The organism is Xanthomonas sp. LMG 12460, assembly GCF_009192895.1.
Lineage (GTDB): Bacteria > Pseudomonadota > Gammaproteobacteria > Xanthomonadales > Xanthomonadaceae > Xanthomonas_A > Xanthomonas_A sontii.
This window is the reverse complement of record NZ_NKUH01000078.1, coordinates 1-50,445: the sequence shown is the minus strand read 5'-3', so window position 1 is coordinate 50,445 and position 50,445 is coordinate 1. Positions and strand designations below refer to the sequence as shown.

Below are 50,445 nucleotides of genomic sequence, written 5' to 3'. Positions count from 1 at the left end.
CGGCGCTCGCCGGCGGCCAGCTCCACGGTCAGCGGCAGCGCGGGGACGGCGGTGAAGCCGGCGCTGTCGCCGAGCAGGCGGATCTGCACCGGGCCGCCGAGCGGATTGCCCAGTGCGACCTCGCGCAGGCCGCTGTCGCGGGCGGTCACCTGCAGCCACGCTGGCGGTGGTTGTGGTTCGGGTCGCGGGGCATTCCATCGCAGCAGCGGCTGCGCGGGTGCGCCGGTCACTGCCGCCAGCGACAGGACCACGGCAAGCCAGCGGCGGGGGCGGCGTCGGCGCACGGGCAGGGGCGGCGATGGGGAAAGCGGAGTATGGACGAGGCCAGGGATCGAAAAATCATATCGCTTCATCCGAATAAAGAGATTGACATGGCCGAGAATCGCTGGCATCGTGGCTCCACCATCGAGACCGGCGGAGGGACAGGCCCTTTGATGCCGGGGCAGCCAGCGGACGCGCAAGCGCCCGTGTAGGTGCCAAATCCTGCGGGGACCCACGCGTCCGCCGAAAGATGGTTCGATCCATGCCCTCTGCATGGCGAACGCGAGCTCCGCGAAGCTCGATGGCCGTTCCTCTCCGGATACCGCCATGCGCCTCGTGAACTCGCCTGATCGCCCCACCTCCGCCACTCCGTCCCACGACCGCGTTGCCGCGCCGGCCGACGGCGTGCACGCGATGCGTGGCGAGATCGCGGTCGCGCTGCCGCTGCGCCACGCCGGTGTGCAACTGCTGCGCCTGCGCTACGAACTGAGCGGCCCGGCTGCCGCGCCGGTGGTGTTCGTCGCCGGCGGCATCTCCGCGCACCGCCATCTCGCCGCCAACGCCAGCTTTCCCGAGAAAGGCTGGGCCGAAGGCCTGGTCGGGCCGGGGCGGGCGCTGGATCCCACCCAGCGGCGGCTGCTGGCGTTCGATTTCGTCGGCGCCGACGGCAGCCTGGACGCGCCGATCGACAGTGCCGACCAGGCCGATGCCATCGCCGCACTGCTGGACGCGCTGGACATCGCGCAACTGCACGGGTTCGTCGGCTACTCCTACGGTGCGCTGGTCGGCCTGCAACTGGCGGTGCGGCATCCGCAGCGCCTGCAGAAGCTGATTGCGGTCAGCGGCGCGCACCGCGCGCATCCGTATGCCGCGGCTTGGCGCGCGCTGCAGCGCCGCGCCGTGGCACTGGGCCAGCTGCAATGCGCCGAGAGCCACGGGCTGTCGCTGGCGCGGCAGTTCGCGATGCTCAGCTACCGCACTCCGGAGGAGTTCGGCGAACGCTTCGACGCGGCGCCGGAAGTGATCAACGGCCGCGTCCGCGTCGCCGCCGAAGACTACCTGGACGCCGCCGGCGCGCAGTACGTGGCGCGCACCCAGGTCAACGCCTACCTGCGCCTGTCTGAATCCATCGACCTGCATCGCATCGAGCCGGCTGCCGTCGCCGTGCCCACCGTGGTGGTGGCGGTCGAGGGCGACCGCCTGGTGCCGCTGTCGGACCTGGTCACCCTGGTCGAAGGCCTGGGCCCGCGCGGCAGCCTGCGCGTGCTGCGTTCGCCCTACGGCCACGACGCCTTCCTGAAAGAAACCGATCGCATCGACGCGATTCTCGCCACCGCCCTTCGCCCCACCGGAGTTGCCGCATGAGCACTGCCCACGACACCGATCTGCCCTGTAGTGCCGCCACCGCCGCGGTCCGCGCCGGCATCGACCGCGACACCGCCTACGGTGCGGTGACCCCGCCGATCGTGCTGTCGTCGAACTTCAGCTTCGACGGCTTCGGCAACAAGCGCCAGTACGACTACACCCGCAGCGGCAACCCCACCCGCGACCTGCTCGGCGAAGCGCTGGCGGAACTGGAAGGCGGCGCCGGCGGGGTGATCACCGCGACCGGCATGGGCGCGATCAACCTGGTGCTCAACGCGCTGCTGCAGCCCGGCGACAAGCTGGTGGTGCCGCACGACGCGTACGGCGGCAGCTGGCGCCTGTTCAATGCGCTGGCCAAGAAGGGCCACTTCGAGCTGATCACCGCCGACCTGACCGATCCGCGCTCGCTGGCCGATGCGCTGGCGCAGGCGCCGAAACTGGTGCTGATCGAGACCCCGTCCAACCCGCTGCTGCGCATCACCGACCTGCGTTTCGTCATCGACGCCACGCACAAGGCCGGCGCGCTGGCGGTGGTCGACAACACCTTCCTGTCGCCGGCGCTGCAGACCCCGATCGCCTTCGGCGCCGACCTGGTGATCCACTCCACCACCAAGTACGTCAACGGCCACAGCGACGTGGTCGGTGGCGCGGTGATCGCGGCCGATGCCGAACTGCACCAGCAGCTGGTGTGGTGGGCCAATGCGCTGGGCCTGACCGGCTCGCCGTTCGACGCGTTCCTGACCCTGCGCGGCCTGCGCACGCTGGACGCGCGCCTGCGCGCGCACCAGGAGAACGCGCAGGCGGTGGTGGAATTGCTGACCACGCATGCCGCGGTGCGCCAGGTGTACTACCCCGGCCTGGCCTCGCATCCGGGCCACGCGGTGGCGGCACGGCAGCAGCGCGGCTTCGGTGCAATGATCAGTTTCGAACTGGCCGGCGGTGAGGCCGAGGTGCGCGCCTTCGTCGACGGCCTGCGCTACTTCACCCTGGCCGAATCGCTGGGCGGCGTGGAGAGCCTGATCGCGCATCCGGCGACCATGACCCATGCGGCGATGACCGCCGAGGCGCGCGCCAAGGCCGGGATTTCCGACGGCCTGCTGCGTCTGTCGGTGGGTATCGAATCCAGTGCGGACCTGGTCGCCGATCTGCAGGCCGGCCTGCAGCGCGCGCAGCGCGCCGGCGAGGCGCTGGCACGCAAACGGGTGGACGCGTGAGCAGCGGCCTGGCCGATGCGCCATCGGCGCCGCTGCGTGCGGCGCCCGTCGCGGCCACCGCGCGGCTGGGCCTGCTCGGCACCGGCACCGTCGGCCGCGCCTTCGTCGCGCGCTACCAGACGCTGCAGCAGCGCCGGCCCGGCCTGCCGACCTTCGCCTGGCTGGCCAATTCGCGCACCGTCGCCGACTGCGCGGTGACGCCGGCGCAGGCGCTGGCCGCGGCCAATGCCGCCGCGCGCACGGCGCAGGCGGTGACGTTGCCGGAGGATCTGGGCCGTGGCGACATCGTGGTCGACGCCACCGCCAGCGAGGCGGTGGCGCAGCGCCATGCCGAGTGGCTGCGGCGCGGCGTGCACGTGGTCACCGCCAACAAGCTCGGCCAGGGCGCCGCGCTGGCGCGGGCCGAACAGATCCAGGCCGCCCGCCATGCCGCCAGCACCCACTACGGCGACAGCGCCACGGTCGGCGCCGGGCTGCCGTTGCTGAGCAGCCTGCGCGCGCTGGTTGCCGGTGGCGACCATATCCACGCGGTGGAAGGCGTGCTGTCCGGCTCCCTGGCCTGGCTGCTGCATCGCTACGACGGCCGCCGCGCCTTCTCCGCGTGCGTGCGCGAGGCCGCGGCCGCCGGCTACACCGAGCCCGATCCGCGCGAGGACCTGTCCGGCGAGGACGTGCGGCGCAAGCTGCTGATCCTGGCCCGCGCCGCCGGCCTGCCGTTGCGCGCCGAGCAGGTGCAGGTGGAGTCGCTGGTGCCGGCCGCGCTGGCCACGGTGCCGCTGGCGCAACTGGATGCCGCACTCGAACAATTGGACGCGCCGCTGGCGGCGCGCCTGGCGCAGGCGCAGGCCGCCGGTGCCTGCCTGCGCTTCGTCGGTCGCTTCGATGCACATGGTGCCTCGGTGGGCCTGCGCGCGCTGCCGCTGACGCATCCGCTGGCCAGCGGCGCCGGCACCGACAACCGCGTCGCCATCCACAGCGACCGCTACCTGCAGCAGCCGCTGCTGATCCAGGGGCCGGGTGCGGGCGCCGATGTCACCGCGGCGGCCTTGCTCGACGACGTGCTGCGGATCGCGGTGCGCTGAGCGAAGCGAACGACGCCCGCCATCATGTGCGGGCATCGCGGTTCGGACTGGGGCGATACCTAAGGCAGTCGGCGTGTGGGCAACGCTGCCTGCACGCCGATGCGTGCGGGTCACGCGGCGCGGCCGTCGCGCGTTGCACGACGGCCGCGCCGCAGCTCATTGCAGGCCCTGGCCCATGGTCTTCAGCAACTCGCCCTGGTAGTCGCCGCTGAATTCCCAGAAGAACGCGCCGCCCAGGCCCTGGGTCTTGACGTAGTTCATCTTCTCGGTGACCAGCGCCGGGTTGTCGTAGCTCCAGAAGGTGCTGCCGTCGTACTTCCAGTGCGCATGCGCCTGCGCGTCGACATAGCTGGTGCCGGCGCGGCCGCGCAGCACCTTGTAGTCCTCGATGCCCGCCTCGTAGGTACCCGGTGCGGCGCTGCCGCTCTGGTACAGGCCATGGTTGACGTTGGGCACGTTGGTCCAGCCACGCCCGTAGAAGCCGATGCCGAGGTTGAGCTTGGCGGCGGGCACGCCACGGTCGAGGAAGGCCTGGATGGCGTCGTTGCTGTTGTAGTAACGCTGGTCGCCGCTGGACGGATCGGCCGGCGACTCGAACAGCGCGGAGTGGTGATTGGTCTGCGGATCCCAGGCGCCGTGGAAGTCGTAGGTCATTACGTTGAGGTAGTCCAGGTACGGCGCGTACAGGTTCGGGTCGGTGACGCGGATCTTGTCGATGCCGGCGCCGACCGCCACGGTCAGCAGCAGCCCCGGCCGCACCTGGTCGAGCTGGCGGCGGAACTCGGCCAGCAACGCGGTGAAGTTCTGCCGGTCTTCGGCGCTGCCGCAAGCGATGCCGCAGGCCACCGGGTATTCCCAGTCGATGTCGATGCCGTCGAACACGCCGGCCGCGGCCGCTGCGCCGCCGGCGCCGTCGGTGACCGGCAGGTTGCCGCGGATGTAGGCGTCGATGCACGAGGCGACGAAGGCCTGGCGGTTCTCGGCGCGCGCGGCGCTGGAGAAGCCGCGCGACCAGGTCCAGCCGCCCAGCGAAATCAGCACCTTCAGCCCCGGATGCGCGGCCTTGAGCTTCTTCAGTTGGTTCCAGTTGCCGCGCAGCGGTTGGTCCCAGGTATCGCCCACGCCGTCCACGCTTTGCGCGGCGGAGAACGCCTTGGTGTAGTCGGCGAAGGCATCGCCGCCGGCGCCGGTGCTGCTGTCGGAGGGTTGGGTGACGCCGACTTCGCAGCGGTTGTTGCGGACATTGCCGAAGGCGTAGTTGATGTGGGTCAGGTAGCCGGCGGCGCCGCTGGTCTGGATGTCGCGCACCTGGTAGTTGCGGCCGTAGATGCCCCACTGGGTGAAGTAGCCGATCACGCGCTTGCTGCCGCCGGCGCTGGCGGGCAGGGTGCGCACGCTCAGCGTGGCGCTGCTGGCCGAGACGTTGCCGGCGTTGTCGCGGGCACGGACCGCGTAGGCGTACGCAGTGTCGGCGATCAGTGCCGAGTCGGTGTAGCCGGTGGTGCTGGAGGTGCCCACGCGATTGCCGTCGCGGAGGATGTCGTAGCCGGCCAGGCCGCTGCCGCCGGCGTTGTCGGAGGCGGCATTCCAGGTCAGGGTGATGGCGTTGCTGGCGCGCGTGGCGGCGGCCAGGCCGGTCGGCACGCTTGGGGCGGTCGTGTCGGTCGACGGTGCCGCGATGCTGATCGCGACCGCGGCCGAGGTGGTGCGGGCGCCGGCGTTGTCGGTGGCCACCGCGGTCAGGCTGTAGTCGCCGGCCGCCGCGCCGCTCCAGGACAGCGTGTACGGCGCGCCGCTGACGCTGCCCAGCGAGGTGCTGCCGCGGAAGAATTCGACCCGCGCCACGCTGCCGTCCGGATCGCTGGCCGACGCCTGCAAGGTGATGGTGGTGCCGACCACGAAGCGGGTGCCGGTCGTGGGCGCGGTCATGGTCACGCTCGGTGGCTGGTTGCTCGAACTGCCATCGCAGGTGCCCAGGTCCTGGTACCAGCCGCAACTGGTGCAGTACGTCGGCGCGGTGTTCCAGATCGGACCGTTGGCGCGGTACAGGTGGCCGGCGTAGGTCAGGGTGTCGCCGGCGGCGTAGATGGTGGCAGGGTTCCAGGCGGCGACGCCGCTGCACGCGGCGGCCCAGGTCTGGCCGGGCACGAGGCCGGCCAGGACGAGACAACAGAACAGCAACCACGATCCGGCGGATTTCGTGTTCATGGTGACGCCTCCGATGCGGTAGGTAGCGCGACTGAGGAGCGGCGGTGAGCCGCTATCTGGTTCCTTGAGTCCGATCACCCGGGGGCTTGGAGACGCGTGGCGCCGACGTCGTTTGACTCGCACGCGGACCGGGCACGCGCAGGGTCCGAACGAGAAGACAACGTTGTCAACCGACAAATCCGACGAATGCGAGACAGATCCAGGATTGCTGCGATGACAACGTTTTCATGATTGTTCGATGCTGCGGTGCAGTGCGGGTGTGTCGAGTGCACCGAAGCGTGCGTGGTGCAGGGCGGGAGGCACACCGCCGAGCGGATACGTGCAGCGCGCGCTGCTTGTCAATGCTGCCGCGACGACCCGAGAGATTTCGCGGCAAGACGCGTTCGCGCCGCCGTGCAGGATCAGTCACCGGACCTGTTGCGGGCGCGTGCGCTCAGGGCGCCGTGCCCAGCGCCTCGAGCAAGGCCGCATTGAAGCGCTGCGGCGCTTCCACCTGCGGCGAATGGCCGAGGTCGTCGAAGGCGACCAGGCGCGCGCCGGGAATCGCCGCAGCCGCGCGCTTGCCCAAGGCCGGGTAGTCGCCCAGGGTCGCCGCCAGCGCCGGTGGCGCCAGGTCCTTGCCGATCGCGGTCCGGTCGCGCTGGCCGATGAACAGGGTGGTCGGCACGCGCAGTTGCGGGAAGCGCTGCACCACCGGCTGGTTGAACACCATGTCCGAGGTCAGCGCCTGGTTCCAGGCCACGCGGTCGCCGCCGGGACCGGCGTACAGGCCGGCCTGCATGCTCACCCAGCGGTCGTACTCGGGCTTCCACTGTCCGCCGTAGTAGACGGTCTGCTGGTACTGCTTGATCGAAGCCGCGTCGGTCTTGCGCTCCTTGGCGTACCAGTCGTCGACGCTGCGCCACGGCACGCCGGCGGCCTTCCAGTCCTCCAGCCCGATCGGGTTCACCAGCAGCAGCTGGCTCACGTCCTGCGGGTACTGCAGCGCGTAGTGCGCGGCGAGCATGCCGCCCATCGAATGGCCGACGATCGCGGCGCGGCGCACGCCGGCCTGTTGCAGCAACGCATGGGTATTGGCCGCCAGTTGCGCGAAGCTGAACTGATAGGCCTGCGGCTTGCTCGACTTGCAGAAGCCGATCTGGTCCGGCGCCAGCACCCGATAGCCCTGTGCCACCAGCGCGGCGATGGTCGATTCCCAGGTCGCCGCGCAGAAGTTCTTGCCGTGCAGCAGCACCACGGTGCGGCCGTTCGGCGTGCCGGTCGGGGCCACATCCATGTACGCCATCTGCAGCGGCTGGCGCTGCGAGTCGAAGCGGTACCAGTGCACCGGATAGGGATAGGCGAAGCCTTCCAGTTGCGCGCCGTAGCGCGGCGGCGCATCGGTAGCGGAGGCGAGTGGCGACAGGGCGAGGGCGGCGAGCAGCAGGCAGTGGCGCATGGGAGCAGGGCGACAGGCGTGATGGACCACGACCTTAGCCCGGCCTGCTCTTGCCAGGCGTCAACGCGTTACACGGGCGCCAGGCTGCCGCCGTTGTGCACCAGGGTCAGGCAGGCGTGGTGCTGCATCCGCGCGAGCGGTTCCTGCAGCGCGGCCAGCACCTGTTCGGCCTGCGCGCCCAGCACCGGCCGGTACGCCGCCCAGCCGTTGCGGCCCTTGGCCTTGGCCTGATACAGCGCACGGTCCGCCAGTACCAGCAGTTGTTCCCAGCCGAGCAGGTTGTCCGGGTCGTGCACGAACGGGAATTCCGCCAGCCCGATCGAGCAGGTGACCCGGCCCTGGCGGCCGTGGTCGAGCACGAAGGGGTGCGCGGCGACCGAGCGGCACAGCCGTTCGGCGGCCATGGTGAGGTTCTCGCGCGGCGCCGAACGCAGCACCAGCAGGAACTCCTCGCCGCCCCAGCGCACCACGTAGTCGCTTTCGCGGGTCAGCCGCACCAGCAACTGCGCCATCTGCTGCAGCACCGCGTCGCCGGTGTGGTGGCCGCCGCTGTCGTTGATCGACTTGAAGTGGTCGATGTCGATCAGCGCGAACAGCATGCCCGAGGACAGCATGTCCTCGTCGTTGGCGGCCATGCGCCGGTACAGCGCGATGTCGCTGGGGATGTGCAGCGACAGGTAGCGGCGGTTGCGCAACTGGGTCAGTTCGTCGGTGAAGCTGGCCTCCTGCAGGCGCTGGTTGGCCGCCTGCAGCGCCTGGGTGCGCTCGCGCACCTGGCGTTCGAGGATGTCGCGCTGGCGCCGGTTGTGCAGCCGCGCCAGGGCCACCGCGCACAGCAGCAGGGCGAACGCGCCCAGCGTCAGCAGCAGCCTGTAGAACGGGGTTTCCTGGAAGCGCAGCGCGATCCGCAGCGGCAGCCGCGCCGGCGCGGCCGCCCACACGCCGGCGTTGTTGCTGCCGGTGACTTCGAAGACGTAGTCGCCGCCGGGCAGGTTGGTGTAGCTGACCGCGCGCTGGCGGATGTCGTCGAGGGTGCGCCAGCCGCGGTCGTAGCCGAGCAGGCGGTAGCGCAGCTCGACGTTCTGCGGCGCCTGGAACGAGGCGGCGGTGAACTCGAAGTCGAGGTCGCGCGCGCCTTCCGGCAGCGGTGCGGGCAGCGCCTGCGGCGTCAGCCACTGGCCCAGCGCACGCACCCGCTCCACCACCGGCTGCGGCGCCACCGGATTCTTGACGATGCCGGCGGTGTCGAGCGCGACCACGCCGTCGCGGCTGGGCAGCCACAGCGCGCCGCGCTCGATGAAGCCTTTGCCGTTGCCGGCGCCGTTGCAGCACATGCCCTGCACGCCGCCATGGCGCTGCGCGCGCTCGGTGAGCATCAGTTCGGCGTTCAGCGGCGCCTGCGGCGACGCCGCATGGCGCAGCAGGTCGGCCAGGCGCACGCGGTAGACCCCGCGCAGGCCGGCCACCCAGATCGCGCCGCGGCCGTCGTCGGCGATGAAGAACGCGGCGTTCACCGGCAGCCCATCCTGTTCCCCGAACGCGTACCAGTGCGCGCCGTCGAACAGCCACAACTGCTCGTTGAGGGTGCCGACCAGCCATTGCCCGCCGGGCAGCTCGTGGATCGCGGTGACATCGGCGCTGGCCAGCGCCGAGCCCGGCGGCGCCAGCGCGACCAAGCGCTCGTCGCGCAGCGCGTACAGGCCCGACTGCGCGCCGATCAACAGGCGCCCGTCGCGGGTCTCGTGGATCAGCCGCACGCGCGGATCGCGCAGGCCCTCGGCCGTGCCGTAGCGGCGCAGCCGCGTGCCGTCGGCGCGGAACAGGCCGTCGGTGCTGGCGAACCACAGCCGCTGCGCGCGATCGCGGACGATGCCGCTGATCTGCAGGTCGCGCAGCGGCGCCAGCCAGTCCGGCTGGATGAGCCGGCCGTCGCGGTACAGGGCGGCGCCATGGCGGGTGCCGATCCACAGCTGGCCGGGTTCGGCCAGTAAGGTATAGGGCGCCTCGTTGTGCAACTGCGCCAGGCTCAGGCGCGGTTGGTAGCGGCCATCGCGCAGCTGCGACAGGCCGCTGTCGGTGCCGACCCACAGCGATCCGTCCGGATCGCGCGCCAGGGTCCACACCAGCGCGTCGTCCAGCCCTTCGTGCGTGCTGTAGCGCCGGGTCCAGCCGTTCCACAGCCGGGTGGCGCCGTTCCAACTGCTGCCCAGCCACAGGTTGCGCTCGCGGTCCTCGAAGATGGCGTTGACGCCGACGTTCGGCTTGTTTTCCGTGTTGCGTTCGACGATGGCGCCATCGCGCACGCGCAGCAGCGCGCCGGGCTGTCCCACCCACAGGTTGCGGTCGCTGTCCTCGAACAGGGCCTGCACGGCGCGCCGGCTCGTCGCGGCGGTATCGGGCAGCCATTGCCAGCGCCCGTCGCGGCGCAACAGCAGGCCGTCGCGGGTGCCGGCCCAGAGCGTGCCTTGCGCCTCCAGCAGATGCTGCACCGGCGTCGCGCCGGCCTCCTGCGGCAGTGCCAGCGACTCCGGCGCGTCCTGGCCGGCGACGAAGCGCAGCACCGCGCCACGCGTGCCCACCCACAGCGCGTCGGCGCGCGGCAGCAGCGTGTAGGCGCCGCCGGCGATGCGGTGGCGCAGCTGCAGGCGATCGCCCTGCACCGCGTAGACGCCATCCTGCGCCGCGACCAGTACGCTGCCGTGCGCGTCGGTCGCGATCGCTTCGATATTGAGCAACGGCGCCTGCGGGTCCTGCGGCAGCAGCGTGGTGAAGCGTCCGTCGCGGTAGCGCGACAGGCCGCGGTAGGTGCCGATCCACAGCGTGCCGGCGGCGTCCGCGTGCAGCGCCTTGATCAGGTTGCCGGGCAGGTGCGCCGGCGCGCCCTCGTTGAACGAGGTCATGCGCACGCCGTCGAAGCGGGTCAGCCCGCCCATCGTGCCGATCCACAGATAGCCCTGACGGTCCTGGGCGAACGCCTGCACGCTCAGCTGCGGCAGGCCCTGGTCCAGCCCCCAGCCTTCGCGCTCGTAGTGATGGAACTGCTTGTCCGGCTGCAGTGCCCGCGCCTGCGGCACACATGCGCTCCACGCCGTCGAGAGCATGGCCAGCTGTAGCGCCAGCAGGCGCCAGGAGGCGTGTGGAAACCGCAATCGCATGCCCATGCCGGATCGGCCGACGTCTCTGTCGTTAGCGGCAACGCCACGCGGATCTTGATGCGCGCGGCAGCGAGGACGCTGGTGATCACCCGGGCCAGCGTCCATCGGGCTGGCTCAGCACTCGATGACGTTCACCGCCAGCCCGCCGCGGCTGGTTTCCTTGTACTTGTCCTGCATGTCGCGGCCGGTGTCGCGCATGGTGCGGATCACCTTGTCCAGCGACACCTTGTGCTTGCCGTCGCCGCGCATCGCCATGCGGCTGGCGTTGATCGCCTTGACCGCGCCCATCGCGTTGCGCTCGATGCACGGGATCTGCACCAGGCCGCCGATCGGGTCGCAGGTCAGGCCGAGGTTGTGCTCCATGCCGATCTCGGCCGCGTTCTCGATCTGCCCCGGCTTGCCGCCGAGCGCGGCGACCAGGCCGCCGGCGGCCATCGAGCAGGCCACGCCGACCTCGCCCTGGCAGCCGACCTCGGCGCCGGAAATGGAGGCGTTTTCCTTGTACAGGATGCCGATCGCCGCAGCGGTGAGCAGGAAGTCGAACACGCGCTGTTCGTCGGCGCCGGGGCAGAAGCGGTCGAAGTAGTGCAGCACCGCCGGGATGATCCCGGCCGCGCCGTTGGTGGGCGCGGTGACCACGCGACCGCCGGCGGCGTTCTCTTCGTTGACCGCCAGCGCGTACAGGTTGACCCAGTCCAGCGTGGTCAGCGGATCGCGCATCGCCGCTTCCGGCTTGGACGACAGCTCGCGGTACAGCGCCGGCGCGCGCCGCGACACGTGCAGGCCGCCGGGCAGGGTGCCTTCCTCGCGGATGCCGCGGGTCACGCAGGCCTGCATCGCGCCCCAGATCTCGCGCAGGCCGGCGCGGATCTCGTCCTCGCTGCGCCAGCACTTCTCGTTCTCGAACATCAGCGCGGCGATGCTCAGGCCGCTGCGCGCGGCCTGCGCCAACAGCTCGTCGCCGCTCTTGAACGGGTAGGGCAGCGGCGTCTCGTCGGCGACGATGCGGTCGTCGGCGGCGTCGTCCTGGTTGACCACGAACCCGCCGCCGACCGAGTAGTAGTCGCGCGTGGCGATGACTTCGTCGTTGGCGGCGTAGGCGGTGAAGCGCATGCCGTTGGTGTGGTAAGGCAGCTTCTGTCGCTTGTTCATCGCCAGGTCGCGCTTCTCGTCGAAGGCGATCTCGTGCCGGCCCAGCAGGTTGATGCGCTTGCTGCTGCGAATGCGCTCCAGCGCACCGGGGATGATGTCCGGATCGATCAGGTTCGGGCGCTGGCCTTCCAGGCCCAGCAGCACCGCCTTGTCGGTGCCGTGGCCGCGCCCGGTCAGGGCCAGCGAGCCGAACACTTCGGCGCGCAGGCGCACCACGTCCTGCAGGCGGCCCTGGTCGAACAGCCAGCGGTGCACGAAGCGCTCGGCGGCGCGCATCGGCCCCACCGTGTGCGAGGAACTCGGCCCGATGCCGATCTTGAACAGGTCGAAGGTGCTGACAGCCATGCGCGTGCCGAGGGGGTGGGCGAAAGACCGTCTATTCTATGCTTCCGGCGCGCGGCCCAGGTCCGCAGCGCAGCATAGGACGCGAGCATGTCCCTGACCCTGTACCAGCGCGACGACTGCCATCTGTGCGACCAGGCTCTGCAGGTGCTGGCGCAGGCGCGCGTGGCCGAGCCGGACAGCGTGTTCATCGACGACGACGCGACGCTGGAGGCGCGCTACGGGGTGCGCGTGCCGGTGCTGCGCGCTGCGGACGGGCGCGAGCTGGACTGGCCGTTCGATGTTGCCGGCGTGCGCGCCTGGCTGGCGGCGTCGGCCGAATGCGCGTGAGCCGCGCATAAAAAAAGCGGCGGACCCGACGAGGAAATCCGCCGCTCAGCGGCCGCGCGCCCGCGGCCTGTGGCGAATCACTTCGCCTTGAACACCACCTTGGTGCTGATCGCGGTTTCGTTGGGAATGGTCTTGGTGTCGGCCCAGTCGCCGCCGCCCACGCCGAAGTCCAGGCGCTTGACCGTGGCCTTGCCGGCCAGCACCGGCTGCGCGCCCGGGGTCCAGGTGAAGGTCAGGGTCACCGGCTTGGACACGCCGCGCAGTTCCAGGGTGCCGTCGGCGGCGAACTGATTGTCGCCCAGCGCGCGGAACTTGTCGGCGCGGTAGTGCGCGGTGGCGAACTTGGCCACGTCGAAGAAATCCGCGCCCTGCAGGGTGGAGTCGCGGTCGTTGTTGCCGCTCTTGGCGCCGGCCAGCGGGATGGTGACGTCGAGCTTGGCGCCGGCCAGGTTGGCCGGGTCGAAGCTGAGCTTGGTGTCGAACCCGGGGAACTGGCCGGTGAACACTTCGCCGTCGTACTTGCTGGCGAACACCAGGGTGGAGCCGGGGGCCTGCACATAGTCCGCGGCCTGCACCGCGGGGGCAGCGGCGAGCAGGGCCACCAGACTGGCGGCGACGGCGGCGGGGGACGCGAAACGGGTCGACATCGAAACAGCTCCTCAGGACTTGGGGGTGAGCCAGCCGCGCGGCAACATCCGCGCCAGGGTGGCATCGCGTTGGAACAGGTGGTGGTAGAAGGCCGCGCCGGCATGCGCCAGGACCACCGCGATCAGCAGCCAGAAGCCCCATTCGTGCACGGTGTGCGACAGATCGCGCAGGTGCTCGTTCGGGGCGCTGAGCTTGGGCACCGCGACCAGGCCGAACCAGCGGAACGGGCGCAGGCCGCTGGCGGAGTCGTACAGCCAGCCGGACAGCGGGATGGCGAAGATCATCACGTACAACAAGGCGTGGGTGGCGTCGGCGATGCGTTCCTGCCAACCGGGGGTGCCCGGCACCGGCTTGGGCGCGCCGGCGTACAGGCGCCAGCCGAGCCGCACGATCACCAGCGCCAGCACGGTCAGGCCCAGCGACTTGTGCGCGGTGTAGACCCAGAAATACTTGGGCGTCTTCGGCAGTTCGCCCATGGTCAGGCCGACCACGCCGAGCAGCAGGATCAGGGCGGCGATCAGCCAGTGCAGGGTCTGGCTGACGCTGCCCCAGCGGTCGGGGGTATTGCGGGCGCTCATGGCGTGCCGTCCTGCGCCGCCGGCGCGGTGGGGGTGTCGGTGGGAGCGGCAGGCGGGGTGCCCGGCGCCGGATCCGGTTCGGCCTTGGCGGCGCCCTCGCGGGTGGCCTCGGCCTCGATGCGCAGCTCCACCGTGCCGCCGATCACCGACGGCCAGGAACTGATGCCGAAGTCGGCGCGCTGCAGCGTGGTGGTGGCGGAGAAGCCGGCGGTGCGACGGAACGGCGGCAGCGGATGACGCTTCACTGCGTTCAGGGTCACGTCCAGGGTCACCTCGCGGGTGACGCCGTGCAGCGTCAGCTGCCCGATCACCTTGGCGTGCTGCGCGTCGATCGGCTCGACACGGGTGGAGACGAACTGCGCTTCCGGGTAGTGCTCGCCGTCGAGCAGGTTGTGCGCCAGCGCGGCGCGGTTCCACTTCTCGTCGCCCAGGTCCAGCCGCTGCAACGGCACCCGCGCCTGCAGCCGTGCGCTGCGCCAGTCGTCCGGGTCGAACACCAGGGTGCCGGTACTGCCGGACACGGTGCCCAGCGCCTTGGAGAATCCGGCGTGCTCGATCGCGAACAGCACCCGGGTGTGCACCGGGTCCAGCGCGTACTGCGCCGGCGCGGCCAGGGCGGCGCCCGGCAAGGCCAGCAGGAGGGCCACGAGAGAGGGTCTGAACATGGAGCGGGGCCGCGCTGGGAGGTCGCCGGATTCTAGTCACAGTCCGGGCCGGCTGCGTACCTGCGGCGCGTAACGGTTCGTTGCGCGCGGTGGCAGGTGTGATTTTTCCGCGGCCGCGGGGTATAAGAACGCTGCCGCGACTAGCGGCATACGGAGCGGGCGCGCCGCGCGTCCGGCCCCGGCAGTGCGCCGGTGTTCATCCGCCGACGTCCTTTGCCGGAGCCGATGTCCATGCCCATCCCGCATCCCCCACGCCGGTGGCGCTGCTGGGGGCTGGCCTGTCTGTTGGCGCTGGCCGCCGTGTGCGCCGATGCCAGTGCCGCGGTGCCGGAACTGCCGCGCTTCCGGGTGTTCTCCGGCGAGCAGGGGCTGCCGTCCAGCGATATCTCCGGGTTGCAGCTGGACCGCGACGGCTATCTGTGGATCGCCAGCGGCGACGGCCTGGCCCGCTACGATGGGCGCGAGTTCCGGGTCTGGCGCCACGATCCGGCCGATCCCGCCTCGTTGCGCTGCAACTACGTGCAGGACCTGCACATCGACGCGCGCGACCGCATCTGGGTGGCCTGCGAGGGTGGCGGCCTGAGCATGCTCGGCGCGGACCGGCGCGGCTTCCGCCACTTCAACATGGCCACGCAGCCGGCGATGCGCAGCGACGACGTGTTCGCCATCGCCAGCCGCGGCGACGCGGTGTACTTCGGCACCTACCGCGGCGGCCTGTACCGGCTGGGCGGCGACGGCCGCGTGCAGCGCATCCGCGCCGGCGATCCGGCGGTGGACGCGCTGCTCGACAGCGCCGTGCTGACCCTGGCCTTCGACGATGCCGGGGTGCTGTGGGTGGGCACCTTCAAGGGCCTGGTGCGCTACGACGGCCGCCACGCCAGCGCCTACCGCATCGACGACGGCTTGCCGCAGGAGGAGCAGGTGATCATGTCGATCACCCGGCTCAGCGATGGCCTGTGGTTCAGCGGCAACACCGGCCTGTTCCGGCGCGACCGTGCCGGACGCTGGTTGCGTGCGGACTGGATCGGTGCGCTGCATCGCGCCGCCAACGCGATCGCCGAGGACGGCGCCGGCGGCTACTGGCTCGGCAACGGCGAAGGCCTGTGGCACAAGCCGGCTGATGGGCCGGCGCGGCGGGTCGACACCGGCGGCGCGGCGGTGTCCGGCGCCAGCGTGGTGGAGACCGTGCTGCGCGACCGCGAGGGCGGCCTGTGGGTGCCGCTGCCGACGCGCGGCCTGGGCTACCTGCGTCCGGACTGGCGCCGCCTGGCAGTGCTGGGCACCGCGCAGGGCCTGCCCGCCGATCAGTACGTCGGCTTGGCGCCGGCCCGCGCCGGCGGCGTGTGGCTGCTCGGCTCCGGCGCCAGCGTGTTTCGCCTCGACACCACCAGCGGTGCGCTGAGCGCGCCGCATTGGGCCAACGGCGCGCCCAGCGGGCGCTTGCTGTCGGTGCTGGACGACCCGCGCGGGGCGTTGTGGATGGGGGGCAGCAACACGCTGCTGCGCGGCCCGCTGGACGGGGGCACCCTGCAGCGCTGGACCCGCGCCGCCGGCGAGGCCGATCCGATTCCGGACGGCACGCTGGCCTGGCTGCAACTGGACGCACGCCAGCGGCTGTGGATCGCCGCGCCGGGCTACGGCGTGCAGGTGCGCGATGGCGACGGCCACGTGCTGCAGAACCTCCCCGGCGGCCAGCACGGCCTGGCCGGCACCGATATCGCGGCATTCGCGATGGCGCCGGACGGCACGCCGTGGGTCGCCGCCGAACAGTTCCAGCACTGGGACGGCGCGGCCGGGCAGTTCCGCACGCCGCCGGAGCTGGCCGGCGAGAAGGTGCAGTCGTTCGCCTTCGCCGACGCGCGCACGCTGTGGGTGCACCGGCTGTCCGGGCTGGAACTGTGGCGGCGCACCGGTGCGCACTGGCAGCGCAGCCAGCGCTACGCGGTGGCCGACGGGCTGCCGGCCACCGAGTCCAGCGCGCTGGTCGCCGATTCGCAGGGGCGCGCCTGGCTGGGCATGCGCCGTGGCCTGTTCCGGGTCGATCCGCGGCGCACGCCGGCGGTGCGCGCGTTCGGCACCCGCGACGGACTCGGCAGCCAGGAACTGGTGCGGCGCGGCCTGCTGATGACCGCCGACGGCGTGCTGGTGGCGGCCGCCGCGGACGGCAGCGTGGCGCTGCTGGACACGCAGCAGCCGGATCCGGTGCCGGTGCCGCTGGCGCTGAGCATGGAGAGCGTGCAGGTGCGGCGCGGCCCACAACTGCTGACGCTGCCGACGCGCGGCGACTTCACCCTGCGCTCGGACGACCGCGACCTGCGCGTGGCGGTGCGGCTGCTGTCCTACATCGATCCGGAACACATCGTCTACCGGTTCCGCCTGCCGGGCTACGACCGCGACTGGGTCAGCACCGGCGCCAGCGGCGAACGCACCCTGCCGCAGCTGCCCGATGGCGCGCAGGTGCTGGAGATCCAGGCGCGCACCCGCAACGGCGCCTGGTCGCCGACGCTGCGCCTGCCGTTCCGGGTGCAGCCGCCGTGGTGGCGCAGCGTCTGGGGCATCGTCGGGCTGCTCGCCGCGGCCGGCCTGCTGCTGCTGATGTCGCTGCGCGCCTACCGGCGCCGCCTGGGCCGCCAGCACGCCTGGGAACTGGCCCTGCACAAGCAGGAACTGGCCGAGCAGGCCTCGCTGGCCAAGACTCGCTTCCTGGCCACGCTCGGCCACGAGGTGCGCACCCCGCTGACCGGGGTGCTGGGCATGAGCGAACTGCTGCTGGCCACGCCGCTGGATCCGAAGCAGCGTGGGTATACCGAGTCGATCCGCCGCGCCGGCACCCACCTGCTGCACCTGGTCAACGATGCGCTGGACCTGGCGCGGATCGAGGCCGGGCGCCTGCGCCTGGAGTCGCAGCCGTTCGCGCTGCAGGCGCTGATCGCCGAAGTGGTCAACCTGATGGCGCCGCTGGCGCAGGCGCGCGGGCTGCGCTTCGATCTGCACGACGGCATGCCCGGCGCGACCACGGTGGAAGGCGATGCGCTGCGGGTGCGGCAGATCCTGCTGAACCTGCTCGGCAACGCGATCAAGTTCACCAGCAGCGGCTCAGTGGCGCTGAAGGTGGCGCCGGGACAGGACGGCCAGGGGTTGTGCATCGAGGTGGCCGATACCGGCCCGGGCATCGGCAGCGAGCAGCAGGCGCGGCTGTTCCAGCGCTTCGAACAGGGCGACGGCCCGCGCACCGCGGTGCGCCAGGGCGGCAGCGGCCTGGGCCTGGCGATCAGCCAGGAACTGGCGATGGCGATGGGCGGGCGCATCCAGGTCGAGAGCCGGCTGGGGCACGGCGCGCGTTTCCGCGTGGGCCTGCCGCTGCGCTGGCGTCCGGCGCAGGAGCCGACGGCGGTCCCGGTGCCGGCACCGCGCGCGCGCACCGCGCTGCGCATCCTGCTGGTCGAGGACGAACCGACCGTGGCCCAGGTGATGGTCGAACTGCTGCGCGGCCGCGGCCATCAGGTGACCTGGGCCGCGCACGGCCTGGAGGCGCTGACCGAAGCCAGCCAGGGCAGCTTCGACATCGGCCTGCTCGACCTGGACCTGCCGGCGCTCGACGGCCTGGCGCTGGCGCGGCAGTTGCGTGCGCTGGGCCATGGCTTCCCGCTGCTGGCGGTGACCGCGCGCTCCGACGGCGAGGCCGAGGCCGCCGCGCGCGCCGCCGGATTCGCCGGGTTCGTGCGCAAGCCGGTCACCGGGCAGATGCTGGAAGGGGCCATCGACGCGGTGCTGGACGGGGCGCCACCGCCGCTCTGAGTCGATGCGGGACGCGGTTGCCAGCGCCGGCGCTTATCGCCGACGATGGCGCCGGTGGCGCGGGACGGATGCCCGTCGGGGAGACAGAGGCGATGCGGTCGAGACGGATCTTGGGATGGCTGCTGCTGGCGTGGTCCGCGGTCGTCGGCGCGGCAGTGCCGCCGACGCCGCAGCCGCGCCAACTGACCGTGGCCGACGGCTTGCCGTCCAACAGCATCAATGGCTTCGCCGAGGACAAGCTCGGCTACCTGTGGCTGGCCAGCAGCGATGGCCTGGCGCGCTTCGACGGACGCGGCTACCGCATCTGGCGGATCGAGGACGGCCTGCACCACAACAAGATCTGGTCGGTGCACGTCGACGCGCAGAACCGGGTCTGGTTCGGGACCGACGGCGCCGGCCTGGGCATGCTCTCGGCCGATCGCCGGCAGTTCCGCTATTACGATCGCAGCACCTATCCGCAGATCGGCTCCACCACCGTGTGGTCCATCGCGTCCACGCCGGACGGCAGCGTCTGGTTCGGGACCTCCGCCGGCGGCCTGCACCAGTTGCAGCCGGACGGCCGCCTGCGCCGCTTCATGCCGATCCCCGGCGACGCGCGCAGCCTGCCTTCGGCCAGCGTCACCCATCTGGCGACCACGCCGGACGGCACCCTGTGGGTGGGCACCCGCGGCGGCCTGGCGCGCTGGACCGGCCACGATTTCCGGCGCGTCGCCGCCGACGCGCTGCCGCGACCTGAGGTGCAGGGGCTGACGCCCGAGCGCGACGATACGCTGTGGGTCTCCACCCTGGGCGGGGTGCGCCTGCTGCGCGCCGACGCCAGCGTGGTGGAGCCGTACTGGCGCAACATGCCCGGCGACAGCGTGCTGGGCATGCTGGTCCACGACCGCCACGGCACGCGCTGGTTCGACACCATGGACGGGCTGGGCCGCGAGAGCGAGTCCGGGGTGATCCGCAACGTGCCGCTGTACAGCAATTCCGCGCACGGACTGGTCAAGCCGAACTGGTCGCTGGCCTTCGAGGATCGCGAGGGCGGCCTGTGGTTCGCCAGCGGCAATGCCGGGCTGTGGCACCTGCCGGCCAACTGGCAGCAGTTCTCGGTGCTGTCCTATCGGGTGGACGACCCGGAGTCGATGGGCAACCCCTACGTGCTGGCCACCGCCGCTTCCCGCGACGGCGGCGTGTGGCTGGCCGGTACGCGTGGCGTGCTGGACAAGCTCGATCCGGCCACCGGCGCCGTGCATCGGCACATGCGCGCGATGTTCGGTCTGGACTGGGCGCGGGCGATCGCCGAAGACCCGCAGGGCCGGCTGTGGGCGGCGGCCGCGGGGGCGGTGCTGCGCTACGACCCGGCCAGCGGCGAGGTCCGGCGCTGGGGCAAGGATGCCGGGGCCGATGCGCCGATGATGGACCAGGTGGATCGGATCGTCTTCAGCAGCGACCGTCACGTCTGGATCTTCAGCGACATCACCGGCGTGCAGGTGCGCGACCTCGATGGCCACGTGCTGCGCACCATGGCGCCGGGAAGCGCCGGCCTGCCTGCGGATCTGACCGTGCAGGAGGCCAGCCTCGGGCCGCAGGGCCAGCCCTGGTTGCTGGGGCAGCACGGCCTGCTTGCCTGGAGCCCGGAGCGCGCGCGGTTCGAAGCGGTGCCCGGCGCACCGCAGCGCCCGCTGAGCGCCCTGGCGATCAGCGACGGCAACGTGGTCTGGCTGGCCAGCGTCGGCTGCCTGGAGCGCTATCTGTGGGACGGCAGCCGGCTGAGCCTGCTCGACCGCATCGACGCCGAACAGGAGTTCCCGGCGCTGGCGCCGAACGGCCTGGTGGTCGATGCCAGCGGCGTGGCCTGGCTGAGCAGCGTGCGCGGGCTGATCCGGGTCGATCCGGCGAGCAAGGCGATCCGCTCCTACGGCGTGCACGATGGCCTGCCCAACCAGGAGTTCCAGATCCGCACCCTCGTGCAGGCGCGCAGCGGGCAGATCCTCGGCGGTACCCCGGACGGCGTGGTGCTGTTCGAGCCGTCGCAGGTGGTGCCGTCGCGGCGGCAGCCGCCGCTGGTGATCGAGCGCATCGGCGTGCGCCGCGGCGAGCGCGGGCTCGACCTGCTGCACGCCGACCGCATCGTGTTGCAGGAAGGCGACCGCGATCTGCACGTGGTCGCGCGCCTGCTGTCGTTCTCCGACACCGACGCCAACACCTACCGCTTCCGCCTCAGCGGCTACGACCCGGATTGGGTCGATGTGGGCGCCAGCGGCGAGCGTCTGTTCTCGCGGCTGCCGTCGGGCCACTACACCCTGGAGATGCAGGCGCGTACCGCCGACAAGGTCTGGTCGAACGTGGTCAGCCTGCACTTCCGCGTCCTGCCGCCGTGGTGGCGCAGCCCCTGGGGCATCGCCGGGCTGGCGGTGCTGGCGGTGCTGGCGCTGTGGTTGCTCGCGTACCTGTACCGGCGGCGGCTGCGCCGGCGCGCCGCCTGGCAGCTGGCGGTGCACAAGCAGGAGGTGGCCGAGCAGGCCTCGCTGGCCAAGACCCGCTTCCTGGCCACGCTCGGCCACGAGGTGCGCACGCCGATGACCGGGGTGCTGGGCATGAGCGAACTGCTGCTGTCCACGCCGCTGGACACCAGGCAGCGCCGCTACACCGAATCGATCCGTGACGCGGGCTCGCACCTGCTGCGCCTGGTCAACGATGCGCTGGACCTGGCGCGGATCGAGGCCGGGCGCCTGGAACTGGAACAGCAGCCGTTCGACCTGGGCCGGCTGATCGCCGAACTGGAGGCCATGATGGGGCCGATGGCGCGCAGCCGCGGGCTGGTCTTCGCCCTGGACAACGCCATGCCGCCGCAGGTCACCGCGCGCGGCGACGCCACGCGGGTGCGGCAGATCCTGCTGAACCTGCTCAACAACGCCATCAAGTTCACCGAGCACGGCAGCGTGCAGTTGCGGGTGGCGCCGCTACAGCCGCAGCAGGGCGTGCGCTTCGAGGTCGCCGACACCGGGCCGGGCATCAACGCCGAACAGCAGGCGCGATTGTTCCAGCGCTTCGAGCAGGCCGACGGGCCGCGTACCGCCGCACGCTACGGCGGCAGTGGCCTGGGCCTGGCGATCAGCCAGGAACTGGCGGTGGCGATGGGCGGGCGCATCGAACTGCGCAGTCGCCTCGGCGCCGGCACCCGCTTCGTGGTCGACCTGCCGTTGCCGTGGGTGCCCGAGCCGCTGCCGCAGGCGCCACGCGACGCCCGCGCGTCCGCCAGTGCCGCGGCGCCGCGGCGGATCCTGCTGGTCGAAGACGATCCGACCGTGGCCGAAGTGGTCGGCGGCCTGCTGCGCGCACGCGGCCACCACGTCACCCACGCCGCGCACGCGCTGGCCGCGCTGACCGAAGCGGCGGCCAGCACGTTCGACATCGCCCTGCTCGATCTGGACCTGCCCGGCCTGGACGGCCTGGCGCTGGCGCGGCAGTTGCGCGCCTTCGGCTACGGCATGCCGCTGATCGCGGTCACCGCCCGTGCCGACGCCGACGCCGAGCCGCAGGCGCGTGCCGCCGGTTTCAGCGGGTTCCTGCGCAAGCCGGTGACGGGCGAGATGCTGGCCGATGCGGTGGAGGGAAAGCCGGGACCGGGGACCCGGGACCCGGGACCCGGAGAGAGCGACGGCAACGGCGACCGCACGTAGGCGGTGCGTGGTGCGGTTTCGCTACAGAAACGGCTTCGCCCTTACAGCCGAAAGCGCTCCGTTCTAGGCTTTTGCGGGTCCCGGGTCCCGGGACCCGGAGAGAGCGGCGGCAACGGCGAGCGCACGTAGCCGGTGTGCGGTGCGGTGTCGCTACAGGAGCGGCTTCGCCCTTACAGCCAAAAGCGCTCCGTTCTAGGCTTTTGCGGGTCCCGGGTCCCGGGTCCCGGGTCCCGGCCTCACTCCGCCACTTCCTCCACCTGCTTCGGCAACGGCCGCGTATCCGGCAGCTGCCAGAAGATCAGGGTCGAGGTCAGGGTGATCGCGCCGACGCAGACGAAGGTCGCATGCAGCGCCGCGGTGGCGCCGTGGGTGTCGCCGAGATGGGTGTTGAACGCGGCCAGCAGGCTGCCGGCCGCCGCGGCGCCGAAGCCGGTGGCCAGCATCATCACCATCGACAGCAGGCTGTTGCCGGCGCTGGCCTGGTCGCGGTCCAGGTCGCGCAGGGTCACCGTGTTCATGACGGTGAACTGCAGCGAGTTGACCGCGCCGAACAGCGCCAGCTGCAGCAACCGCCAGCCCAGCGGCTGGCCGGCGTCGAACAGCAGGAAGCTGGCCATCGCGGTGCCGACCAGCACGGTGTTGGTCATCAGCACGCGGCGGTAGCCGAAGCGCTCCACCAGCTTCACCGCCGCGCGCTTGGAGGCCATGCCGGCCAGCGCCACCGGGATCATCATCAGCCCGGCGTTCATCGGGCTCATGCCCAGGCCCACCTGCAACAGCAGCGGGATCAGGAACGGCATGCTGCCGCTGCCCACGCGCGAGAACAGGTTGCCGAGGATGCCGATGCGGAAGCTGGCGACCTTGAACAGATGCAGCGGGAACAGCGGCGCCGCCGCGTTGGCCGCGTGCAGCCAGTAGCCGATCAGCGCCGCCAGCCCGGCGATCGCCAGCAGCATCACGAAGGCGTGGCGCAGGCCCAGCTCGGAGATGCCGTCCAGCGCCAGCGACAGCGCGACCATGCCGAAGGCCAGCATCGCGTAGCCGATCAGGTCGAAGCGGGTGCGCTGCTCGCCGTAGAAGTCCGGCATGATCTTCAGCGCCGCGGCGAAGCCGATCGCGCCGATCGGCAGGTTGATCAGGAATACCCAGTGCCAGGACGCCACCTGCACCAGCCAGCCGCCCAGGGTCGGGCCAACGAGCGGCCCGATCAGCGCGGGGATGGCGATGAAGCTCATCGCGCTGAGGAACTGCGCCCGCGACACCGAGCGCATCACCGCCAGCCGGCCCACCGGCAGCAGCATCGCGCCGCCGATCCCCTGCAGCACCCGCGCGGCCACCAGATACGGCAGCCGCGGCGCCGCCGCGCACAGCAGCGAGCCGAGGGTGAACAGCACGATCGCGGCCAGGAAGGTGCGGCGGGTGCCGTAGCGGTCGGCGATCCAGCCGGAGGCGGGAATGAACATCGCCACCGCCAGCGCGTAACTGAACACCACCGACTGCATCTGCAGCGGGCTCTCGCCCAGGCTGCGCGCCATCGCCGGCAACGCGGTGTTGACGATGGTCGCATCCAGCATCTGCATGAAGATGGCCAGCGACACCAGCCACAGCAGCGGACGGAAACTGCGCGCGTTGGGAACGGCGATCGGATCGGAGGAGGGCGCGGACATCGGCACGCAGGGCGACGCGAGGGGGCGATAGGATCGCGCAGATCGCGTCGCCGTGTCGTGCAGTTGCGCGCGTTGCGCGCTTGCGATGCAGCGCGCGCTCAGCGATCAACGATCAGCGCTATCGACGCAGGGTTGGACGGCGCCTTGCAGACGCTCCCAGGCAGGAGATCGAGCGCACGCCAAGCGTCAGCTGTGCATCCCGACTCCCCAATCCCCAATCCCGGCTCTTAAGCGCGCCGACTATGCCGCTGCACCGCCGCCACCAATGCCCCGACATGCTCCGGCTGCATGTCCGGCGACAGGCCGTGACCGAGATTGAACACATGGCCGTCCAGCGAGCCGCCGTTGCCGTCGGCATAGCTGCGCAGCACGCGTTGCACTTCGCGGTCGATCGCCTCCGGCGCGCCGTACAGCATCGCCGGGTCGAGGTTGCCCTGCAGGGCGACGCGGCCGCCGGTACGGCGCGCGGCGTCGGCCAGGTCGATGGTCCAGTCCACGCCCACGCCCTCCGCACCGGAGCCGGCCAGCTCTTCCAGGTAGGGCGCATTGCCCTTGCCGAACAGGATCAGCGGGGTGCGCTCGGCGCCGTCGCCGCGCGCCAGTTCGCGGGCGATGCGTTGCAGGTAGGGCAGGGAGAATTCCCGGTACATCGCCGGGCTCAGCACGCCGCCCCAGGTGTCGAACACCTGCAGCGCCTGCGCACCGGCCGCGCGCTGCGCCGCCAGGTAGGCGATCACCGCGTCGGTGTTGACCGACAGCAGCTGGTGCAGCGCCGCGGGGTCGTTCAGCGCCAACGCCTTGATCCGCGCGTAGTTGTCGCTGCCGCCGCCCTCGACCATGTAGCAGGCCAGGGTCCAGGGGCTGCCGGAGAAGCCGATCAGCGGGACGCTGCCGTCCAGTTCGCGGCGGATCACCCGCACCGCGTCCATCACGTAGCGCAGCTCGGTTTCCATGTCCGGCACGCCGAGCCGGGCGATCGCCGCGGCGTCGCGCACGGGGTGGCGGAACTTGGGGCCTTCGCCTTCGACGAAGTACAGCTCCAGGCCCATCGCATCGGGAATGGTGAGGATGTCCGAGAACAGGATCGCCGCGTCCAGCGGGAACCGCGCCAGCGGCTGCAGGGTCACTTCGCAGGCCAGCTCCGGGGTCTTGGCCATGGCCAGGAAGCTGCCGGCGCGGGCACGGGTGGCGCGGTACTCGGGCAGGTAGCGCCCGGCCTGGCGCATCAGCCACACGGGGGTCTGGTCCACGGGCTCGCGGCGCAGCGTGCGCAGCAGGCGGTCGTTCTTGAGCATGGGGGATTCCTTAGCGCGGCGCGTCGGCGCCACGGGTGAACATGACCTGGAAGCCGCGCTTGAGCTGGGCGTCGCGGGCTTTCTCGAAGGCGGCGTTGGCGTCTTCCTGCTGCAGGTAGAGCTCGCGCCGCAGCTGCGCGCGGCCGCCGATCTGGCCGCTCTCGCGCAACAGTTCCCAGCCGCCGAGCAGGTCCGGCTGCAGGGTCAGCTGCAGGTAGCGTGGCGGCTCGTTGCCGTCGGGGCGTTGCTGGAGGAAGACGCGCATGTGCCGATTGTAGCGGGTGCCGGTGCAGGCGACGTGGCCCGGTCGGCGGAACGCAGCGGCCGCTCAGCCGGCACGGAAGCCGCGGCGATACGCCGACGGCGGCAACCCCAGGTCGCGCGTGAACTGCAGGCGCAGCGCGCCGGCACTGCCGAAGCCGCAGTCGGCGGCGATGCGCTCCAGCGGCAGGTCGGTGCGCTCCAGCAGTTGCTGGGCGCGGACCAGGCGCTGGTGCGCCAGCCACTGCACCACGGTGGTCCCGGTCACCTGGCGGAACTGCCGGGTGAAGCTGCGCCGACTCATCCGCGCGTGCGCGGCCAGCGCGTCCAGGCGCAGCGGCTGGTCCAGGCGCTGCAGCATCCAGTCCAGGGTCGGGCCCAACTGGGCGTCGCGGCGGCTGGCCGGCAGCGGCTGTTCGACGTACTGCGCCTGCCCGCCCTGGCGGTGCGGCGCCACCACCAGGCGCCGGGCGATGCGGTTGGCGACGGCGGCGCCATGGCGGCGCCGCACCAGGTGCAGGCAGCAATCGATGCCGGCGACGGTGCCGGCCGAGGTCAGCACGTCGCCGTCGTCCACGTACAGCACGTCCGGCTGCAGCCGCACCTGCGGATGGCGCTGCGCAAAGCGCGCCAGCGCCGCCCAGTGGGTGGTGGCGGGGCGGCCGTCGAGCAGGCCGGCGTCGGCCAGCACGAAGGTGCCCAGGCACAGCCCGACCACCTGCGCGCCGGCGGCGTGGGCGCGGCGCAGCGCCTGGCGCAGCGCCGCAGGTGCCGGTTCGGCGGCATCGCGCCAGGACGGCACGATCACCGTGTCTGCACCGTTCAGCGCCTCCAGGCCGTGCTGCACCTGGATGGCGAAGCCGGCGTCGGTGCGCAGCGGACCCGGGTCGGCCGAACATACCCGCAGGTCGAAGGCCGGCAGGTCGGTGTCCGGCCGCGCTTCGAAGACCTGGCAGGGCACCGCCAGGTGGAAGGGACTGATGCGATCGAAGGCGACCACGGCGATGCGATGCGGCGACATGGCCCGATTTTAGCGAAAACGGTGTTTCGGGCCACTCGTCGGCACGGGTGCGGCCGCCGACACTTGCCGCTCCTTCGCCCCGGAGCCACCGCATGTCTTCTCCCCGCCGCGCCCTGCTGGTCATCGATGTCCAGAATGAGTACTTCGACGGCGCGCTGCCCATTGCGCATCCGCCGGTGGCGCAGTCGTTGCCCCACATCCTGCAGGCCATGGACGCGGCGCAGGCGCACGGCGTGCCGGTGCTGGTGGTGCAGCACACCGCGCCCGCGCAGGCGCCGGTGTTCGCCGACGGCAGCGCCGGTTGGGCGTTGCACCCGCAGGTCGCCGCGCGGCCGCATGCGCATCTGCTGCGCAAGACCCGGCCCAGCGTGTTCGCCGATACCGACCTGGCCGACTGGCTGCAGCAGCACGCGATCGACACGCTGACCGTGGTCGGCTACATGACCCACAACTGCAACGCCTCCACCGTGTACGAGGCCTTCCATCGCGGGCTGGCGGTGGAAGTGCTGGGCGACGCCAGCGGCGCGCTGCCGTATGCCAACGCCGCCGGCCAGGCCAGCGCCGAGGAGATCCATCGGGTGTTCGGGGTGGTGTTCCACAGCAACTTCGCCGCGGTCGCCGACACCGCGCAGTGGATCGCGGCGGTGCAGGCAGGGCAGCCGCTGCCGCGCGACAACGTGCTGCAGTCCAACCGCCGCGCGCGGGACTTGGCATGAGCGGCGTGCCGCGGGTGCTGCGTGCGCGCGATTTCACCGGCAGCCGCGCCTGGGAGGCGCTGCCGGTGGCGCTGCTGGACGGGATCGGCGTGCGCATCCATTGGACGGACCAATCGTACGTTTGGCACGTCAACGACGGTGCGGAAGTATTCGTGGTGCTGGATGGACAGGTGCAGATGCGCTGGCGCGTGCAGGGCATCGAGCAGGCGGCGCTGCTGCAAGCCGGCGACGTGTTCCATGCGCCGGAAGGCACCGAGCACGTGGCGCACCCGCAGGGTCCGGCGCGGGTGCTGGTGGTGGAGCGCGACGGCAGTCCGTGAGCGTTCGGGATCCGCTCCTGACCGGCGGGGGCTTCGATAGCGCCCGGGACGTGCCGCCGTCGATGACGCGTGTACAGGGCGAAGCACGCTGAGCGTTCTGATGTGCGTTCTATCACGGAGCCATCACTGGCGATCTGGCGTCATTGGGACAGGCTATGCCGCTGCGTGCGCACAGAGATCCTGGTGTCACGGCATCGCCAATCACCACGAGTGCGGACGCGGCCGGCATGCGAAGCCAGAGCGATGGGCGGTTCCCTGGGCAGCACCCAAACGTCGGCGCGGGACGGGATCCCGCGCGGCCTGCTGCCATTTCCGACGACGTCATGTCGTTGCGCGCGCCACGTCGTCGCGCGAGCGCTTATCAAACGCCACGCAGGGCGTGCGGCCTGGGTCGGGTCACTGTCTTCGCCGGATTGGCGGTGCTGTGCCTGCTGATCCTCGGCGGCTGGGTTTGGCACGCGCACCGCCAGCAGCCCGCGCCGGCGCCCGAGCCCTTGCGCGTGCAGACCATGACCGTCGCGCCGCACCGGGTGCCTGACATCATCGAGACCTCCGGCACCCTGTTGTCGCCGCAGACCGTGGAGGTGCGCGCGCAGGCCGACGGGGTGCTGCAGTCGGTGCTGATCCATGACGGCGAGCAGGTCCACGCCGGGCAACTGCTGTTCACCATCGATCCGCGTCCGCTGCGGGCGGCGTTGGCGCAGGCGCGCGCCACCCTGGCCCGCGACCAGGCGCTGGCGGCGGATGCGGCCGATACCGAGGCGCGCTACGCCAAGCTGTCCAGGACCGGCGCGGTCGATCCCAAGACCTACACCACCGCGGCCGACACGCTGCGCTCGCTGCGCGGCACCGTCGCCGCCGACCAGGCGCAGGTCGAGCAGACGCAGCTGTCGCTGGCCTACACCCAGGTCCGCGCGCCCATCGACGGCCGCGCCGGCGCCATCGCGGTCAAGCCGGGCAACCTGGTGTCCAGCGGGTCCAGCACCGCGCTGGTCACGCTCAACGTCAGCACGCCGATCGAAGTGCGTTTCGCGCTGGCGCATGTGCAGGTCGATGCGGTGCGCGCCGCGCCGCTGGGGCACCAGGGCCTGGGGCTGCCGGTACTTGCGCTGGATGCGGTGAACGGCACGCTGCTCGAGCGCGGCGAGGTGGCGTTCCTCGACAATGCCTTCGACACCAGCAGCGGCACGCTGGAGCTGCGCGCACGCTTCGCCAACGCCGGCGCCACGCTGTGGCCGGGGCAGTTCGTCACCGTGCGGATGATCCTGGCCGAGGACCCGCAGGCGCTGTCGGTGCCCGAGAGCGCCTTGCAGCAGGGACAGCAGGGGCCGTACGTGTACTGCGTGGTCGAGGGCCATGCCGTGTCGCGGCCGCTGACCGTGGCGCGGATGGTCGACGGGCAGGCGGTAATCGCCAAGGGCCTGCGCGCGGGCGATCGCGTCATCCTCACAGTGCCCAACGAACTGCGCGACGGCACCGCGGTGCAATCCGGCAACCAGCACGCCACGCCGACCGCGGCGGCGACCGGACGGCCTGCGTGAACCTGTCGGCGCTGTTCATCCGCCGCGCGGTGATGACCTCGGTGCTGATGATCGCGCTGGTGCTGGCCGGCGGCATGGCCTACTTCGCGCTGCCGGTCAGCGAGCTGCCCGACGTCAGCTTCCCGACCATCACCGTCAACATGTCGCTGCCCGGCGCCAATCCCGAGACCATGGCCGCGGCGGTGGCGACGCCGCTGGAGCGCCAGTTCAGCGGCCTGCCCGGACTGGACACGATGAGTTCGACCAGCAGCGTCGGCAGTACCCGCATCGTGTTGCAGTTCGCGTTGAGCCGCAATGTCGATGCCGCCGCGCAGGACGTGCAGAACGCGGTGTCGCAGGCGGCCGGCCTGCTGCCGCGCGAGATCAATCCGGCGCAGATCCAGAAGGAGGATCCCAGCGCCGCGCCGATCATGCACCTGATCCTGCGTTCGAAGACCATCGCGCTGCCGCTGCTCAACCAGTTCGCCAAGGACCGCGTGGCGCTGCGCCTGGCCTCGGTGCCGGGTGCCGGCCAGATCGATGTCAACGGCGCGCAGAAGTACGCGGTGCGCCTGTTCGTCAATCCGCACCTGCTCGCCGCCCGCCACCTGGGCTTCGACCAGGTGGTGTCGGCGGTGCAGGCGGGCAACAGCAACGCGCCGGCCGGCACACTGATGGGGCGCGCGCGGTCCTACACCGTGCGCGCCGACGGCCAGCTCAAGCGCGCGGCCGATTTCGACGCCATGGTGCTGAGCTACGCGGACGGTGCGCCGGTGCGCCTGCGCGATGTCGGCCATGCCGAGGACAGCGTCGAGAACCTGCAGACCGCCGCCTCGCTCAACGGCCAGCGCGCGATCGAGATCAACATCCACCGCCAGCCGGGCGCCAACACGCTGTCGGTGACCCAGGGCATCCAGGCGGCGCTGCCGGGGATTCGCGCGCAGTTGCCCGGCGACGCCCAGCTCGACGTGCTCTACGACCGCGGCGACTACATCGGCGCCTCGGTGGAGGACGTGGAGTGGACCCTGGTCGGCTCGCTGGTGCTGGTGATCGTGGTGATCCTGCTGTTCCTGCGCAGCTGGATGGCGACCCTGATCGTGGCGCTGGTGCTGCCGACCTCGCTGATCGGCACCTTCGCGGTGATGCGCCTGCTGCACTTCAGTCTGGACAACATCTCGATGCTGGCGCTGACCCTGTCGGTCGGTTTCGTGGTCGACGACGCCATTGTGGTGATCGAGAACATCGTCCGCCACGCCGAGCAGGGCGCCAGTCGCATGGACGCGGCCATCGCCGCCTCGCGCGAGATCGGCTTCACCGTGCTGTCGATGACGGTGTCGCTGTCGGCGGTGTTCCTGCCGATCGTGTTCATGGGCGGATTGGTCGGGCGGTTGTTCTCCGAGTTCGGCATGGTGATCGCGATCGCGGTGATCCTGTCCGGCATCGTCTCGCTGACCCTCACGCCGATGCTCGCCAGCCGCTGGCTGGACCCGAAGAAGAGCGCTGGCTGGGTGTTCGAGCGCTTCGACCGGCTGGTCGAGGCCAGCGAACGCGGCTACGCCCGCTCGCTGGCCTGGGCGACCGAGCGCATCGGCCTGATGTGCGTCATCGGCGTGGCGACCCTGGTCGGCACCGCCGGCGTCTACGCCGTGGTCGAGAAGGGCTTCATCCCGCAGGTGGATTCGGGAAAGATCGACGGCGATACCCGCGTGCCCGAGGGCACCGCCTTCGCCGACTTCGTGGCCAAGCAGGCGGCGGTGGTGAAGATCATCCAGCGCAATCCCAACGTGGCCAACGTGGAGTCGGTGATCGGTTCGGACAATTCGCTCAGCAACAGCGGGCGCCTGCTGATCGGGCTCAAGCCGCTGTCCGAGCGCAGCGGCAGCGCCGAGGAGGTGATCCAGGACGTGCGCAAGCAGGTCGCCACGATCCAGGGCATCACCCTCAACATGCGCAATCCGCCGGCGATCGACATGGGGCCGACGGCCTCGAACGGATCGCTGCAGTACGTGCTGCAATCCACCGACCAGAAGGCGCTGTACGCGCAGTCCGACAGCATCCTGCAGCGCCTGCGGCAACTGCGCGAGGTGCAGGATCCGCAGAGCGACCTGCAGCTCAAGAACCCGGAGATCGAGGTGGTGCTGCACCGCGAGCAGGCCGCCGCGCTGGGCGTCACCGCCGCCGGCCTGCAGGACACCCTGGCCAGCGCCTACGGTGGCCGCAAGATCAGCACCATCTACGGCGACACCGATCAGTACGAAGTGCTGCTGCAGGTCGACCCCGCGGCGCAGGCCGACCTCAACGGCCTGGATGCGCTGTCGTTCAACGGCAACCAGAATCCCGGCATCACCGCGATCGGCACGCAGACCTCCAATAGCAGCTCCGGCACCAGCGCGGTGCTGACCGCCGCCGGCGGCCCGATGGTGCCGCTGCGCGCGGTGGCCGACGTGCGCATGGGCGTGGGGCCGGTGGCGATCAACCATTACGCCGGCCTGCCGGCGGTGACGCTGTCGATGAACCTGGCGCCGGGCGTGTCGCTGGGCGAGGCCGCCGCCGGCATCGGCAACCTGATGGCGCAGACCCTGGGCAAGGACGACGCGCGCGCCATCAGCGGCCAGTTCGCCGGCTCGGCGCAGGCCTTCGAGAATTCGATGAAGACCTTGCCGATGCTGCTGCTGATCACCGTGCTGTTGATCTATGGCGTGCTGGCGATCCTGTACGAGAACGCGCTGCACCCGATCACCATCCTGACCTCGCTGCCGCTGGCCGGGTTCGGCGCCATCCTGATGCTGGTGCTATTCCGTCAGGAGCTCAATCTCTTCAGCTTCGTCGGCCTGATCCTGCTGGTCGGGCTGGTCAAGAAGAACGGCATCATGATGGTGGACTACGCGCTGGACCTGGAGCGCTCGGGCGATGCGCGCTGGCAGCAGCCGCGCGCGGCGATGCTGGAAGCGGCCACGGTGCGCTTCCGCCCGATCATGATGACCACCCTGGCGGCGGTGCTGGGCTCGTTGCCGATCGCGCTGGGTTTCGGCGCCGGTGCCGAGGCGCGGCGCCCGCTCGGCATCGCCGTGGTCGGCGGCCTGCTGTTCTCGCAGGCGCTGACCCTGTATCTGACCCCGGCCTTCCACATCGCGATGGCCGAGTGGCTGGCGCGCCGCCGCGCACGTCGCAACGGCACCGCGCCGCCATCGGCGCCGACGCTGCCGGAGCTGGCCTGATGCGCGCGCTCGCGCTTGGCGCCGCGTGTCTGCTGTCGGCGTGCAGCCTGACGCCGGCCTATGTGCGTCCCGCCGCACCGATCCCACCGTCGTGGCCGGTGGGCGACGCCTACCTGGCGCAGCACGAGGCCACGCTGCCGTCGCTGAGCTACCGGCAGGTGTTCGCCGACCCGCGGCTGCAGGCGCTGATCGCGCAGGCGCTGGACCACAACCGCGACCTGCGGATCGCGCTCGCCGATATCGCCCAGGCGCGAGCGCAGTACCGCATCCAGCGCGCGGCCCTGCTGCCGGAGGTGGGGACCAGCGCGACCTATACGCGCTCCTATCGCGGCAAGGGCGCGGCGCCGGGCAACGACACGACCCAGGGCGGCAACGCAGCGGCCGCACCGGCTGCCGGTTATGCCAGCAACTACGACCTGGGCGTGGGCGTCACCGCGTTCGAACTCGACCTGTTCGGGCGGCTGCACGCGCTGAGCACGGCTGCGCAGCAGCGCTATCTGGAACAGGAGGCCGCGGCCCGGGCCACGCGCCTGACCCTGGTCGGCGACATCGCCACGACCTGGCTGACCTATGCCAGCGACCGCAGCCTGCTGACGCTCGCGCAGGACACCGAACGCAGCGCCGGCGCCAGCGTGGCGCTGACCGCACAGCGGGTGGATGGCGGCATCGTGCCGCATTCGGACCTGGACCAGGCCAACCAGGTGCTGCATGCCGCGCAGGCCGACCTGGCCGCGCAGACCACGGCGCTGGCGCAGGACGTCAATGCGCTGCAGTTGCTGGTGGGCGCTCCGGTCGATCCGGCACTGTTGCCGGGTTCGATCGAGGAGGTCGCGGCCAGCATCGGCGATCCGCCGGCCGGCCTGGACACCAGCGTGCTGCTGCGTCGGCCCGACGTGGTGCAGGCCGAATACGAACTGCGTGCGGTCAACGCCCAGATCGGTGCGGCGCGTGCCGCGTTGTTTCCCAGCATCAGCCTGAGCGGCCTGCTGGGCCTGACCAGCACCGCGCTGTCGCAGCTGTTCACCCACGACGCGCGCACCGCGTCGGTTGGCGCCGGCGTCGCCTACACCGTGTTCGATGGCGGCGCGGCGCGCGCCAACGTGCGCTACACCGAGGCGCAGCGCGATGCCGCGGTGGCCGGTTACGAAAAGACCGTGCAGACCGCCTTCGGCGAAGTGGCCAATGCCCTGGCCCGGCGCGGCACCATCGACGCGCAGGTGCAGGCGCAGCGCGCGCTCCTCGCCGATGCCGCCAACACCTACGACGCCAGCGCGCAGCGCTACCGCGAGGGCGTGGAAAGCGCGCTGTCCAACCTGGATGCGCAGCGCAGCTACTACGCCGCACAGCGCAGCCTGGTCGCGGTGGAGCTGACCGCAGCCACCAATCGGGTGACGCTGTATCGCACCCTGGGTGGGGACGCGTCGCTGGAGCGCGCCCAGCCCTGAGTGCGTGGGGGCGGGTAGGGCGGCACGCCGCAGCCAGGACGCGCTGCCTGACGTGCCGCCGGTGCTGCGCTTACTTCAGTTGCTCGCGCAGTCCGTCGCCCGCCTGCTGGATCGCGGTCCGCACCGCGGGCACGTCGCGCAGGGCATTGAGCAGGCCGAAGTCATGGATCAGCCCGTTGTAGCGGGTCACCGTGACCGTCACCCCGGCCTGGTCCAGCTTGCGGCCGAAGGCTTCGCCCTCGTCGCGCAGCACGTCCAGCTCGGCGGTCTGGATCAGCGTCGGCGGCAGGCCGGCCAGTTGCGCCGGGTTGGCGCGCAGCGGCGAGGCGGTGATCTCGGCGCGGGCCTTGGGATCGGTGGTGTAGTTGTCCCAGAACCAGGTCATCATGTTGCGGGTGAGGAAGTAGCCGCTCTGGAACTGCTGGTACGAGCCATCGTCGAAGCGGGCGTCGGTCACCGGCCACAGCATCAGGTCGTAGCGCAGCGCCGGTGTTCCGGCCGCCTTGGCCTGCAGCGCCACGGCCGCGACCATGTTGCCGCCGACGCTGTTGCCGGCCAGCGCCAGGCGCTTGCCGTCCACGCCGATCTGCGCGCCATGCTCGGCCACCCAGCGGGTGGCGGCATAGGCCTGGTGGATGGCGACCGGATACTGCGCTTCCGGCGACGGCGTGTAGTCCACATAGACCGCCACCGCGCCGGAGGCGTTGACCAGGTCGCGGATCAGGCGTTCGTGGGTCGGGAAGTCGCCCAGCACCCAGCCGCCGCCGTGGAAGAACATGAAGGCCGGCAACACCTGGCCGTCCGTGTGCGGCGGCCGCACGATCACCAGGTTCAGCGGCTTGCCGTCGGCCTGGATGGTGGTGCGGCTGACCTCGGCCGGCGGCAACGGCGTATTGGCCTGGGCATCGCGCAGCACCTGCCGCGCCTGCGACGGCGTGAGCTGTTCGATCGGCTTGCCGCCGCTGCCGTTGAGCGCATCGAGGAACGTCGCGACCGGGCGCAACGGCGCGGGCTGGTCGGCCGGCGTTGCGGCGGTGGCGGTGCCGATCGCGCCGGCCAGCATCGAGGTGGCGAGCAAGGGAAGCAGGGTCTTCATGGCGGTTTCCTGGGGCATGCCGGGCGGTGTGCCGGCGACAGGAGTGACTTTGCGCGCCAAGGCGATACGATAGGTGGCGAATCGTCCAGAAAACTTTGCCCGGAGTCCAGAATGGCCGACCGCCTGGCCGCCTTGCTGACCCACTTCTCGGTCAGCGCCGAGGTCTTCCACGCCGGTACGTTGTGCGGCCTGCACCGCCTCGACGACGGCGACCGCGGGCAGTTGCACCTGCTGCGCCAGGGCAGCGTGGTCGTCCACAACGGCGACGGACATGTACTGCGGATCGACCGGCCCAGCCTGCTGCTGTACCCGCAGGCCATGCCGCACCGCTTCGAGACCGATGCGCAACGCGGTGCGGATTTCGCCTGCGCGCACTTGCGCTTCGGCGGCGGTGCGGCCAATCCGCTGGTGCGCGCCTTGCCGGCCTGCATCTGCCTGCCGCTGGACGCGCTGCGCCAGGGGGAGACGCTGCTGCACCTGCTGTTCGAGGAAGCGTTCGCGCAGCATTGCGGGCGCCAGGCGGTGTTGAACCGGTTGTTCGAAGTGGTGCTGGTGCACGTGATCCGCGAGCTGATGGAGCAGGGGCTGGCCGATGGCGGCATGCTCGCCGGCATGGCCGACGCGCGGCTGCGGCTGGCGCTGATCGGCATCCACGACGCCCCCGCGCAGCCGTGGACACTGGAGAGCCTGGCCGCGCGTGCCGGCATGTCGCGCAGTGCGTTCGCGCGCAGTTTTCGCGAAACCCTCGGCTGCACCCCGGGCCAGTACCTGCAGGACTGGCGCATCGCCCTGGTGCAGCGCGGCCTGCGCGAAGGACGGCCGCTGAAGCAGCTTGCCGACGAGGTGGGCTACGGCAGCGAGGCCGCGGTGTCGCGTGTGTTCAAGGCGCAGGTGGGGCAGAGCCCGCGCGCGTGGCGGCAGGCACGCTGAGCGGGGGGCGGTCGCGGGTGGCCGGGCGCGCGCGGACACGCGCTCGGCGGCCTGCGCGCTCAGCCGGTGGCCAGCACCGCCAGCACTTCGGCCTCGTCCACGTCGGGGACGATCTCGGCGTGGCCGATGCCGCGCCACAGCACCAGCCGCAGACGCCCGGCCAGGTTCTTCTTGTCCAGGCGCATGCGTCCCAGTAACGCCTCGGGCGCCAGCCCGGCCGGCAGCGCGGTCGGCAGGCCGAAGTCCTGCAGCAGCGCGCGCAGTTTCTCCGTGTCCTGCGCGCTGGCCATGCCCAGTCGCGCCGACAGCTCGGCGGCCAGCACCATACCTACCGCCACCGCTTCGCCGTGGTTGAGGTTGGCGTTGTCCGGGGCGCCGTAGCCCTGTTCGGTCTCGATGGCGTGGCCGAAGGTGTGGCCGAGGTTGAGCAGGGCGCGCTCGCCCTTTTCCAGCGGATCGCGGGCGACGATCTCGGCCTTGTGTTCGCAGCTGCGCGCGATCGCCTGCGCCAGCGCCGCCGGCTCGCCGGCCAGCAGCGCGCGGCGTTCGGCGTGCAGCCATTCGAAGAACAGCGGGTCGCGGATGGCGCCGTACTTGATCACCTCGGCCAGCCCGGCGCGCAGTTCGCGCGGCGGCAGGCTGCGCAGCGTGGCGATGTCGGCCAGCACCGCGCGCGGCGGATGGAAGGCGCCGACCAGGTTCTTGCCCTGCGGGATGTCCACCGCGGTCTTGCCGCCGACCGAGGAGTCGACCATCGCCAGCAGCGTGGTCGGCAGTTGCACGCAATCCACGCCGCGCATCCAGCAGGCGGCGGCGAAGCCGGCCAGGTCGCCGACCACGCCGCCGCCCAGCGCCAGCACGCAGGCGTCGCGGGTGGCGCCCAGGGCGGCCAGCGCGGCGATCGCCGCGGCGAAGTGGTCCAGGGTCTTGGAGGCCTCGCCGGCGGGGATCACGAAGTCGCCGATCTGCAGTTCCGGGCGTGCCGCCAACAGCGCGCTGCGGACCTGCGCCGCATACAGCGGCGCCACCTGGCTGTCGCTGAGCAGCAGGACGTGGCGGCCGCGCGCGTGCGCGGCGAGGGCGGCGCCGTCGTCGAGCAGGCCGGGGCCGATGTGGATGGTGTAGGCCGGGTCGCCAGCGACCTGGACCGTGCGCGATGCTGCGGTCATGCAGTGGGTTCCGGAAGTTTCCACGACGCGGCCAGACGCACGACCAGCTGCGCGGTGGCCTCGGCCGGGGTGAAGTGGTCGGTGTCCAGGATCAGGTCGGCGACCTCGCGGTACAGCGGTTCGCGCACCGCGTGCAGGTCGCGCAGCACCTGCTCGCGGTCGCCACGCTGCAGCAGCGGGCGGCTGCGGTCGCGGTGCAGGCGCTGCAGTTGCGCGGCCACGCCCACCCGCAGGTACACCACGAAGCCGTGCTCGCGCATCTCGCGGCGGCTGTCGGCATTGAGCACGGCGCCGCCGCCGGTGGAGATCAGGTGGCCGGGCGTGCTCAGGATGCTTTCCAGCACCGCGCGCTCGTGCTCGCGGAAACCGGCTTCGCCGGCGTGCTCGAACAGCGAGGCGATGCTGGCACCGGTGCGCTCGACGATGGTCTGGTCGCTGTCGACGAAGACCAGGCCGAAGCGCTCGGCCAGGCGGCGACCGATGACGCTCTTGCCGGCGCCCATCGGGCCGACCAGCACCAGGTTGGGGGCGGGATTCATCCGCCGATGCTAGCAGACACCGGTGCCGCCCCGCGCGCCGCGCAGGCGCGCGGGGCCTCGCGCGGCGAAGCGTGCGTCGCGCGGTGCATGGCGCGACAATGGCGCATCGTCCGCCGAGTGCCTGTCGCCATGCCCGATCTCTACGCCGAAGCCCTGTCCACGTTCGCCGACCTGTTCGCCGAGGCGCGCACCAGCGACGAGGCCGAATACAACGCCATGGTCGTGTCCTCGGCCACGCTGGAGGCGCGCCCGTCGTCGCGGGTGGTGCTGCTGAAGGCCTACGACGCGCGCGGCTTCGTGTTCTACACCCATCTGGACAGCCAGAAGGGCCGCGAGCTGCAGGCCAATCCGCAGGCCTCGCTGCTGTTCCTGTGGCGGCGCATGCGCGAGGACGGGGTGCAGGTGCGCATCGACGGCGAGGTGCAACTGGTCGCCGCGGCCGAGGCCGATGCCTATTTCGCCTCGCGCCCGCGCATGAGCCAGATCGGCGCCTGGGCCTCGGCGCAGTCGCGCACCTTGGCCTCGCGCGAGGAATTCGAGGAACGCGTGGCCAAGGCCGAGGCCACCTTCGAGGGCCGCGAGGTGCCGCGCCCGGACGGCTGGGGCGGGTTCCGCGTGGTGCCGCGCAGTTTCGAGTTCTGGTACGGCGCCAAGTACCGCCTGCACGAGCGCTGGCGCTACGAGGCCGACGCCGCCGGCCATTGGAGCAAGCGGATGCTGTTCCCGTGAGCGGCGCCGGCCCCGCCTGCCGCGGCACCGCCGCCGCGGTGCGCGCGTGCTCGGGCGAGGCGCACTGAGCGTGGGCCCGCAGCGCATCGTCTGCCTGACCGAAGAGCCGACCGAGACGCTGTACGCGCTCGGCGAGCAGCAGCGCATCGTCGGCATCAGCGGCTTCACCGTGCGCCCGCCGCAGGCGCGCCGCGACAAGCCCAAGGTCAGCGCCTTCACCAGCGCCAAGATCGGCGAGATCCTCAAGCTGCAGCCGGACCTCGCCATCGGCTTCTCCGATATCCAGGCCGACATCGCCGCCGAACTGGTACGGCATGGCGTGGAGGTGTGGATCGCCAACCATCGCAGCGTCGACGGCATCCTCGACTACATCCGCCGGCTCGGCGCGCTGGTCGGCGCCGGGCCGCGCGCCGAGGCCTACGCCGACGAGTTGCAGCGCGGCCTCGACGCCATCGCCGCGCAGGCCGCCACCTTGCCGCGTCGGCCGCGCGTGTACCTGGAGGAATGGGACGAGCCCATCATCACCGGCATCCGCTGGGTGGCCGAACTGGTGGGCATCGCCGGCGGCGAGGACGTGTTCCCGGAGCTGTCGGTGCAGCCGTTGGCCAAGGCGCGGATCCTGGCCAACGGCGACGAGGTGGTGCGGCGCGCGCCGGACATCATCCTCGGCTCCTGGTGCGGCAAGCGCTTCCGCCCCGAGCGCGTCGCCGCGCGGCCGGGCTGGTCGGCGATTCCGGCGGTGCGCGACGGGCAGCTGTTCGAGATCAAGTCGCCGCTGATCCTGCAGCCGGGGCCGGCCGCGCTCACCGACGGCGTGCGCGCCATCGCCGACATCATCCAGGCCTGGGCCAGGGGCGTGGGCGCGCGTTAGGGCGGGCCCTCCAGACCAAGAGCCGAACCGGCGCGACGTCCGTGCGTCGCCGCGGCATCGCCCCGCGAACGGATCGCCTCTTCATCGATCCTGCTTGTGGCGCGCGCCACCACGCCGCGGCGGGCGCCGGACGCGACGATTCCGTTAGCCAGGCGTCGGCTGGGTACGGCCGGCGATGCCCAGGCCGAGCAGGGCCATGAGCGCGGCGACGGCGAAGGTCGACAGGTAAGCCGCATTGGCCGAGTACGCCAGCAGCGCGGCGAACAGCGAGCCGCCGACCGCCAGCGTGGTCGCCACCGCAATCGCCTCGCTCAACTGCAGCGCCGAACTGTTACGGCCCTGCCGCGCCGGCGGCGACAGGGTCAGGGTCAGCACCGCCAGGGTCGGGTAGATCAGGCCCATGCCCAGGCCGGTCGCGGTCCAGCCGCCGATCGCCAGCGCTGCCGGCACTGCCGGCAGCAGCGCCAGCGCCGTGGCCGCGATGCCCAGCGCCATCAGCGTGCAGCCCAGCCGCAGCCGCCGCAGGCGGGTGGCGTCGCGGCCGTAATGGCCCTGGTACCAGGAACCGGCGAACCAGCCCAGCGCGCCGGCGCTCAGCGCCACGCCGGCCCACACCGGCGACAGCCCGCGCTCGCGCGACAGCAGCAGCGGCAGGAACGCCTCGCAGCCGAAGAACGCCGAGCCGGCGATGCCGCGCAGCGCGATCACGCTGGGCAGGCCGCGCGCGGCGCGCAGGGTGCCGGCCGGCAGCAGCCGCCAGGTGCACAGCGCCAACAGCGCCAGCGCCGACGGCAGCAGCAGCGCCGCCCACAGCCCGCGCTGCTGGCCGCCCACATACAGCAGGCAGATGCCGGCCGCGGCGCCCAACGACCACCGCCGCGCCGCACCGCTGGCGCCGTCCGCGCTCGCGGCGGGCGGCAGGCGCCGCAGCGCCGGCCACAGCAGCGCCGCCGCCGGCAGCGCCAGCAGCGGTACCGCCAGGAACACCCAGCGCCAGCCGACGTGCTCGACGATCAACCCGCTGATGCTGGGGCCGATCAGCGACGGCACCACCCAGCCGGCGGAGAACGCGGCGAACATGCGCGGGCGGATCGCCTGCGGATACAGCCGCGCGACCAGCACGTACAGCACTACCGAGATCGCGCCGGCGCCCAGGCCCTGCACCAGCCGGCCGGCCAGCAGGAATCCCATCGACGGGGCGAAGCCGGCCAGCAGCAGCCCGCAGACGAAGCAGGCCAGGCCGGTCCATAGCGGCGTCGCCGGCCCGTGCAGGTCGCTCCAGCGCCCGGCCACGGTCATGCCGATCACGCTGGTGGCCAGGGTCCCGCCGAAGGCCAGCGCGTACAGCCGCAGGCCGTCCAGTTCGCGGGCCACGGTCGGCATCGCCGCGGCCACCGCCAGCGCCTCGAAGGCGATCAGCGACACCAGCGCGACCATGCCGACGGTGGTGGCGCGGTAGGCCGGCGCCAGCACGGAGCCGGCAGCGGCAGGGGCGGGTGGAGCAGCGGCGGTGGTGGCGTGGTCTTGCATCGGCGAACCTGGGAAAAAGGGTGGACGTCTGCCGGCGGCGACTTGCGTGGGCGCGTGCAGCCCGTGCAGCATGCAACCTCAACCGGACTCGAGGTCAAGCGATGCAGGAGGAACTGAGCGTCGGACAGGTCGCCGCGCGCAGCGGTGTGGCCGTGTCGGCGCTGCATTTCTACGAGAGCAAGGGCCTGATCCGCAGCATGCGTACCGCCGGCAACCAGCGCCGCTACACGCGCGACGTGCTGCGCCGGCTGGCGGTGATCCGCGTGGCGCAACGCGTCGGCGTGCCGCTGGACAGCGTCAAGGCCGCCTTCGCGCAGTTGCCCGACGCGCGCACCCCGACCCGCGCCGAGTGGGCACGGATGTCGGCGGTGTGGCGCGAGGAACTGGACGCACGCATCCTGCAGCTGACCCGCCTGCGCCACCAGCTCACCGACTGCATCGGCTGCGGCTGCCTGTCGCTGCGCCGCTGCCGGCTCAGCAACCCGGCCGACACCCTGGCCGCGCACGGCGATGGTCCGCAGCGCTGGGCGGAGGAGTGAGCGCTGCGTGTGCGCGCAGCCGCCGCGTGTAATGTCGCCCCGTCCACCGCTACCGCGTCGGGACTGAAGTCCCTCCCACAATTGACCGCGCCAGCTGTGCGTTGGTTGTTCTGTTGATCTTCCGTAAGAGGGGCTTCAACCGCTACTGGGCTTTCCCGGTAACGCCAGGTCGCGGCTGATCCCAAGCAGGGGGCAAGAGCCGCTGCTACGACACGCGACGGCGCCACGATGTGCGATCGAGACGATGTGGGAGGGACTTCAGTCCCGACTGCATCCAGTGTCCGGCGCATCATCTGAGCGCACACAAGCGGCAATGCCGCCAGGTCCACCGCTACCGCGTCGGGACTGAAGTCCCTCCCACACTTGACCGCACAAGCTGTGCGCCGGTCGTTCTGTCTATCTTTCCTTAGGAGCGCCTTCAGCCGCCCCGTCCACCGCTACCGCGTCGGGACTGAAGTCCCTCCCGCAATTGACTGCGCTCGCTCTGCGCCGGTCGGTCTATCGATCTTTCCGTAGGCGCGGTTGCAGCAGCGACCGGGGATTCCCGGTAACGCCAGTCGCGGCTGATCCCAAACAGGGGACAAGAGCCGCTGCTACGGCGGTTTGTGTTGCCTGCGCAGCGTGGGCGCCGGCTAGAAATTACGGGTGAAGCGCACCGTGCCGCTGCCGTCGGCGCTGCGCACCTGCACCACGAAGCGCAACTGGTCGTGGGCGCTGCTGCGTACGGTGCCGACGTAGTCGGTGTAGGCGTCGGTGCGGACCGCGCGCAGCGCCACCGGCTGGCGCTGGCCGCTGAGGTCGGTCGCCACCGCCTCCACCGTGCCCACCGCCGGTGCTTCCTCGCCGCCATGCAGGGTGCGCAGCGCGATCATCACCAACGCGGTGTCGGCCTCGCGGGCGATGCCGTAGCGGCGCGCCACGTCTTCGCTCATCGCCAGGGTGGGCAAGGCGTTGTAGTGCACGCGCAGCGTGCCGAAATCGGCCTGCGCCGGGGTGGCGGCGAGCAGTGTCGCCGGGCGTGGGGTGTCCTGGTCCGAGCAGGCGGCCAGGGCCAGGCACAGCAGCGCAACGGGCAGGACACGCATCGGCGTTCTCCGGGTTGGCGTGGCGAACAACAGGTCTTACGCAGTCGCCCGGGGGGATACGGACGGCGCGCAGGAGTCGCAGTGTACGGGGGGGCGATGCCGATGCCGAGTACCGTCCGTGCCCGTCTGGTGCCCGCCGCGCTCAGTCGTCGTTGGCGGCGGACAGGGCACGGCCGCGTTGCGCCGCCGCGGCGATCGCGGCTTCAGTCAGCGCCTCGAAGCCGCCCCGCTGGAAGGTCTCGATCGCGGCCTGGGTGGTGCCGTTGGGCGAGGTCACCCGCCGGCGCAGTTCGCTCGGCGCCTCGCCGGATTCGGTGAGCATGCGCGCCGCGCCGAGCACGGTCTGCAGGGTCAGGGTACGCGCGGTGTCGGCGGGCAGGCCCTGCGCGATGCCGGCCGCTTCCATCGCCTCGGCGAGCAGGAACACGTAGGCGGGTCCGCTGCCGGAGACCGCGGTGACCGCATCGATCAGCGCCTCGTCCTCGACCCACACGGTGACCCCGGCGGCGGCCAAGACGCGCTCGGCGTGGGCGCGCTGTCCGGCGTCGACGCCGGCGCTGGCGAACAGGCCGGTGACGCCGGCGCCGAGCAGGGCCGGGGTGTTCGGCATCGCGCGGACCAAGGCGTGACCATCGCCTAGCCAGCGGTCCAGTTGCGCGGTGGTGATGCCGGCGGCGATGGACACCAGCAGCGGCCGCTGCGCCAGCGCCAGCGTGGCCAGTTCGGTGCAGACCCCACGCAGCACTTGCGGCTTGACCGCGAACATCCACAGCGCCGCGCCGTCGGCGGCTTCGGCCGCGGAGGCGACGGCGTGGACGGCGTACTCGGCGACCAGGGCTTCGCGCAGTGCCGCCACCGGCTCGGCCACACGGATGCGGCGCGGATCGGCGCCCTGCCGGACCAACCCGGCGATCAGGCTGCGCGCCATGTTGCCGCCGCCGATGAAGGCGATATCGGCCGCTTGGGAATCGGGGGAAGCAGAAGCCATGTGCGCACCGTCGCAAAGAGGGAGCGCCATGGTAGCGGCTGCGCCGCGCTGCGTTGCTGCGGTGCGGCGCAGTCCGGGTCACGCTGCGGAAGAACGCGCCGGCCGCCATGCGGACCGGCGCGACGGACTCAGTTGGACTCGGTGAAGGTGATCGACGGCGTGCTGCCGCCGGCCGTCGAGCAGCTGCCCAGGTTGAGGTTGTTGGTCTCGCCGGTGCTGCCGGCATTGGCCGCGCAGGTCGGGGCGGCGGTGGAGCCGTTGGTGGCGGCCACCTTCACCGTGATCGACGAGCCGGAGTTGAAGTTGGCGCTGGAACCGCCGGCGTTGCCGACCACGTTGAACTCGGCGTCCTTCCACACGGTGGCCAGCTTGACCACGCTGTCCCTGGCGCTGACGCTGTAGGCGGTGCCGTTGTTGGTGAAGGTGATGGTGTCGTTGCCGTTGGCGGTGGCCGAACCGGTCAGCTTGAGGTTGGCCAGTTGCGTGGCCGGCACGTCCGGCGCGCTGACCGCATTGCTGTTGCGGTAGCAGTCCGAACCGCCGCCGCTCATCCAGCCGCTCGGGCAGCTGCTGCCGTAGCCGATCAGCCAGTACTGCATGAACACCGCGGCCTGGCCCTGGGTCTCGTAGTCGGTGGCGTAGACGAACTGCTGCCACACGGTGCAGCCGGAGCGGCCGCCGCAGACGCTGGTGGTGGCGTTGTAGTTGGAGTTGATCTGCAGCGAGTACTCGTTCGGGCCGAGGATGCCGCCGCCGCCGAAGGAGGCCACGCCCACGCCTTTCTCCGAGGTCACGCCGGTCACCTGCGGGAAGCTGCCCACGACCTTGCTGATCAGGCTGCTCGAACGCAGCGCGTAGTCGTAGCCGTTGCCGGTGGTCTCGGTGGCGCCGAACAGGATCTTGTGCGGGATCGGATGCACGCGGCGGGTCAGGGTCTTGCAGACGTCCGTTTGCCACTGCGTATCGGGGAAGTTGGCATGGAAGCAGCCTTCCGCCGGCGTCGGTTGATGCGCCATGGTTTCGCGCCAGGCGGTGCGTGCCTGGACTTCCGCGGGCGACATCATCGCTTCTTCGTTGGTCCAGGCCGGCGTCGCCGTCGGCGCGGCCATGGCCGCGGGGACGTGCAGCAGACCAATGACGCAGGAGGCGAACAGCAATCGGGTGGATGCTTGCATCTGTGACCTCGTTCGAGCCGAGCGCATTCGGCAATGGACTGCGGAGTACCCGCGGTCGGCCGCCATGGAAGCGAAGCGCGTGCGTCTGAAACGTGACTGAATTAACGGTTTGCAACCGTGTCGCATGGTTCAGGAAGCGCTGTCGGCGCGAACCTTTCATTTATCCCGAAATTCTATGGTTTTCAACAAGATCGCCTACGACAGAATTCCGATGTTGGTGAATCGATTTTGAAGCGGCCGTAGACAAATCATCACGGTGTCACGGGCACTGCGGTAATGCGGCGCGGCAGCAGCCGGTTCAGCCGGAAGCGCGCGGACCGCGCGCCCCGAACAGGGCGGTGCCGACCCGCACCATGGTGGCGCCGGCGGCGATGGCGTCGGCGAAGTCGCCGCTCATGCCCATCGACAAGGTGTCGACCTGCGGGTGGGCGGTGCGCAGCCGCGCGAACAGGGCGTGCATGCGCGCGAACGCGTCGATGCGGCGTTCGGCCTCCGGCCACGGCGCGGGAATGGCCATCAGCCCGCGCAGCATCAGCGCCGGCTGCGCGGCGATGGCCGCGGCCAGGACGTCCACGGCGTCGGGCTGGCAACCATGCTTGCTGGCCTCGTCGTCGATGTTGACCTGGATCAGCACGTTCAGCGGCGCGCGTTCGGGTGCTGCCGCGCGGCCCTTGGCCAGGGCGGCGACCAGCTTGGGCCGGTCCACGGTCTGCACCCAGTCGAACAGCGTCGCCGCCTGTTCGGCCTTGTTCGACTGCAGGTGGCCGATCAGATGCCATTCCAATCCGGCCGCGGCCAGCGCGTCGATCTTGGCCGCCGCTTCCTGCACGTAGTTCTCGCCGAAGGCGCGCTGCCCCTGCGCGGCCAGCGCCGCCACGGCCTCGGCCGGCTGGGTCTTGGACACCGCCAGCAACTGCGCGTGCGGGCGCCCCGCGGCGTCGGCGGCGCGGTCCATGTCCAGGCGAATCTGTTGCAGCGGAGAGAGGGGCACGGCGGCGTTCCGGCAAAGGGAAGGGCGCTATACTGCCGGCCGGGGAATCATCCTTCCAGTCGCAGCCCAAGGGGAAAAGCAGCGTATGGATATCGCTGAACTATTGGCGTTCTCGGTCAAGAACAAGGCGTCCGACCTGCACCTGTCCGCGGGCCTGCCGCCGATGATCCGGGTCGATGGCGACGTCCGCCGCATCAACATTCCGGCGCTGGACCACAAGCAGGTGCACGCGCTTGTCTACGACATCATGTCGGACAAGCAGCGCCGCGACTACGAGGAATTCCTCGAGGTCGACTTCTCCTTCGAGATTCCCAGCCTGGCGCGCTTCCGCGTCAACGCGTTCAACCAGAACCGCGGCGCCGGCGCGGTGTTCCGTACCATTCCCTCGGAAGTGCTGACCCTGGAAGACCTGGGCTGCCCGCCGATCTTCCGCCAGCTGATCGACCAGCCGCAGGGCCTGATCCTGGTCACCGGGCCGACCGGCTCGGGCAAGTCGACCACGCTCGCCGGCATGATCGACTACATCAACAAGAACGAATACGGCCACATCCTCACCGTCGAGGATCCGATCGAATTCGTGCACACCTCGCAGAAGTGCCTGATCAACCAGCGCGAGGTGCACCGCGACACCCACGGCTTCAACGAGGCGCTGCGCTCGGCGTTGCGCGAAGACCCGGACATCATCCTGGTCGGCGAGTTGCGCGACCTGGAAACCATCCGCCTGGCGCTGACCGCGGCGGAAACCGGCCACTTGGTGTTCGGCACCCTGCACACCAGCTCGGCGGCCAAGACCATCGACCGCATCATCGACGTGTTCCCCGCCGGCGAGAAGCCGATGGTGCGCTCGATGCTGTCCGAGTCGCTGCGCGCGGTGATCTCGCAGGCGCTGCTGAAGAAGGTCGGCGGCGGCCGCACCGCGGCCTGGGAAATCATGGTCGGCACCCCCGCCATCCGCAACCTGATCCGCGAGGACAAGGTCGCGCAGATGTACTCGGCGATCCAGACCGGCCAGCAGAACGGCATGCAGACCCTGGACCAGCACCTGCAGGACCTGGTCAAGCGCAGCCTGATCACCCGCAACCAGGCTCGCGAGTACGCCAAGGACAAGCGGTTGTTCGAGTGAGGCCGGGAATCGGGAATAGGGAATCGGGAATGGGAAGAGCAACCGCCCCATCCTTCCCGCTTCCGGATGCCCGCTGCTGCGATTCCCGATTCTCCATTCCCGATTCTCAGCTCCGAAGGAGCCGACCATGAGCACCATCGACTTCACCTCCTTCCTGAAACTGATGGCGCACCAGAAGGCGTCGGACCTGTTCATCACCTCGGGCATGCCGCCGGCGATCAAGGTGCACGGCAAGATCACCCCGATCACGCAGACGCCGCTGACCCCGCAGCAGAGCCGCGACCTGGTGCTGAACGTGATGACGCCGGCGCAGCGCGAGGAGTTCGAGAAGACCCACGAGTGCAACTTCGCCATCGGCGTGGCCGGTGTGGGGCGCTTCCGCGTCAGCTGCTTCTACCAGCGCAACCAAGTCGGCATGGTGCTGCGCCGGATCGAGACGCGCATTCCCAGCGTGGACGAGTTGAACCTGCCGCCGGTGATCAAGACCCTGGCGATGACCAAGCGCGGCATCATCATCTTCGTCGGTGCCACCGGCACCGGCAAGTCGACCTCGCTGGCGGCGATGATCGGCTACCGCAACCAGAATTCCACCGGGCATATCATCACCATCGAGGACCCGATCGAGTTCGTGCACAAGCACGAGGGCTGCATCATCACCCAGCGCGAGGTCGGCATCGACACCGACAGCTGGGAGAACGCGCTGAAGAACACCCTGCGCCAGGCGCCGGACGTGATCATGATCGGCGAGGTGCGCACCCGCGAGGGCATGGACCACGCCATCTCCTTCGCCGAGACCGGCCACCTGGTGCTGTGCACCCTGCACGCCAACAACGCCAACCAGGCGATGGACCGCGTCATCAACTTCTTCCCCGAGGACCGCCGCAGCCAGCTGCTGATGGACCTGTCGCTGAACCTGCGCGGCGTGGTCGCGCAGCAGCTGATCCCGACCCCGGACGGCAAGGGCCGCCGCGTGGCCATGGAGATCATGCTCGGCACGCCGCTGGTGCAGGACTACATCCGCGAGGGCGAGATCCACAAGCTCAAGGACGTGATGAAGGAGTCCACCAACCTGGGCATGAAGACCTTCGACCAGAGCCTGTTCGAGCTGTACCAGGCCGGCGAGATCAGCTACGAGGATGCGCTGCGCCACGCCGATTCGCAGAACGAGGTGCGCCTGCGCATCAAGCTGGCGCAGGGCGGCGACGCGCGCACCCTGGCGCAGGGCCTGGACGGGGTCGAGATCGCCGAGGTGCGCTGAGCCGGCTTGGCAGGCGAGCGCAGGGTGGGGCGCGGGATGCGGTGAGGGGGGCCACGTCGTAGCGGCTGCTTCAGTTGCGTCCACGGGTGTCGTGTTTTCAGTCAACTGTCCGCCGAGATCCATCGCGGACTGCTCAGCCGAAGAGAAGGAAGCCGCCATGAACGACGTGCCCGAGGTGCTTTGGTCGACACAGCCGCATGCCGGCTACTACATCAATTCCGTGGCGGTCTCAGACGATGGCAATGTCATCGTCGCCGGCACCTTTTTCCACCAGTACGGCGGGCTGTCGCAGGTTCCTGGGCTGGATGCGGTGCCGCTCGAGCAACGCAAGATATTCGAACGCATCGCACCCGCGGCCACGCGCAGCGATGTGGGCGACGACCAGCAGGGGTGCTTCGGCACCTATGCGTGGGATCGCGCCGGCAACCGCCTGCTGACGCAGGAATTCCAAGGTTGGCAGGGCGTGTACTGGGTCGACGTGGCAGCGGACGGGAGCACCGTGGCCAGTTGCGGCTGGAAGAGCCAACAACCGTATGCGGGCTTCATCAGTGCCTGGGCGGTCCCGGGCGGAAAGGAGCTGCTGTCCCATGCGCTCCCCGTCCGCGGCAACATGGTGGCGCTGGATGCGCGTGGGCGCACGTTGCTGGCCGGTGCCGAGCAGGGCTATCTGTTCTGCCGCGAGGGCGATGCGTCCTTCGGTGCGCCCGTGTGCATCGCGCTGAGCGTCGGCGGCACCGGCGACAGCGCTGACAGCGTCATCGCCACCGGCCTCGCCGCCGATGGCACGATCGGACTGGTGGCCAGCGCACAGGGCGAGATCATCCTGTTCTCGATCGCAGCGGGACAGCCGGGGACGCTGACGCGTTGGCAGTTGCCCAAGCAGGCCCGCGTCCATGCCGCGGCGCTGTCGGGCGATGGCCGTCGCGCCTATGCCGGCGCCAGCGACGGCACGCTGTATGCGTTCGACGTGGCGGCGTTCCAGAAAACGCCTGGGCCGGCCTGGACCGAGACGGTGCCCGAGGGCGCCACCACCATCTACGGGGTGGCCTGCGATCGCGCCGGCAACAAGGCCGCGATCGCCGGCAATCTCAAGGGCGGTGGCGTCGTCGCCGTGTACGCCGATGCCGGTACCGCCGCGACGCCGCAGTGGACCGCGCACAGCGCGCACTCGCCCAACGACCTGGCGTTCGACCCGGACGGGCAGTGGCTGGGGCTGGCCGATGGCCATCCCGACGGGACGCCCGGCGGGTTCACCCTCTGGAACGCGGTCGATGGCACGGCGCTTTGGTCCTATGGCACGGACAACATGAGCTGGCCGATCCGTCTGAACAGCGGTGCCACCGTGGTGGTGGGCGGCAGCGACGACGGCTCGGTCACCGCCTTCGTCGGCCCCGGTTCGGCGATCGGCCGTGGCCGTGCGGAGTCGGATGGATGACAGGCCGGGACGCCGAGGCGCCGTTTGGTACGCGCGTCGCGGCGCCGCGCCGTCCCGGCGCGCTGCTGGCGCTGTCGGCGGTACTGGTGGTGGCATGGCTGGCGGTCTTCGAGTTGGCGCGGGTCCTGGGTTATCAGCCGCATGCGAGCCTGTGGTTCCCGCCGGTGGCGGTGACGCTGGCCACGTTCATGGTGCTGGGCTGGCGCGGTGCGCCGGCGATCGCCAGCGCCTGCGTGCTGGCCACGCTACTCAGCTTCTATCGCACCAGCGGCCACCCCGTGGTCCCCGGTCGGGCGGTGCTGGGATACGCGCTGTTGTTCACCGCCCAGCAGTTCTGCGTCTGGGGCGGGCTGGCCTGGCTGCTGCGCCTGGTCGGCCGCGGGGTGTCCTCGAGCAGCCTGCCACGTGTGGTTACCTGCTTCATCCTGGGGGGCGGCGTGGCGTCGCTGCTGTCTGCCTGCCTGGGCGGCGCGGGGCTGGCCGTCACCGGCGCCATCGACTTGCCGAGCATGCTGGCGCAGTTGATCCCGTGGGCGATCGGCGACTACGCCGGCCTGCTGGCGCTCGGCCCGCTGGCGATCGTCGGGGTGCTGCGCCTGGCCGAGTGGCTGCAGATCGTGCCGCAGCCGGGTATCCCGCGCCTGTCGGGGATGGTCGCGCCGGCCGGAAGCGTCTCTGCTTACCTGGTCAAGCTCGCGTTGCTGCTCGGCGTCACCCTGGCGGTGATGGCGCTGGCGGCGGCGTTGCCGCGGCAGCCGGCCGTGGTGTTCGCGCTGTTCGTGGTGGTGGTGATCCAGTTGTGGATCGTGCATACCCACGGAATGCTGCAGGCGCTGGTGGCGATCGCGGCCTTCAGCCTGCTGATCGCCGTGGCCACGCCGTTGCTGCGGCTCGAGGCGCAGGCGCTCGCGCTGCAGTTCGCCATGATCAGCCTGGCGGCGAACAGCTACTTCGGCCTGGCCGTCCCCGGGCTCTATGCCGACAACACGCGGCTGCGCCATGCGCTGGTGCGCGATCCGGTGACCGCGGCGCTGTCGCGGACCGGATTCCTGGAGCAGGTGCTCAACGATCTGCAAGTGGCCGCGCAGGACCCACGTCCGCTGGCGGTGATCGTCGCCGACATGGACAACCTCAAGGCGATCAACGACCAGTTCGGACACGCCGCCGGGGATGCGGCCCTGCGCGCCTTCGTCAAGCGCTGTCGGCGTTGCCTGCGACCGGGCCAGTTGCTGGGGCGCCGGGGCGGGGACGAGTTCGCGCTCTACCTGCCGCTGACCACGCCGGAGAGGGCGCAGGGGCTGATCGACGCGTTGCGCGGTGCGCTTGCCAAGCCCGGCGACGACGACGGATTCGCAACCGCACTGTCGGCCAGCTTCGGCCTTGCCCTGTGCCACCGCCGGGATCTGGACGCGGAGGCGCTGGAGGAACTTCTCGAACGCGCCGATGCGGAGATGTACGCGGACAAGCGGCAGCGCCGCGCGGTGGCCGTGCGCTGAGTGTTCCGCTTGTCCCGTCGGGAGGAGGTGCCAGCAGGGGCGGATGAGGGGAGGGCGAAGCCTCGTGGTCTTGGTTCGGCGGGACGCTTCGCGCCGTACCCTCACCCCCAACCCCTCTCCC

At 71.0% G+C, this 50,445-nt stretch carries 38 protein-coding genes, 2 pseudogenes and 1 riboswitch; of the genes and pseudogenes, 19 read left to right on the top strand and 21 right to left on the bottom strand.

The genetic code is table 11. The annotated features are described in order from the left end of the window. Nucleotides 1–251: pseudogene (locus tag CEK66_RS20825) on the bottom strand (M23 family peptidase); the annotation flags it as partial. Between the two features lie 148 nt (nt 252–399). Next, nucleotides 400–518, top strand: a riboswitch (SAM riboswitch). Nucleotides 519–588: 70 nt separating this feature from the next. Here CEK66_RS20825 and CEK66_RS15490 point away from each other — a divergent pair. Genes CEK66_RS15490 through CEK66_RS15480 form a run of 3 tightly spaced genes read left to right on the top strand, consistent with a single transcriptional unit; the run spans nt 589 to nt 3,922 of the window. Beyond that, nucleotides 589–1,626 carry a homoserine O-succinyltransferase gene (locus CEK66_RS15490; RefSeq protein WP_026144514.1) on the top strand — a complete coding sequence of 346 codons (1,038 nt, stop codon included), beginning with the start codon at nt 589–591 and terminating at the stop codon, nt 1,624–1,626. After that, the gene (locus CEK66_RS15485) at nt 1,623–2,840 is read left to right on the top strand and encodes an O-succinylhomoserine (thiol)-lyase (RefSeq protein ID WP_017909760.1); all 1,218 of its coding nucleotides are present in this window, start codon (nt 1,623–1,625) and stop codon (nt 2,838–2,840) included. The genes CEK66_RS15490 and CEK66_RS15485 overlap by 4 nt, the downstream gene beginning before the upstream one ends. Then, the gene (locus CEK66_RS15480; protein ID WP_152237497.1) at nt 2,837–3,922 is read left to right on the top strand and encodes a homoserine dehydrogenase; all 1,086 of its coding nucleotides are present in this window, start codon (nt 2,837–2,839) and stop codon (nt 3,920–3,922) included. The genes CEK66_RS15485 and CEK66_RS15480 overlap by 4 nt, the downstream gene beginning before the upstream one ends. Before the next feature lie 156 nt (nt 3,923–4,078). On the opposite strand, the gene CEK66_RS15475 is transcribed toward CEK66_RS15480, so the two are convergent. The 5 genes and pseudogenes from CEK66_RS15475 to CEK66_RS15460 form a co-directional block, all read right to left on the bottom strand. Further along, the gene (locus CEK66_RS15475; protein ID WP_226978632.1) at nt 4,079–5,398 is read right to left on the bottom strand and encodes a glycoside hydrolase family 18 protein; all 1,320 of its coding nucleotides are present in this window, start codon (nt 5,396–5,398) and stop codon (nt 4,079–4,081) included. 270 nt (nt 5,399–5,668) lie between these two features. Beyond that, nucleotides 5,669–5,851, bottom strand: a pseudogene (locus CEK66_RS20670) (Ig-like domain-containing protein); the annotation flags it as partial. Nucleotides 5,852–6,563: 712 nt separating this feature from the next. Beyond that, nucleotides 6,564–7,568, bottom strand: coding sequence for an alpha/beta hydrolase (locus CEK66_RS15470; protein WP_152237496.1), 1,005 nt, complete (start codon nt 7,566–7,568; stop codon nt 6,564–6,566). A gap of 68 nt (nt 7,569–7,636) precedes the next feature. Further along, a complete protein-coding gene (locus CEK66_RS15465) occupies nt 7,637–10,642 on the bottom strand; it encodes a ligand-binding sensor domain-containing diguanylate cyclase (protein WP_226978631.1) in 3,006 nt (1,001 codons plus the stop codon). Nucleotides 10,643–10,837: 195 nt separating this feature from the next. Next, nucleotides 10,838–12,220 (bottom strand): L-serine ammonia-lyase, encoded by a 1,383-nt coding sequence (locus CEK66_RS15460; RefSeq protein ID WP_017913648.1) that lies wholly within the window; start codon nt 12,218–12,220, stop codon nt 10,838–10,840. Nucleotides 12,221–12,307: 87 nt separating this feature from the next. On the opposite strand from CEK66_RS15460, the gene CEK66_RS15455 reads away from it, so the two are divergent. Continuing rightward, nucleotides 12,308–12,547 carry a glutaredoxin family protein gene (locus CEK66_RS15455; RefSeq protein ID WP_017913647.1) on the top strand — a complete coding sequence of 80 codons (240 nt, stop codon included), beginning with the start codon at nt 12,308–12,310 and terminating at the stop codon, nt 12,545–12,547. A 77-nt stretch (nt 12,548–12,624) separates the two neighbouring features. Here the strand turns inward: CEK66_RS15455 and CEK66_RS15450 are convergent, their stop codons facing one another. The 3 genes from CEK66_RS15450 to CEK66_RS15440 are packed head-to-tail and all read right to left on the bottom strand — an operon-like array spanning nt 12,625 to nt 14,438. Further along, a complete protein-coding gene (locus CEK66_RS15450; RefSeq protein WP_152237494.1) occupies nt 12,625–13,194 on the bottom strand; it encodes a YceI family protein in 570 nt (189 codons plus the stop codon). A 12-nt stretch (nt 13,195–13,206) separates the two neighbouring features. Then, nucleotides 13,207–13,773 (bottom strand): cytochrome b, encoded by a 567-nt coding sequence (locus tag CEK66_RS15445; RefSeq protein WP_017907780.1) that lies wholly within the window; start codon nt 13,771–13,773, stop codon nt 13,207–13,209. Next, nucleotides 13,770–14,438 carry a YceI family protein gene (locus CEK66_RS15440; protein ID WP_152237493.1) on the bottom strand — a complete coding sequence of 223 codons (669 nt, stop codon included), beginning with the start codon at nt 14,436–14,438 and terminating at the stop codon, nt 13,770–13,772. The genes CEK66_RS15445 and CEK66_RS15440 overlap by 4 nt, the downstream gene beginning before the upstream one ends. A 231-nt stretch (nt 14,439–14,669) precedes the next feature. Between CEK66_RS15440 and CEK66_RS15435 the strand changes: the two genes are divergently transcribed. Together CEK66_RS15435 and CEK66_RS15430 are read left to right on the top strand one after the other, a co-directional pair. Further along, complete coding sequence (locus CEK66_RS15435; protein ID WP_152237492.1) at nt 14,670–18,236, top strand: ATP-binding protein; 3,567 nt, start codon at nt 14,670–14,672, stop codon at nt 18,234–18,236. Nucleotides 18,237–18,304: 68 nt separating this feature from the next. Next, on the top strand, nt 18,305–21,907 hold the full coding sequence (locus CEK66_RS15430) for an ATP-binding protein (protein ID WP_226978630.1): 3,603 nt from the start codon (nt 18,305–18,307) through the stop codon (nt 21,905–21,907). Between the two features lie 236 nt (nt 21,908–22,143). Here CEK66_RS15430 and mdtD read toward each other — a convergent pair whose 3' ends face one another. The 4 genes from mdtD to CEK66_RS15410 form a co-directional block, all read right to left on the bottom strand. Further along, nucleotides 22,144–23,574, bottom strand: coding sequence for a multidrug transporter subunit MdtD (mdtD, locus tag CEK66_RS15425; protein ID WP_017911167.1), 1,431 nt, complete (start codon nt 23,572–23,574; stop codon nt 22,144–22,146). Between the two features lie 227 nt (nt 23,575–23,801). Further along, nucleotides 23,802–24,869, bottom strand: a complete 1,068-nt coding sequence (hemE, locus tag CEK66_RS15420) for a uroporphyrinogen decarboxylase (protein ID WP_152237490.1) — start codon at nt 24,867–24,869, stop codon at nt 23,802–23,804. 10 nt (nt 24,870–24,879) lie between these two features. Beyond that, entirely contained in the window at nt 24,880–25,134 is a 255-nt protein-coding gene (locus CEK66_RS15415; protein WP_010344159.1) for a WGR domain-containing protein, read from the bottom strand. Between the two features lie 63 nt (nt 25,135–25,197). Beyond that, a complete protein-coding gene (locus CEK66_RS15410) occupies nt 25,198–26,151 on the bottom strand; it encodes a helix-turn-helix domain-containing protein (RefSeq protein WP_152237489.1) in 954 nt (317 codons plus the stop codon). Nucleotides 26,152–26,243: 92 nt separating this feature from the next. Between CEK66_RS15410 and CEK66_RS15405 the strand changes: the two genes are divergently transcribed. The 5 genes from CEK66_RS15405 to CEK66_RS15385 all read left to right on the top strand — a co-directional run bounded on the left by CEK66_RS15405 (nt 26,244) and on the right by CEK66_RS15385 (nt 33,370). After that, entirely contained in the window at nt 26,244–26,867 is a 624-nt protein-coding gene (locus CEK66_RS15405; protein WP_152237488.1) for a cysteine hydrolase family protein, read from the top strand. Continuing rightward, nucleotides 26,864–27,187, top strand: a complete 324-nt coding sequence (locus tag CEK66_RS15400; protein WP_152237487.1) for a cupin domain-containing protein — start codon at nt 26,864–26,866, stop codon at nt 27,185–27,187. Before CEK66_RS15405 ends, CEK66_RS15400 begins: the two co-directional genes overlap by 4 nt. Before the next feature lie 419 nt (nt 27,188–27,606). Continuing rightward, entirely contained in the window at nt 27,607–28,728 is a 1,122-nt protein-coding gene (locus CEK66_RS15395) for an efflux RND transporter periplasmic adaptor subunit (protein ID WP_226978629.1), read from the top strand. Then, the gene (locus tag CEK66_RS15390; protein WP_152237486.1) at nt 28,725–31,925 is read left to right on the top strand and encodes an efflux RND transporter permease subunit; all 3,201 of its coding nucleotides are present in this window, start codon (nt 28,725–28,727) and stop codon (nt 31,923–31,925) included. The genes CEK66_RS15395 and CEK66_RS15390 overlap by 4 nt, the downstream gene beginning before the upstream one ends. Continuing rightward, on the top strand, nt 31,925–33,370 hold the full coding sequence (locus CEK66_RS15385) for an efflux transporter outer membrane subunit (protein WP_193312682.1): 1,446 nt from the start codon (nt 31,925–31,927) through the stop codon (nt 33,368–33,370). The genes CEK66_RS15390 and CEK66_RS15385 overlap by 1 nt, the downstream gene beginning before the upstream one ends. Nucleotides 33,371–33,440: 70 nt before the next feature. On the opposite strand, the gene CEK66_RS15380 is transcribed toward CEK66_RS15385, so the two are convergent. After that, the gene (locus tag CEK66_RS15380) at nt 33,441–34,466 is read right to left on the bottom strand and encodes an alpha/beta hydrolase (protein ID WP_152237485.1); all 1,026 of its coding nucleotides are present in this window, start codon (nt 34,464–34,466) and stop codon (nt 33,441–33,443) included. Nucleotides 34,467–34,577: 111 nt separating this feature from the next. On the opposite strand from CEK66_RS15380, the gene CEK66_RS15375 reads away from it, so the two are divergent. Further along, nucleotides 34,578–35,396 (top strand): AraC family transcriptional regulator, encoded by an 819-nt coding sequence (locus CEK66_RS15375; RefSeq protein ID WP_152237484.1) that lies wholly within the window; start codon nt 34,578–34,580, stop codon nt 35,394–35,396. A gap of 59 nt (nt 35,397–35,455) precedes the next feature. Here the strand turns inward: CEK66_RS15375 and aroB are convergent, their stop codons facing one another. Then, nucleotides 35,456–36,565 carry a 3-dehydroquinate synthase gene (gene aroB / locus CEK66_RS15370; protein WP_152237483.1) on the bottom strand — a complete coding sequence of 370 codons (1,110 nt, stop codon included), beginning with the start codon at nt 36,563–36,565 and terminating at the stop codon, nt 35,456–35,458. Further along, the gene (locus CEK66_RS15365; RefSeq protein ID WP_017910873.1) at nt 36,562–37,104 is read right to left on the bottom strand and encodes a shikimate kinase; all 543 of its coding nucleotides are present in this window, start codon (nt 37,102–37,104) and stop codon (nt 36,562–36,564) included. The genes aroB and CEK66_RS15365 overlap by 4 nt, the downstream gene beginning before the upstream one ends. Before the next feature lie 129 nt (nt 37,105–37,233). On the opposite strand from CEK66_RS15365, the gene pdxH reads away from it, so the two are divergent. Both pdxH and CEK66_RS15355 read left to right on the top strand, forming a co-directional pair. Further along, nucleotides 37,234–37,833: a pyridoxamine 5'-phosphate oxidase gene (gene pdxH / locus CEK66_RS15360; protein ID WP_017910874.1), complete on the top strand. Its 600-nt coding sequence runs from the start codon at nt 37,234–37,236 to the stop codon at nt 37,831–37,833. A 70-nt stretch (nt 37,834–37,903) separates the two neighbouring features. After that, entirely contained in the window at nt 37,904–38,704 is an 801-nt protein-coding gene (locus tag CEK66_RS15355; RefSeq protein WP_152237498.1) for a cobalamin-binding protein, read from the top strand. Nucleotides 38,705–38,848: 144 nt separating this feature from the next. Here CEK66_RS15355 and CEK66_RS15350 read toward each other — a convergent pair whose 3' ends face one another. After that, the gene (locus CEK66_RS15350) at nt 38,849–40,234 is read right to left on the bottom strand and encodes an MFS transporter (RefSeq protein WP_152237482.1); all 1,386 of its coding nucleotides are present in this window, start codon (nt 40,232–40,234) and stop codon (nt 38,849–38,851) included. Nucleotides 40,235–40,335: 101 nt separating this feature from the next. Between CEK66_RS15350 and soxR the strand changes: the two genes are divergently transcribed. Continuing rightward, nucleotides 40,336–40,773: a redox-sensitive transcriptional activator SoxR gene (soxR, locus tag CEK66_RS15345; protein WP_010344143.1), complete on the top strand. Its 438-nt coding sequence runs from the start codon at nt 40,336–40,338 to the stop codon at nt 40,771–40,773. Nucleotides 40,774–41,405: 632 nt separating this feature from the next. On the opposite strand, the gene CEK66_RS15340 is transcribed toward soxR, so the two are convergent. From CEK66_RS15340 to CEK66_RS15325, 4 genes are all read right to left on the bottom strand, one after another. Beyond that, on the bottom strand, nt 41,406–41,858 hold the full coding sequence (locus CEK66_RS15340) for a DUF4426 domain-containing protein (RefSeq protein WP_017909920.1): 453 nt from the start codon (nt 41,856–41,858) through the stop codon (nt 41,406–41,408). Between the two features lie 142 nt (nt 41,859–42,000). Beyond that, on the bottom strand, nt 42,001–42,846 hold the full coding sequence (gene proC, locus CEK66_RS15335) for a pyrroline-5-carboxylate reductase (RefSeq protein ID WP_152237481.1): 846 nt from the start codon (nt 42,844–42,846) through the stop codon (nt 42,001–42,003). Nucleotides 42,847–42,974: 128 nt separating this feature from the next. After that, nucleotides 42,975–44,003 carry a hypothetical protein gene (locus CEK66_RS15330; RefSeq protein ID WP_017913913.1) on the bottom strand — a complete coding sequence of 343 codons (1,029 nt, stop codon included), beginning with the start codon at nt 44,001–44,003 and terminating at the stop codon, nt 42,975–42,977. A 316-nt stretch (nt 44,004–44,319) separates the two neighbouring features. Continuing rightward, entirely contained in the window at nt 44,320–44,997 is a 678-nt protein-coding gene (locus CEK66_RS15325; RefSeq protein WP_255424705.1) for a YggS family pyridoxal phosphate-dependent enzyme, read from the bottom strand. 100 nt (nt 44,998–45,097) lie between these two features. Here CEK66_RS15325 and CEK66_RS15320 point away from each other — a divergent pair, with 100 nt between their 5' ends. The 4 genes from CEK66_RS15320 (at nt 45,098) to CEK66_RS15305 (ending at nt 50,324) form a co-directional block, all read left to right on the top strand. Further along, nucleotides 45,098–46,135, top strand: coding sequence for a type IV pilus twitching motility protein PilT (locus tag CEK66_RS15320; RefSeq protein ID WP_010344138.1), 1,038 nt, complete (start codon nt 45,098–45,100; stop codon nt 46,133–46,135). A 127-nt stretch (nt 46,136–46,262) separates the two neighbouring features. Further along, a complete protein-coding gene (locus CEK66_RS15315) occupies nt 46,263–47,393 on the top strand; it encodes a PilT/PilU family type 4a pilus ATPase (RefSeq protein WP_010344137.1) in 1,131 nt (376 codons plus the stop codon). Nucleotides 47,394–47,550: 157 nt separating this feature from the next. Beyond that, nucleotides 47,551–48,828, top strand: coding sequence for a WD40 repeat domain-containing protein (locus CEK66_RS15310; protein WP_152237479.1), 1,278 nt, complete (start codon nt 47,551–47,553; stop codon nt 48,826–48,828). After that, nucleotides 48,825–50,324 (top strand): diguanylate cyclase, encoded by a 1,500-nt coding sequence (locus CEK66_RS15305; protein WP_152237478.1) that lies wholly within the window; start codon nt 48,825–48,827, stop codon nt 50,322–50,324. The genes CEK66_RS15310 and CEK66_RS15305 overlap by 4 nt, the downstream gene beginning before the upstream one ends. Nucleotides 50,325–50,445: the final 121 nt, after the last annotated feature.

Bases quoted from the DNA above. Each gene is read 5' to 3' on its own strand.
- CEK66_RS15415 (WP_010344159.1), bottom strand. From the start codon at position 25,134: ATGCGCGTCTTCCTCCAGCAACGCCCCGACGGCAACGAGCCGCCACGC.
- proC (WP_152237481.1), bottom strand. From the start codon at position 42,846: ATGGCTTCTGCTTCCCCCGATTCCCAAGCGGCCGATATCGCCTTCATC.
- CEK66_RS15340 (WP_017909920.1), bottom strand. From the start codon at position 41,858: ATGCGTGTCCTGCCCGTTGCGCTGCTGTGCCTGGCCCTGGCCGCCTGC.
- CEK66_RS15320 (WP_010344138.1), top strand. From the start codon at position 45,098: ATGGATATCGCTGAACTATTGGCGTTCTCGGTCAAGAACAAGGCGTCC.
- CEK66_RS15450 (WP_152237494.1), bottom strand. From the start codon at position 13,194: ATGTCGACCCGTTTCGCGTCCCCCGCCGCCGTCGCCGCCAGTCTGGTG.
- aroB (WP_152237483.1), bottom strand. From the start codon at position 36,565: ATGACCGCAGCATCGCGCACGGTCCAGGTCGCTGGCGACCCGGCCTAC.
- pdxH (WP_017910874.1), top strand. From the start codon at position 37,234: ATGCCCGATCTCTACGCCGAAGCCCTGTCCACGTTCGCCGACCTGTTC.
- CEK66_RS15365 (WP_017910873.1), bottom strand. From the start codon at position 37,104: ATGAATCCCGCCCCCAACCTGGTGCTGGTCGGCCCGATGGGCGCCGGC.
- CEK66_RS15445 (WP_017907780.1), bottom strand. From the start codon at position 13,773: ATGAGCGCCCGCAATACCCCCGACCGCTGGGGCAGCGTCAGCCAGACC.
- CEK66_RS15490 (WP_026144514.1), top strand. From the start codon at position 589: ATGCGCCTCGTGAACTCGCCTGATCGCCCCACCTCCGCCACTCCGTCC.
- soxR (WP_010344143.1), top strand. From the start codon at position 40,336: ATGCAGGAGGAACTGAGCGTCGGACAGGTCGCCGCGCGCAGCGGTGTG.
- CEK66_RS15375 (WP_152237484.1), top strand. From the start codon at position 34,578: ATGGCCGACCGCCTGGCCGCCTTGCTGACCCACTTCTCGGTCAGCGCC.
- CEK66_RS15455 (WP_017913647.1), top strand. From the start codon at position 12,308: ATGTCCCTGACCCTGTACCAGCGCGACGACTGCCATCTGTGCGACCAG.
- CEK66_RS15485 (WP_017909760.1), top strand. From the start codon at position 1,623: ATGAGCACTGCCCACGACACCGATCTGCCCTGTAGTGCCGCCACCGCC.
- CEK66_RS15310 (WP_152237479.1), top strand. From the start codon at position 47,551: ATGAACGACGTGCCCGAGGTGCTTTGGTCGACACAGCCGCATGCCGGC.
- hemE (WP_152237490.1), bottom strand. From the start codon at position 24,869: ATGCTCAAGAACGACCGCCTGCTGCGCACGCTGCGCCGCGAGCCCGTG.
- CEK66_RS15435 (WP_152237492.1), top strand. From the start codon at position 14,670: ATGCCCATCCCGCATCCCCCACGCCGGTGGCGCTGCTGGGGGCTGGCC.
- CEK66_RS15385 (WP_193312682.1), top strand. From the start codon at position 31,925: ATGCGCGCGCTCGCGCTTGGCGCCGCGTGTCTGCTGTCGGCGTGCAGC.
- CEK66_RS15430 (WP_226978630.1), top strand. From the start codon at position 18,305: ATGCCCGTCGGGGAGACAGAGGCGATGCGGTCGAGACGGATCTTGGGA.
- CEK66_RS15400 (WP_152237487.1), top strand. From the start codon at position 26,864: ATGAGCGGCGTGCCGCGGGTGCTGCGTGCGCGCGATTTCACCGGCAGC.
- CEK66_RS15380 (WP_152237485.1), bottom strand. From the start codon at position 34,466: ATGAAGACCCTGCTTCCCTTGCTCGCCACCTCGATGCTGGCCGGCGCG.
- CEK66_RS15315 (WP_010344137.1), top strand. From the start codon at position 46,263: ATGAGCACCATCGACTTCACCTCCTTCCTGAAACTGATGGCGCACCAG.
- CEK66_RS15405 (WP_152237488.1), top strand. From the start codon at position 26,244: ATGTCTTCTCCCCGCCGCGCCCTGCTGGTCATCGATGTCCAGAATGAG.
- mdtD (WP_017911167.1), bottom strand. From the start codon at position 23,574: ATGTCCGCGCCCTCCTCCGATCCGATCGCCGTTCCCAACGCGCGCAGT.
- CEK66_RS15350 (WP_152237482.1), bottom strand. From the start codon at position 40,234: ATGCAAGACCACGCCACCACCGCCGCTGCTCCACCCGCCCCTGCCGCT.
- CEK66_RS15440 (WP_152237493.1), bottom strand. From the start codon at position 14,438: ATGTTCAGACCCTCTCTCGTGGCCCTCCTGCTGGCCTTGCCGGGCGCC.
- CEK66_RS15305 (WP_152237478.1), top strand. From the start codon at position 48,825: ATGACAGGCCGGGACGCCGAGGCGCCGTTTGGTACGCGCGTCGCGGCG.
- CEK66_RS15460 (WP_017913648.1), bottom strand. From the start codon at position 12,220: ATGGCTGTCAGCACCTTCGACCTGTTCAAGATCGGCATCGGGCCGAGT.
- CEK66_RS15410 (WP_152237489.1), bottom strand. From the start codon at position 26,151: ATGTCGCCGCATCGCATCGCCGTGGTCGCCTTCGATCGCATCAGTCCC.
- CEK66_RS15470 (WP_152237496.1), bottom strand. From the start codon at position 7,568: ATGCGCCACTGCCTGCTGCTCGCCGCCCTCGCCCTGTCGCCACTCGCC.